This window comes from Tatumella sp. JGM91 (assembly GCF_018257575.1).
Classification (GTDB): Bacteria; Pseudomonadota; Gammaproteobacteria; order Enterobacterales; family Enterobacteriaceae; genus Tatumella; species Tatumella punctata.
In genome coordinates this window covers 1-57,671 of the sequence record NZ_JAERJP010000013.1, presented here as the reverse complement: position 1 = coordinate 57,671, position 57,671 = coordinate 1, and the positions used below count along the sequence as shown (strand labels likewise).

Below are 57,671 nucleotides of genomic sequence, written 5' to 3'. Positions count from 1 at the left end.
TCAGGATCAGCAGCCGTTTAAGGTAAGTTTTTCCATGTCGCTTTAACATGAATTTCTCCGGAGGCACTGACATCGCCATACCAGTGTTGCTGGTTAAGGGTGCGCAGCGAACGGGGATCGTCCATCTGCAGAGAAAAAATCAGCCGGGTCACATTGATCATGCCCTGATTACCGTAGCCGTCATTCCACGGTCGTTGCTGCCACAGAGCATCGGTAATGTCATACCACTTACCATCACAGCCTGCGGCTAAACGCAGTGGTGAGCCATTACGCGAAGTCATACTCAGCCAGCCAGGGAAAGGCACTTGCAGGGTGCCGTCGGCAGAACTGAACAGGCAATAGCTGTTACCTGCCAGGGTCACCTGCGGGCCGGTCACCTTGACAGTGACTTTATCGGCGGCTGTTTTGCCGCTGGCAGTGATAATATAACCAAACTCCAGCGCTGGCTGGCCCGCCCCTGCCTGTCCTGTTTTTTCCGGCCTGGCTGAATAATCATCGGCGGTAATACTGACACTGAGATCAGCCGGCTTGATCTGCAAAGTCGTTAACGCCGGAAACTCATACCAGCCGGACTCCGGGGTCCGTGTATTCAGCAGATAGAAACTGATTAATTTACGTGAATCGTTGTCACTCAGTCCCAGGCTGACCAGTTTTTTAAAAAAACGATTACTGAAGAAGATATATATCGCATCAGCGCTCTTCATTTGATCAAAGGTATAGTAATTTGCCGTCCCTCTGATGGCCTGCCAGCTACGGCCATTAAGGCTGAAACGCAGATCATTTGCTTTCAGGGCCGCGGCCAGTGCCGGCTGAGTAACTGCAGGGAAAATATGGATTGACGAATTTGACAGCCCGGAGGTCTGCAGGCGATAGGTTGCCATCTTACAACTGAGACCGTCATCGCCGCCGACCGACTGTAATTTACAGTCACTCTGGCCGGTGCCCGGCACCGGGACGCCCTCGCTGGTGATGAAAACTTCAGATAACGCACTTGAGTGAATAAAACGGATATGGGCGGCCTTTATCTGAGTAACTCTGGTCTGATACCAGCTACCGGAGGCCTGGCCAGTGCAGCGTTCTCCTGCCGCAGCATTGTAAGGGATGGTCGTTTCGCAGGTATTTACCTGCAGGGTTAACTGACCGCCGATAGGCATTTGCTGTAAATACTGATACACACTGTCTGACAGCAGACCGTGCATCCACTTACTGCCGCCGGGCGGAACCACGACACCATAAAATCCGGCAGCATCAGTGGCCTGTGGCGGGATCATCCCTGAGGTGATGTCACAGCCTTTATACCAGTTAATGCAGCGTAAGCCGGTCAGCGGGTGAAAAAAAGGGATATTTTCCAGCCACATATCAAAATAGCGGCCGCCGCGCAGCAGGGTATTACGGCCATTATCCATATAACCGAGGCTTTGCTGTTTAATGACCCCTGACCCCGTATATTTATTACTGGTCCAGTGATTACTGCCGGTCAGCCGGGGATCAATCGCCCCGCCGGGGGTCACAAAATAGGTATTGTTGATACTGTTCTCGACAAACACGAACTTCATCGGCGGCTGATCCGGCCAGGTATTTTTTTGTAATACCGGATAACTGTTTATGCTGTACAGCAGCAGAACTGTTGCCAGCATCCGGTTTATCACAACCCGTCTCAGATAATCATCAGGGTGATTCATTGGCAGACTCCTTACTGCGGCAGGTAATATCACCAATCCATACGGCACCACGGGCACCCTGCAGGTCAGGGACGAACTGGCAGGGAGGGCTGGCGGTATCAAGGCGAATCAGGGGATTTTTTTTATCGATATCCATAGAAAATTCGCCGCGGGAATCGGTAAAGCTGCGCTGTGTTCCGCTGCGTAACAGGCTGTTGGCCAGTGGTTGCCCATCCTGTCGGTACAGGCGGCCAAACACGGTGATCCGTAATTCTGTTTGTGGCTCAATAACGGCGACATTGCCAGGATATAACGTCAGGCTCTGTTTGCGGTTGCGGGTAATTTTGTAGCTATCGGCCGACTGACTATTATTACGGATTTCGATATCGTAACGACCATAGGCGGGCAGGGGTAAATAATTTGCCCCGTCCTGCAGGTCATAGGCTCTGCCGTTAATGCTGGCACTGAGTTGTGAATTGTCCTGCAGTTCGGTATGGACAATGATACCGGCAGTATCCTCGTTATTACTGCTGGCTGCCAGATGGCGTCCCTGCCAGCCAAGGCTGCCATAGGCTGTCAGGCTGGAATTAATATTACCTTCTGCACTACTGTTAACCGCCAGAGTACCGCCGGAATAGCGGCTGTCAAAACGGGTATAAGCCCCGCCGCTCAGCCGGTTATCGCCACGCGGATCACCGGAAATCACGGTGGCCATATTGGCGCCAACGGAACGGAAAAAACCGCTGTCAAATTGCTGGCGGGCTTCCAGATTTGCCAGGGTATATCCCCGCTGGTGTGTCAGGCCGAGGCTGAACAGCTGGCCAAACTGCAGTGAAAAATCGATGGCAATATATTTATTACTGGCACCGGGGCTGTCACCGTTATTGTAACGCTGCAGACCCAGCCGGACACCCAGGGTTCCCTGAGTGCCGCTGAAAATGGTCTGGTAATAATCTGCGGTGTAATAACGGCTGTTATTCAGCCGGTCACTGTTGTAACTGGCACTGAGCGTACCGGCAGGAAGGGGTAACATACTCATATTCAGGCTACTGCCAATGGCGCTGTTATGGGCATCGCTCCGCTGCAGGCGAGAGCCAATACGGGTAATTTCATGGTTTAGCCATACTGAGCTGAAGCCTCCCGGCAGGGAGGCACTCATGCTGCTCAGGGAACTTCGGGACTGATCATTGGCCAGCATCAGCTGATGATTAATTGCCAGGCTGCCGGTGACCGGCAGCGAAACGCGGCTTTCGCCGATCAGGTTATTATCGTAGCTGTAACCGGTGGCCGCCCAGCTTAAAAGATTCAGCGATCCTGATCCTGATGATCCGATCAGCCAGCGCTGTTTTTCGGCGGAGGATCGCCGGGTATTCACCGGCCGGCGATCAGCCCGCAGCGCTCCGCCCCACAGTTGCCAGGCCAGTGGCTGGCCCGGAACAGTATCACGGCTGAATAACTTATTTACCCGTTCGGTATGTTTGCTGACCTGCTTTCCGTTGACCTGCACGATAATTTCAACATCGTACAACTCGTAGGGGAACTGGCGGGTATCAATCTCATGATTGCCCATGGAAAAGTTTTGTACGCTAATCAACCGGCCCTGGCGGGAAATATAGACCTCCCCGGCCGCAGGCAGAAAAACGATTACCGGGGTTACCGACTGGGTATTATCAAAGACGGTGGAGCGGGCCTGGTTACCCCATGACAGGCCATAGATTTTACCGGCAGACAGGGCGGTCACCGGGCCGATAGACTGCAGGTTCCAGCTGTCGAGCATTCCCGCGGCAAAACGGTAGCCGGAGAAATCCCGTTCATACAGGGCTTTATACAGGGAAGTATTACGGCTGCCGTTTGCCATGCCATACACTGACCCCTCGAGCAGCATATGATGTTCACCGAGGGCGGTAGCATTATTAAATGACAGATATCCGGAACCGCTGTTTTGTCCGCGTCTGACCTGATTATGGTACATCCCCAGGTTGTACTTCAGGCTGCTGCTGAGTCGGTTGACGCCGGAAGCTCCGATATCCTCGCTTCTCTGGCGCAGTAATGTGCCCAGCGCGGTACGGCTGACCACCAGTTGCAGAATCAACTGCTGCAGATCGAGATTCAGGCTGGCATCTGCTGAGAGCCTGAGCTGTAACTGCGGGTTAAAGGGGGTATCTTTCAGGGTGGTCAGTTGCTGGCGCACGGACTGGCTGGCGCCGGCATTGCCTTGCGGTTCTTCAAGCTGTACAAAACGTACAATTATCTGCTGTCCCTGTAAACGGACAGCAGCAAATCCTATCTTCTGGTCATCCCCGCGGCCGGAGGCTCCCTGCAGATGAAGAGATAACGGAATATTCATACCTTCCTGTAATGCCCGCGCAAAGGCTCGCGGAATAAGAATACCTGCGACCTGTGGAAGGGCCTGATCTGCCATACAGAGTGCGGGCAGTAGCACCAGTATCAGCCCGGCCGGGTACAGTAACCGTAACCATACCGGAAACCGCAGTGCTGCCAGCAGTCGGGGCATCTCTGTTTTACCGGCAGTTTATTTGACAGCCACAAAAGTAGCGGCCTGCCACAGACCAATATGGCCTTGTCTGATGGCCACATTGACACGACTGAATGCACGGTTTTTGCCCGGCAGCAGATAGTAATTTTCCCGGCATTCCTTGCCGTCGGTGGCACTGCGACAGGGACCATAGGCAACGACCCGCAGTGTTGCGTTGCCGGTATTGAACAGAGTGCTGTTACGGTACTGCCAGGCGTAGCGGACCTGACGTGGTGCGACCACCAGCAGGGTACCTATTTGTGCCGAAGAGGTGGCGACCGCTTCGCGGGCGGTATTTTCGGCCGGTATACGGCTCAGGGACTGGTCCCGCCAGTCTATCCGGTAATAACGTTCCTGATTATCTGCCGGTCCCTGGTAATAGAAGCGGACGATTTCTTTACTGTGAGCCGGCAGTAAAAGGCTGGCGGGGGTCATTAATACTTCCCGGCGGCTATTTCCGGTCGTAATGATTTTTCCGTCCGCCAGCGGTGATGATAGTTTTTCTATTCTCAGAGTGATTAAACGGCCATTATCGGTAGGGTTAGCAATTTCTTTACCCATGGTATTTTGATCACTGTAAATAAAGGACGTAATATCGCCGACATCTAATGCGTAGCTGCGTGAAAACATCACAGAAAATAATCCGCAGAATAAAATAAGGTATTTCATCACCGCTCCTTATATACCGGGTCAGGATAAATCAGCTGGTCCAGACAGCATTAAATTGCACACTGATATCTCCGCTCCAAATCCCTTCCGGCAATGCACTGTAATCGGTCACGGCAGTACTGCCATCGGTGGTTGCACCGATAATAGAAAAAGTGAACTGGTCCTGGGACATAGTACGGTTATTCAGATTAAAGCTGCCGGATAAAGCACTCAGGTTGCCCCCTGAAATACCCCTGGCCGTATCGGTCATCACGGTATCGCTGGTTTTTGTTACCGGCTGGCCGTGGTAAGTAACCCCGACCTGTAATGTGGACCCTGAATTATCTGCACGGATAAGAGTATCGCTTAATACCCGTGAGGTCAGCCGGAACGCTGTTGAGGTGCTGTCACCGTAAATGGTGATATCAAATAATCCCTTCTGGGTATTAAAGCCTTTCAGGCCTTCTGCATACTGAAAAGTCAGTGATCCCAGAGGAGTCACCACCAGTTTACTGGTGGTGTCTTTTCTGGCCGTCGCAGACCAGGTGGCAACCGCGTTGGCGGTGGACTCTGCAGCCAGAGAAATGACGGGAATAACTACCGCCGTCACTAATATCCCGCTAAGTATTATACGTTTCATATCACATCCCTGATAGTCGATGTTCTTTGGGTGATAAACGATCTATTGCTGTGCAATCCGGCTGTATATCTTTCTTCCATAAAAGAAATAATTATTTATCTTAATAAGAGAAATAATCAGCCTGTCACTGGTATGGCTAATGATCGGACTATAGCATCCGGTTATCACTATAAATAGTGAATTAAATTTAATTGGCATGGTTTTTATTTATTTTATATTTTATTTATTATTATTTATGAGGGCAGTTTTTGTCTGGACGGAAGCGTAGCAATTATATTTTTGCTATTTCATCCGGATATGGTTATTTATAACAAATTAGCGTGGTTATTTTATTCATTAAGCTTTTCGGCGACAGGCAACCTACACCCGGTGACGGCTTAATAAGCAGAGGATAAAAAAAACGCCGGGCTTAGCCCGGCGTGAATAAGACAGACGGCTTACTGTGCCGGAGTCTGTGTTTCGGATTTTTTCTTATTCCGGCGCTGCAGTTTTTTTATCAGCAGCATGGCTTCCGCTTTACTGGCGACTGCCGGGGTTGAACCACGCAGTGGTTTACGGGCAGTTTCACGTAACGTGAACACCGTAATCAGGCCAATAACGCCGGCAGCCATCAGGTAATAGGCCGGAACCATCAGGTTATGGGTCTTATCTACCAGCCATGCGGTCAGTAGCGGGGTAGTTCCGCCGAACAGAGATACGGAAACATTAAAACCGATGGCCAGTGCGCTGTAACGAATATCGGTGGTAAACAGTGCCGGCAGGGTCGCGGGCATGGTCCCGCTGAAGCAGGTATGTACCACACCCAGAATAATCAGTCCGGCAAAGACTCCCCACATATTTCCTGAACCAATCAGCATCAGGCAGGGAACCGACAGCACGATCAGGCCAATCGCTCCTCCGGCAATCACCGGACGACGTCCGACACTGTCCGTACGGTGGCCCCAGAACAGTGTCAGCGGCATCATGACAAACATGACCACCATCACCAGTAACAGGCTGCTCAGTTCACTCAGGCCGAGGATACCGGTCAGGTAACTTGGCATATAGGATGTCAGCATATAGTTGGAGACATTAAACAGTAATACCAGGCCGATACATTTCAGCATCTGGGCACGGTATTTGGTCAGCATCTGCCATAAATTCAGGCGGGGTTTACTGTGTTCCAGGGCCTCCTGTTTTTCCATATGCTGCTGGAATGCCGGGGTTTCTTCCAGTTTCAGACGTACATATAAGCCGAACAGTCCCAGCGGGGCGGCAATAAAGAACGGAATTCTCCAGCCCCAGTCGAGCATTGCCCGGGCAGGCATCACAGAAGTGAGGGCGGTGACCAGTCCGGCGCCCAGCAAATAGCCACCGAGGGTCCCGAACTCCAGAAAACTGCCCATAAACCCGCGGCGATTATCGGTCGAATATTCCGCGATAAAGGTTGCGGCACCGCCGTATTCCCCCCCGGTAGAGAACCCCTGCAGCAGACGTGCGGCCAGCAGCAGGATCGGTGCCATAATACCGATACTGCTATAGGAAGGGATCAGACCGATACAGAAAGTACCCACCGCCATCATTATCATCGTAATGGCGAGGATCTTTTGTCGTCCATAGCGGTCACCCAGTGGTCCGAAAAACAGACCACCCAGCGGCCGGACCAGGAAAGCGGCGGCGAAAGTCCCGAACGTGGCAATTAACTGTGCCGTTGCACTGGCATCGGCAAAGAACACTTTACCGATGGTCACGGCCAGATAACTGAAGACACCAAAATCGAACCATTCCATGGCATTCCCTAAAGCGGCCGCGCCCACCGCCCGTTTCAGCATATCGTTATCGACGATAGTAATATCATCAACGGTCAGCTCTTTTTGTTTTTTGTTCCAGAAATGTTTTTTCTGTTTTTCGCTAGCGTGACTGGTGCTTGTCATAAGTCCTCATAACATAATCAATGAGAGCGCCTTATAGCTTTCGTTGCCATAAACAGAACAGAAAATACAGAAGGGGGAAAGAAAGCTATAAGAAGCCGGAAGAATAAGGCCAAATATTATCAATACAAATTGATATATAGCTACCTTAGTATAAAACTGTGATCAGTTTCAAGTTTCAGGGGGAAATAGCGACATTAAGTCTATATAACAGTTATATATTCCGAATTACATAAAATAAAAGGATGATATAACTATAGAAATGCCATTGAGATAGCAGGGGAAATATCCTGAAGAATATGCTGTTATATTACCGGATTCTGTGCCGGTAGCGGGGTAAATCTGTTTGTTTTGTCCTGCCGGGGCGCTTATTCCACAGGCCGGATAATCGTTGCCGGCCTGCAGAGGAATCAGGAGGTGCTGCGTATAAACATAAATAATTATAATGTTTTTTGCTGGTAGTGTTTCCAGGCATCACGAAACAGGCTGTCCAGATCCTGTGCCCAGCGGGCTTGTCCGGCGCTGTCGACAATCAAATCCTGACGTAACTCAATTTCGACCGCAGGCAGTGCATTTTTTTCTGCATGCTGTGGCAGTGCATAGTCAGTGGCATCGGACACGGCATAGGGCTGATTATCACCGACGACCCACTGATCTCTGGCTGCTAACTGCGCCAGTAATGCGTGCGGATACGCTTTCAGGCGGTTATAGAGCACACCAATATGCCAGGGGCGGGGGACACCAAGATAAACCGGAGTAAAACTGTGCATTGCCAGAATACAGGTCATCTGCCCGCGCAACCGGCGCTGTTCAAGGATCTGGCGGATCTGATCGTGGTAGGGGGTGAAGATCTCCCGGCGGCGGGACTCTTTCTGTTGAGGGGAGATCCCCTGATTGCCGGGGATTACCGTGTCTTCCGACAGTTGCGGGATGGAGCTTTCCACGCCAGGGGTACGATTGCAGTCAATCACCAGTCGTGAATAGGTCTGGGATACCAGGGTTGCATCCAGTGATTGACTGAGCAACTGCGATACTGCCAGCGCACCAATATCCCAGCCAATATGACGACTGATATCTGCGTCGGTTAACCCCAGATCACCCAGTCGCCGTGGGATCCTTTTTCCTGCATGGTCGCACAAAATCAAAAAAGGGGATTTTCCGTCGGGATTACTGACGGTAAACGCAGCAGGTTCATCTGCGTAAAGCAGGGGTTCAGACAAGGTCATGCTCCTTTATAAGCCTGTGGGGTGATGGTGACTGTGCAGGTCTCAGCGATAACTGTTGATCCAGCCCAGTCCAGCGATAGTACCGGCAGATGGCCGGTATTCACAGCCAATCCGGCCGTGGTAATTCAGTGAACGTAATTGTGAAAATAGCGCCGGCCAGTCGATATCTCCGCTGCCCGGTTCACCGCGTAATGGTGTGTCAGCCACCTGAATATGACGGATCCACGGCCAGAACTCTGCCAGCCGCCCGCTGACATCACCTTCTGTGCGCTGGCAGTGATAGATATCAAATAACAGCCGCAGGTTTCCGGTATTTACCTGCTGAATGACCGCCAGGCTTTCGGCCTGGGTCTGTAAAAAATAGGCTGGAATATCATAGTGATTAATCGCTTCCAGCAGCAGGGTAATATCATGGCTGGCGGCCAGCCCCGCTGCCATCTGTAAATTTTCACACAGGGTATCGAAAGCCTGCTGATGCGTCACCCCGGCCGGTAACACTCCGGCCTGAACGTGGATCATCGGGCAGGATAAAGCACTGGCATAGTTGATTGCCCGGATAATGTCGCGGCGAAAAGCGTTGGTGCGCTGTGGATGGCAGGCCTGCCCGGCCGAAGACAAACTGCCTGCCGGGCCGACCGGAGTATTGATCAGTTGCAGTTGCAAACCCTGCTGGCTCAGCCAGCGGCGCTGATCGGCGGCCGGGAAATCATAGGGAGCAGCATATTCGACGGCCGTGAACCCGGCCTGTGCGGCGGCGGCAAAACGCTGTCCGAAGGGAAGTTCAGTAAATAACCACTTCAGATTGGCACAAAAACGCAGCGCTGCCTGCATAACCCGTTCCTTGTCTGATGGCCGGATGGCGGTGATGTTATTGAGTTTTTATCAGTGTGCCGCCGGAAGAAAATTTATGCCAGCCCTGTGAAGGTCAGGAGGATAATATTAACCGGCTTAACTGCGCGATAACCTCTGTCACCGGCAGACGCTGTCCGTGAACAGATTCGCGGGTAAAAACCGTCACCAGGCTGTCATCATCTTCTGCCTGTAAAATGACCTGTGCGCCCTGGCGTAACGCATTCTTACGGCAGACCGGCAAACGGAAAGGGGAGCAGTCATTAATAATACTCAGCTGTGGAAAATGCTGGCGCAGTGTACGGCCAAGGATCAGCGCCGGGCCGCGGGTCTGTGCCTGTGCAGCGAGGATCACTACATCCGCCTGCGGACTCAGCATATCGTATCCCTGTAACCCGGCCAGCAACTGCATCAGATTATCGAACATCAGTGTAAAGCCGCAGGCCGCAAGCGGGTGACCGGTGATCCGGGTTGCATTCTCGTCGTAGCAACCGCCCCGGCTGAGTAACGAATGTTCCTCTGCGAGGTTACTGTGCCATTCAAAGACCAGTGTATTGTAATGGTTGGCTGAGAACAGCCCGTGGTCATGGAGATACGGAATTCCCAGCTGCTGCAATGCCTGGCACAGCTGCCTGAATTGCTGGCGGCTATGTTCAGAAATAAATCCGCTGGCGCAGGGTGCCTGCTGATTAAGACGACTCAGCAGTGGATCGTTATCGTGGTTTTGCAGTAAACGTATCGGGTTTTCTTCTGACCAGCGTTGTTGCTGTGGGGTCAGTAAATAGCGTAACGGCTGATACCACTGGCGGAGCCTGGCGCAGTAATCACTGAATTCGCTGCCGGTGCCCGGGGTATTTATCCGCAGCTCTGTGTGGTTATCCAGCCCTAAGCTCCTGAACAGTGTCTGTTGCAGCTGTAGCTGTTCGAGCACCATAGTGATCCCCTGGTAACCGAAAGCTTCGACACCCAACTGGTGATACTGGCGCAGGGTATGTGGCTGTTCCTCACCGTGGCGGAAGGCCGCCCCCAGATACCAGAGTCTGCTGGCATGCTGAAGCTGCCGGTGGCGTGATACCAGTTGCAGACAGCTGTCAGTACCATCACGGTGTAACCGGCTGCGGTGAGTCACCGGACAGTCATTATGCTGCAGGGAAAAAGGAACTGAAGTGCCCTGTTCCAGCAATGACAGACGAATTTCCTGATAGCAGTAGCGTTCAAGCAGTGTCTTCACCTGGTTTTCCAGCCTGCTCCACATCACCACCGGATTGGTAAAACGTTTTCTGGGTCTGCCTGACTGACGGGGACGTAAACGACGCTGCAGGGTGTGCTCCAAAGGCCGGCTGTAACCGGCAGTAGCCAGCAGGCAATTCTGCTCCAGCGCATAGCGAATATTCTGCACGATTGCCGGACTGTCCGGGGTTTCACAAAACAGCAGGTAATGGCGGCGGCGTTGCTCTGCGTCAGGCCCCAGATTCAGGTATTCGTTGTGCGGGATAATCCTCTGCGGCGGGTCCTCAGCCAGACTACGACAGGGAGCGGCCAGCCGCGGCTGTTCGATATATTTCTTCACCAGCAGAAAATAGCTGCTGCTCTCCAGCGGACAGCTGTCATAACGGCTTTCCCACAGTGCGCCACGTCGCTGATATTTGTGATTATAAAAAGGCACATAACTGCGGCCCAGTTGTTGCATAAAGCGTCCCAGTTGTTGTTTGTCAGCGGCACTCAGCAGCAGCAATACCTGATCGGCGTTCAGAGAATAGCCATGTAAGTTAACATCATATTCCTGTAGCGCTTTATCGAGACAGGTCAGACAGTACTGATAGTCGGCCGGTTCGAGAAACAGTGGCTGTGAGTTATGCCCCCGCAGGCGCACCAAATGGGGAAGGCCCTGAATAAACAGGCGATTCTTTCTTGGCATGACATCCTTTCCACGAAAAAAGCTTGCCGTGATCGCTGGCGGCCACGGCAGGCAGCAGCTGACCGGTTAAGGTCTGTCGCTATTGGGGGTTGATTTTTGCCAGTGCTGCTGGCGGGCGGCAATCATTGTCATCAGCCCGGCATTATCCGTCTCTGATTGCTGCTGACTCTGTAAGTCCCACAGCCGGATGTGTCCGTCATGATTCAGCGTAATTATTATCCGGCACTGGCTGTTCAGGGCATTCTGATGCTGGCGTTTCAGCCGGGCCCCGCTGCTGTCGGTCAGTACCCTGAGGGTCGTGAAACGGCGTCTGAGCTGTTCTGCCAGTAATAATGCACTGATACCGCCATCGGATAACTCAGAAGTCACGACAATATCGGGAACATGGCGGTGATCTGTGACGGTACGGTTGGTGGCTGCCAGTAGCAGCAACAGCCGTTCAATCCCGATAGCGAAACCGCAGCACGGCAGAGGTTTCCCGCTGAACAGTTCGGCTAATCCGTCGTAGCGTCCGCCGCCACACACAGTGCCCTGGGCCCCGAGATCATCGGTGATCCATTCGAAGACGGTGTGGGAATAATAGTCCAGCCCGCGCACCAGCCGCGGATTTATCCGGTAAGCGATCTCTGCCTTATCCAGTAATTCACACAGGGTGGCGAAATGCTGCTGTGAGTCCTGTTGCAGAAAATCCGTAAGCCGCGGGGCCTGCTCAATGAGAGTCTGCAACCGGGGATTTTTACTGTCGAGTATCCGCAGCGGATTGATGGCAAGACGCATTTTACTGTCTTCATCCAGCAGTTGCTGGTGGTGGCTGAACCAGTTAACCAGTGCCTGACGATGGAGTTGTCTTTCGCTGCTGTTACCTAATGAATTTATTTCGAGACGAACATGATTTTCCAGACCCAGACCGGTAAACAGATCCCTGACCATAAAAATCAGTTCAGCATCAATATCGGCACCCGGCATACCGAAGGCTTCGGCCCCGAACTGGGTAAACTGGCGCAGACGGCCTTTTTGCGGGCGTTCATAGCGGAACATCGGGCCCTGATACCACAGGCGCTGGGTTTTGTGATAACACATATTATTTTCCAGCACTGCCCGCAGACAGCCACTGGTGCCTTCCGGCCGCAGGGTAATATTTTCCCCGCTTTTGTCGCGAAAGTTATACATCTCTTTCGACACAATATCCGTGGACACGCCGACCGCCCGTTCAAACAGGGATACGGGTTCCAGTAACGGCAGGCGCATTTCCTGGTAGCCATAGCGGTGGGCCATCTGGCGGAATCTGGCTTCCAGCCATTGCCACTGAGGGGTTACATCCGGCAGAACATCACGCATGCCGCGAACAGATTTTATATCATTCATAAGCGTTCCTTGTGATCAGGAAAAAGACCGGCGGGCATAAACAGGTGCCGGGGCTGTTTTTTCCGACGTGAAGTGTAAAGCAGGTAAAGAGGCAGAGTGGCCATCTGAATCAATATTCCGCATACCAGCGTGTCAGACTGACCGGAAATAATTGCCAGGCTGATAAACAGCAATGCTGTCAGGGACAGCAGCAAATAAGCTGATCGCTGTCTGCAGGGAGAGCCTGATGTCATCATCATCACCGGCAAAGAGAGTGCCGCGAAGGCATACGGGAACAGTGACGCTGACACCGCCAGGCCGATCACGGTGCGGAACTGTGCCTGCAGATTCGCCGATAATGTCATCAGCAACACCCCGGACATCAGCAGAGAGGTGACTAACAGTGCGACCCAGGGCACACCATAGCGGTTGGTTTTAGCAAAAACGGCCGGGAACAATCCTGCTCCGGCGGCAGCTCTGGGGACTTCTGTTTGCAGTATTTGCCAGCCCGGAATAGCACCGATACAGGCAATAACCACCAGTAACGCAATAATATGGGCCGCGGCCGGTCCCCACAGCAGCTGTGCGCTGTCAGTAAACGGCGAAGAGGACAGCACTAACTGGTTATGGGGTAACAGCCCCATAATGGCATTGGTGGAAAAGAGATAGCACACCAGAGCTATGCTGATCCCGCCGAGGGTCGCAAGGGGAATGGTGCGGCGCGGGTGACGTACCTGGCCTGCCGAAACTGACGCTGATTCCATTCCCAGAAAACCCCACATAGAGAGGGTGGCTGCGTGAAAAATAGCCTGTGGCATCGGCTTACCACTGACATTACCGGCGGCAAGGTAGTTCTGCGGACTAAAGTGCAGCCAGCCGGCGATACTGACTGACAGGATCACCAGCAGCATACAACCGCCGGTGATAATCTGGGCTCTGCCGACCTGGCGTACGCCAAACAGCCCGAAAATTACCGACAGCCAGAGCAGAACCATACAGCCGGTAAACACGCCGCCGGGGGTCGTCAGCCCCGGCAGCAGTCCGGAGAGGTAACTGATACTGGCCAGCAATAGTGCGCAGTTCCCTATCCAGGTGGATAACCAGTAAAACAGGGTCATTTGCAGGCCGGTAAACGGGCCGAAGTACTGGCTGATATTGGCAATAATGCCGCCATTTTGCGGGCAGAGATCGTTAATTTTATTAAAAATAAGGGCCAGAGCCAGTACGCCGGGAAAAAGCAGCAGCCAGCCCCAGACTGACACGGATCCGATACCGGCCAGGGTTGCCGGTAGCATAAACACACCACTGCCCATCATATTTGAGGCCGCCATAATGGTCAGTGTCAGCAGCCCCATTTTAGGGGCAGTATTATCTCTGGAGGTCATCATGATGTTGCCCCGTAAAAGAGAGATATTGCCGGAGAGTTGATCTGACCCGTATAGAGCAGGGCGGGCCACGTGATACTCTGCACCAGCTGTTATACGTCGCCGGGCGTGATTGGCGTCAGTACCGGCGACGTATCGGACAGGACAGTGGTGATTACCACTGTCCTTTTTTATGCCGCTTTATGGGCATAGTCGGCGATAACATCGTCGATCAGGGCATCAATTTTACTGCTGTCCAGATGATGTGCGGTGGTGATCAGATGGGCGATATCGCCGGACGTTGCCAGGCAATGTTTCTGCCAGACGGCTTCGGACGGACAGGGGAACACTACCGTGATCGAGTTACGGTTACGCCACGCAGGAATACCTGCCTGCTGAAAACGATCCACCGCATATTGTGCCAGTGTCAGGCTGCGTTCGATGCGGCGCTGCCAGTCAGCTTCTGAATGGCTGCGGATAGCTTCCCACATCATCAGCGGAGTATGTCCGTTACGTGAGCCGGTAATGGTTTTATCGTGGGCCGAAATATAGTCAATTTCTACGGAAATACGGTCGGTATTTTTCTTTTTCGCGACGACAATCCCACAGGGCATCGGGGAACCGATCATTTTATGGCCGGAAACCCCGATAGAATCGATGCCGTCAGCAAAACTGAAAGGTTGTGCATCACTGACAAAGGGCAGGATCATTCCGCTCAGGGCTGCATCTGCATGCAGGTAATATTCGTCACGGGGGATCCCCAGCGCTTTGACCCGCTGTTGTATCAGTGCAATATCATCAATTGCACCGCGCACGGTGGTCCCGATATTGGCAAAAATAATCGGATGGCGCTCATTATCACGGCTGATTTTGTGTATTAAATCATCATAGTCTATTTCACCATTCGCCTGAGACTCGACGACGCAGGATTTAATCCTCAGCAGTTTGACAATTTTAGCCACAGAATAATGGGTATCTTTGGAATAATAGAGCGTCCCTTCAGGGAACAGCTCACGCCCTAAATAACAGCCAAACATATTGCCCTCAGTACCGCCGTTAGTCACATATCCCCAGCTTTCTTCAAACGGAATCCGGAACAGATGAGCAAAGTATTCCATAACCTCTTTTTCGAAAGAAAAGGAGTTCAGTAAATAGTTACAGTATTCCGCCCAGTCACCGCAGTTATTAATAGAAAAGCGCATAAAACGTTCCAGGATCGTATAATCAAAATCAGCAGATTCCGGATAACCAATATTGAAGTACTGATTCTTAACACAATAAGACCAGAACTCATCAAGTTTATTTTGATCGGTAATTGATAATGTCATGATAGGACTCCTCTGGTGAAAAAATAGAAAGTATGTTTATTTTTCGAGATAAAGAATTTTCTGGCCTTGTTTATTTCGTCCGGCAGCGACAAATGAATATAACGGGATAGTGATTATCATCATTACCACACCCCAGAACATTGAGTCAGTACCGGCGCCCAGCAGGGCAAAAATACTGTAAATAATGCCAATCAGTGTCAGTACGCTGTAGAACATAAAGGTTCTTCCGCGGTTGATCTTTTTGGATATCATGATGATTGGCAGAGAAATCAGTGCATACATATAAGGCAGTAATGAAGCAAAGACCGCCATCAGGATCACTACCTGGAACTGGCGGGCCAGATCAGGTGAAGCCGTCAGCATCAGGACCAGACTCATCAGCACCCCGGTAAAGATCAGGCTTTTCATCGGGACATCCTGTTTATTGGTATCCGAGAAGAATTTCGGAAACAGTCCCTGCTGTGCACCGGCCCGCGGACCTTCTGACTGCAGTATTAACCAGCCTGAAATAGAGCCGAAGCAGGCAATAATGCTCATTGCAGAAGCGATATTCCCTGCCATATCGCCAAACATATAACGTGCGGCATCAGCAAACGGGGCGGCGGACTTAATTAAGACCTCATGGGGGACCAGGCCCATAATCACGCTGCAACTACCGACATAACATACAGAAGCTATCAGCAGGCCGTAGACGGTAGCCCTGGGCACGGTTTTTTCCGGATTATCGACTTGTCCGCTGGACACCACCGCCGACTCGACTCCCAGAAAACCCCATAAGGCAATCGAGGCGGCAGAAATAATCGCCGAACTGTCACTTTTTCCGGTGCCGTTATACACCTGGCTGAACATATGTGGATCAAACCAGAACCAGCCGACGACACCGACCCCCAGTACCACGACCAGCATACAGCTGGCGGTGAATGACTGGGCGCGGCCTGCGACCCTGGCCCCGAAACTTGCCAGAACCACAAAGGCCCACAGGATAACGATGGCGGTAATACAGCCATAGACCGGGTTCCGCAGTTGCGGGAAAAAATAACTCAGGTAGCCTACTCCGGCGACCAGTAAGGCGACATTCCCGACCCATGCACTTATCCAGTAGCACAGGGTGGTCTGAAAGCCGATAAATGGGCCGAATGCATCACTGGCATAGGCGACGATACCGCCATTCCGCGGAGTCAGCAGACTGGTCTTGGCAAATACCAATGCCAGGGCAATTACCCCGATAATCGTTAATGCCCAGCCCCACAGAGAAATATAACCGACCCCTGCCAGATTGGTGGGCAACATAAATACCCCGGACCCCATCATATTTGATGCGGTCACTAAGGTCAGAGCGACAACACCCATTTTATGAGCGGAGCCTTTACTTACCTTCCCCATAATAATATTTCCTATATTTAAAAGTGGAATTACGTGTATCCGTTACTTTTCAGGTTATTTTAGGCAGGGGGTAAGGGTATTTTTTGATAAAAATCATATTGTGATAAACAGAAACTGGCAGAAGGTCATTATCTGATGAGTAACGAGGGAAAAAATCGGAAACTGACTCTGTCCCTGTTTATTTTTGTGTCTGTTTTATTTTTTATATGTACTTATTATTATTTCTTATTTCTTTATTTTAGTTAATTTATTTATCTGAGGAATTAAATGTCTGCGGAAAGTCTGTTTTCCGGCTGAATATGTATTCATGAGGATAGTAAAAGAGTCCGCCGGAGCGGACCCTGTTTAGCGGGACGGGGAGTTAGCGGAGAGGTCTGCGATAATTATTCACTCAGGGTGACAAATTCCGGCGGAGAGAAAGCGGTAATCTCCGGCAGAGGCTGCTGCCAGCGTTCAATTTCTACTTTACAGCTCTGGGCGCTGCAGCCCTGGCCAAGACGTGAACTGCCCCGGTCCTCGGTCAGCACATTCGGGTTACCGTGTTTATCCAGTGATCCCGGGGTGGCGGGATCCTGCGGATCATACCAGGCACCGGTAGCGATTTGGATCACCCCGGGGCGGATCTGATCACTGATGCGGGCTCCGGCGAGGATTGCTCCGCGCTGATTAAACACTTTCACCACACTGCCTTCGGTAATATCACGTGCTGCTGCATCGTCAGGGTGCATCCATAAGGGTTCGCGGCCGTGGATTTTTGTGCGGCGGCTGATACTGCCATGATCATACTGGCTGTGCAGCCGTGTTGCTGGCTGGCTGGAGAGCATATGCAGCGGCCACTGTTCTGACTGTTGTTGCTGAAATTCATATTCACGGGGATCCCAGTACGGATAACCCGGGCATTCGCTGTAACCAAATGCAGCAATGGTTTCAGAGAACAGTTCGATCCTGCCGGAAGGGGTACTTAACGGGTACTGTTGCGGGTCGGCACGGAAATCCGCTAAAAATACCTGCGGGGTAACCGGCCGGTCAAATTCAAGTTTGCCCTGTTGCCAGAACTCATCAAACGGCGGCAGATCGATACCGTCTTTTTCCGCGCGCGGTCTGGATTCATCATAAATATGTTTCAGCCACTGTTCCGGATTACGCCCTTCGGTGAATTTATCTGCAAAACCAAGCCGTGCGGCCAGGTCAGAAAAAATAGCGTAATCATCGCGGGCCCCGGCAAACGGCGCAATATGCTGGCGCATGGCCACCATAAACCCGTCATGACTGCCACTGCCGATATCATTACGTTCCAGTACTGTGGTGGCAGGCAGAACAATATCCGAGAATTTGGCCTGCGCAGTCCAGTATTGTTCGTGGACCACTACGGTTTCCGGACGTCGCCACGCCTCCGCCAGCCGGTTCAGGTCCTGGTGGTGATGAAATGCATTGCCCCCCGCCCAGTAAACTAAACGAATGTCGGCATACCGGCACTGCCGGCCATCGAACTGATACTCTCCGCCGGGATTTAACAGCATATCTGACAACCTGGCGACCGGAATAATACTCTTAACGTTATTTTCACCGGCGGGCAGGCGTGGCCCGGAGAACGACCGCCGATCAGCCCCTGCCAGGTTGGTACAGGCATAGCCGAAAGCGAGGCCGCCACCCGGTGTGCCGATCTGACCGAGCAGGGCAGTCAGTGCAACCGTTGCCCAATAGGCCTGTTCCCCCTGCCGTGAGCGCTGGAGGGACCAGGAGATATTGACCATGGTGCGCTGCGCAGCCATGGTGCGGGCCAGTTCAGTGATCTGCCGGGCACTTAACCCGGTCAGGGGGGCTGCCCAGGCGGCATTTTTTTCCACACCATCGGTCTCGCCGTTCAGGTACTGACGCAGGGGTTCAAAGCCGACCGTATGACTGGCAATAAAGGCCGTGTCATGCAGATCTTCACTGATTAATGTCTGACACAAGGCCAGTAGCAGTGCAGTATCTGTGCCGGGTTTGACCGGCAGCCACTGTGCATTACTGACTGCGCTGAGATCGTTTTTGACCGGGCTGACATTGATAAATTTCACCCCGCGGGCCTGCATCTTTTCCAGCCAGTACTTCAGCATATGATCGCTGGCACCGCCGACATTGACCTGTGAATTCCTCAGCGGCAGGCCCCCGATGGCAACGAAAACCTCACAATGCTCAGCCAGTACCGAAAAATGGGTGTGCTGCTTATGCAGCGGGCTCAGGGGACCGATAATATGGGGTAAAATACGCTCCCCGGCAGCGCTGCTATAGGTATTGGTACTGGCCGTATAACCGCCGAAACCTTTGAGAAAACGGTGCAGCTGGCTCTGAACGTGGTGAAAACGTCCGGCACTGCCCCAGCCATAAGAGCCGCCAAAAATGGCCTGATTGCCGTGACGCTGTTTAACAGAGTGCAGTTCACCAGCCAGTAAATCCAGCGCCTTTTCCCAGCTGACCTCAACGAACGGTTCTTTACCGCGGCCTTCACGGGAATCAGGGCCGTGCTGCAGGTAGCCGAGGCGGACCGCCGGACGGCGGATACGGGTATTGCCGGTGACGGCCTCCGGCATTGACTGGCCTATCGGTGACGGGTTCTTATCCCATGCCACCGGCGTCATGGCGGTAATTTTATCGTCCGCGGTGTCGACATGGTAAGTCCCCCAGTGTGTGGAGGTAAGTTTATTTTCAGCTTGCATCAATAACGGCCTGTCTGGTGTTGGGTTATACGTATTGGCGGGCTGGCACGGGTTATTGAGTACCGAAGCTGCGCAGTTTTAGTTCACATTCAAACAAAAATTCCAGACCTTCCAGATGGCGGCGGGCCTCGCTGACATCTTTACCCCAGCAGGTCAGGCCATGTCCGCGCAGCAGAAAACCATACCTGAGCGGGTGTGTTTCTGACCAGTGTTCAATACGCTGCGCAAGGGCAGCAATATCCTGATCATTATCGAAAATGGCCACCGGGACCGTGTCCAGATGACTGGTCTGCCCGCTCAGGCTTTTCTGCATTTCGTAACCGGACAGGTTCAGCTGCGGGCCGGTCTCGAGGCGTGACAGTACGGTGGCATTCGGGGTATGAACATGTAATACCGCGTTAGCCTCCGGAAACAGGCGGTACACCAGGGTATGTAAACCGGTTTCGGCCGAGGGAATGCGCCCGGAAGGGGCCTGCAGGGTTGCAATATCGACCTGCAAAAAATCGTCCGTCGTCAGCGAGCCTTTATCGCGGCCGGATTCACTGAGCCAGCACCATTGCGGGTCCTGACGTACTGACATATTACCGCCGGTCGCAGGTGCCCAGCCTTTACTGCCGATCCAATGGCAGGCGGTGACTAAGTCCGCCAGTCGTTGTTGCCACATACGGATTCCTTTAATACCTGATGTTGTGTTTATCTGAATTATTCTTCCGGTTTTAGCCGTCTAAATGGCTGTAAGGATGTTATCACTGTGCCATCAGGGGAGCAATAATTCTCTGCCCGGGCGGCAGTGACGGGCAATCCCGGAGAATATGCGCTGGCGGGTCACTCCGCTGACGGAATACGGACGGCCCCATGATTGCCTTTCCGGAACTGGCCGGTCAGTCCATCGGCCAGCGGATGCTCACCGGTACGTTGCCGCAGAGTAACGTGACTGAGGCGGCTCGCGGAACGGATAGTCCGCGACAAGACAGTCTGAATATTTGATCATCAGTACCTGCGGGTAAGGGAAAACAGATTTATCACGGCCGGCAATGTATCCGGCCGCCGTGCTATAACTTACCCTGCTGTAAACTGCCCGGTCCAGTGGTTTTCCGGTCCCTGTTGCCATGGGAGTCCGTGAGGCGGTGTCGTAATATGCACGTTATTGCGGCTGCCGGACACGTAACGGCTCTGCAGGCCATGGCCGGCGGAGATCCATACATTCTGTAAGCGGATATTCCTGAGTGTCGCTTCTGGCAGACCGCTGATAATACCCGCCATTTTCGCACCGCTGGCGGTCAGATGATTAATGGTGACATCGTGAATAAACGGGGTATAGCGGCCAACGGCAGCCGGAGAAAGGACGCCGAGACTGTTCGCTGAATATCCTCCGTTTCCTCCGTAGCTGTCGGTGATCACCAGCGGAACACTGACGCCGGTCATGCGGATATTATCCGCAGTAAAAGGACCGATCCCTTCACCACGGTCACGGCCGGATTTGATCCGCAGCCCGTTTTCGGTACCGTTAAACCGGATATCTTTCAGGGTCACACGGCCAATACCATTGGCGGTTTCACTGCCGACGGATACGCCGTGGCCGCGCAGGACATCAATATCTTCAATAGTGATATCACGGCTGGCCGGGGCATTACCGGCAGAAGCCAGCCCGGATTTAATCGAAATATCATCATCACCGGTCGACAATTTCAGGTGATCCAGGCTGATATGCTGCGATGACACAATATCCACCCCATCCGTATTTGGTGAGTCTGGCGGGTTGGTCACAGAGCTGTGACTGACCTGAATATCCTGACTGTCACGCAGTACTACATTCCACATCGGGGAATTGATCACCTGCAGCTTACTGATGGTGCCGTGCTGTACATGGTCAAATTCAATCAGCCACGGACGTGGCATACCGTTAGCAGCAGGGACACCTTGCCAGCGGCGGGTAAACCACTGGCTGTCCCCTTGTTTCAGGTGATTACGTGCCTCGGTGGCGACCGGCCACCAGTGATGCTGTCCCTGGCCGTCCACAGTCCCGGGGCCGGTCAGTCCGACATCGGTAACATGGCTGGCAATAATCAGCGCTTCCTGTGGCCGTAGCGGCTGACTGATAAAGGCGGGCCTGAAATCAGCAGGATCACCGGTAGATTTCAGGGTACTGCCGGCGGCAAGGTGTAAAGTGACGTGGCTTTTCAGCATCAGCGGACCGCTGATCCATTCACCGGCAGGCAGGGTGACAACACCCCCTCCCTGCTGATGACACTGGTCAATAGCCTGTTGCAGGGGCACGGTAACCCTGTTTGTCCCGGCAGAAGGGGTAAACAGACAGTGGTGACTGGCCACAGCGGCGCTGGCGGAACCCAGCGGTGCCAGTACGGATACACTGATAACGCCGGACAGTGCCAGCAAACGGCGGTTTATTTTGGTCAATGACATAGATTTTCCTGAAAAAATTGGCCCGGAAAGTATCAGGATCTATCATTTATCGCTGCGCGGCAGGCTGCCAGAAAATAAGCGTTTCGGAATGTGCACAGTGTTTACTGGCTGACACAATTGACCGCCGGGGGCGGGGGAAAGAATACTGAAGTCCGGCCTCCGCACAAGAGGCCGAAAACATTACTCGCCCAGTACCTGACGTACACAGGATTTGAAGATTCGGACGCCGATAGCCAGCGCATCGTGGTCAAAGTGCATATCCGGGTGGTGCAGACCGGGGGTCAGATTAGCTCCCAGTCCCCAGAAGCCACCTTTGACCTGCGGGCAGAGACGAAGGTAATGGAAGAAGTCTTCGCTGCCGGGGGTTGTTCTGGCGGGCTGCAAAGCTGCTTCGCCCAGTTGCTGGCAGATAGCCTGGCTGATAATTCCGGTGGCATCTTCGTCCAGAATAGCCGCCGGCATCTGTTTCAGGATACTGATCTCCACACTGGCCCCGAGTGCGGCGGCACTGCCTTGCAGCGCAGCGGTGACTTTTTGTTTCAGTTCGTCCATCGGTGCATTTTCTGCTGAACGCAGATCCCAGCATACCCGCGCCTCAGAAGGGATGGAGTTTGTGACCCCCGCATCGCACAGGAAACGGGTAGCTTTGGCACTGAAGGTCAGGGACGGTGACAGATGAATACTGTTTACCGCCTGCACTGCCTGTACCGCTGCATCCAGGGCGTTCACCCCGAGATGCGGGCGCGCAGCATGGGCTGCTTTTCCGGTAAATACGGCTTCTACGGTCGCAGAAGCTGAATAGTACATGGCAGCAACCGCCTGGCCCATCGGACATTCTTCCACCGGACGCAGATGGAAACCCAGCAGCATATCCACATTCTCCAGTGCACCGCCTTCTACCATCGCAATCGCCCCGGTCCCGAGTTCTTCGGCGGGCTGAAACAGGATCCTCAGCTTACCTTTTCTGACCAGGCCTTCGCGCAGGATCTCTTCTGCGGCAGTCAGCACAACTGAAGAGTGACCGTCATGGCCGCAGGTATGGCGAGCGACGTGCTGCCCGTCAATAATATGCCTCAGGGCATCCATATCGGCCCGCAGTGCTAATACCGGCCCGGGGTTGCCACTGTCCAGTTCAGCGATAATACCGGTGGTGCCGTTAATGTTACGAGTAACGTTAAATCCTGCGGTTTCGAGGGCCGACGCAATGTAGGCGGAGGTTTTAAATTCTTCGAAGCCCAGCTCCGGAATTTCATGCAGCACACTAAAGTGCTGTAAGGTACGTGACATATTTCACTCCTTGATCTTTTCGGTCAGGCCGGCGCACTCAGGCCGGCCGGGACGATGTAGTTATAGTTTCAGGCAATAAAACGCATAATCAGCATCGAGATCACCGCGTTGATAACACTGGCCAGCATCAGTAACGGCCAGTATTTCTTCGGGACGTCCGCCACCCCCAGCAGACGGCCCATATATTGTAACTGGGAACCCATCAGAAAAATGGCGGGGATCAGTATGGTGATCTGTGCGGGATCTAAGGTGCCTTTAGTCAGCAGGCTGACGGCGACGCCGGTACCTGCTGACGAAGAGAGCCAGGCGGTAAGCAATACGGTCACTGCTTCACCGGGCAGACCAAAAACCCCCATTACCGGCGCAAAAAGATGGCCGATAAACTGCATAATCCCGAGCAGATTGAGCATTTCGGCAATAACATAGGCCATCACCACATTTGGCATCAGATTGTTGATGGCGATATTGAAGCCTTTACGGGCCCCGATAACAAAAATATCAAACGGGTTGCTACGGGCAGACAATGGATTACTCATGGATAAAATCCTTTTTACAGACCGTGTTTAACGTCATTCTGACCAGACCTGCGCCGACAAATTTCAGTACAAACATCAGTAATAACGGAACAATTAGCGGGGTTGTCAGTGAGGCAAACAGTGCAGAACCAATCGCGAAATAATTATTAATCAGACCGGCCCCTGAATACTGCCAGGCCCCCATGATCACGACGTGTTTACGGGTAATTTTTTGACTGTCATACAGCTCTTTACTTAATGCTGCTCCGGCATCGGTACTCTGTAAATCTGTGATCAGTGCCAGCCCGGTGTAGCCGGGCAAGCCAAGTAATGGTTTTAGTAATGGAGTCAGTAATTTATGGGCTGCACGGATCGCGCCGTAATAGGTAAATATTTCAAGTAAGCCAAGTGCCAGCATTACCGTAGGCACCAGCGACAAGGCAAACAGAAAACCGGCTTTCGCACCTAATCCGCCACTGCCGACAAAGGTCCCTGAACCACCGGCTTTCAGGGTACCGAAGGCTCCGCCGAGGGTGGTAAAATCGAATGCGCCCAGCCATTCCATCCCTCTGACATTAAAAAACAGTCCGGAAAATACCAGTAATACAGCGGCCAGTGCGATCCATGCGCCGGGGGTTACCCGCAGGGCTGTGTCATCTTTATCCGGCTTTTGCCGGGGAGTAGTGTTGTGGTTCATCATTATTCTCTTTGTTATTTAATTAAGTAAATTCCCTGATGCCGGAAGCTAAATACTCTGTATTGCCTGTCCGCAATCCGGAGTATTAGCAGGTTTTATGCCAGCAATAAAATTACCGGTAACGCAGGGGCCGAAAAATATCCACAGAGGGTTATCTGCAGGGATATAACACTGCACCCGGAGCGGAGCTGATAATATATTATTTTATTCTATATCCGGTAAATAACCGGCACTGTATTGGTGCGCTGGTGCTATTTTGGTGCAATAGATAAGATTATTTCGGATTAGTGATGCCGGTTATTTCATTAAATTACCGGAAAGGTTTATAAAAACAGAAACAGTATTTTATGAGTTATAGCATTACTTTTAGTCAGGCGTGACTGCCGGACCGTTGTTTTATGAAAAACCGATAAATTATTGAGATGGCACGGCGATTGGGGGGGAATCTGTCGTGCGGCCGGGATGAGCCGCGGGTCAGCAAATTCCGTATCATGGTATCTGAAGCGGCACCTACGCCGCTCACGGATAAAAGCCGTGCGGTCAGTCCGGTGACGGGGCCTGGTGGTCGGATTCCAGTGCCCGTGCACCCTCTGACAGACAGCGTGTCAGCATCATATGCAGTGAGGAACGCCGGTTAGCGTGTCGCATGACAATAATCAGTTCACGGTAAAAGGTGGCTGCCTGTAACGGGATCACCCGTACTTTTGCGTGTCGCTTCAGCCACTGGCCGGAAAGAGGCACCAGTGCAATCCCGAGCCGGTTTTCGACCATCCGGACAATGGCTTCTATTTCGTCAAGTTCGAGGATTTGCCGTGGTTCGATGCGCTGTTCGCGTAAAAACTGACTCACCAGCCGGCCACCGAATGAGGTCCGGTCGTAACGGACAAATGGCTGCTCACGCAGCAGGGCTCTGGCGTCATCGCCGGTGACATCTTGCGGGACGATTAACACATAAGGCTCACGTAACAGCGTCTCGCTCCATAATTCTTTGGCCAGACTGAAGGACGGTTTGATGGTAATCGCCAGGTCGACATCGCCGGTTTCGACCATTGATAACAGATTAAAAGAGACCCCGGGCACCAGCCGGGTTTCAAGGTGCGGGGCCAGTTGCTGAATACCGACCAGCACTTCGGGCAATAACCCGGACTGGATGGTCGAAATCGCCCCTATTTTCACCACTCCACGGTATTCACTGACGTTATTCGGCTGTGACATGCGGGCAAAAATACTGAGTATTTCTTCTGCCATTGGCAGTACACGGTTACCGGCGGCGCTCAGCATGACACTGCGCCCGGAGCGGTCAAATAAACGGATGCCGAGTGCATTTTCCAGGATACGCATCTGGGCGCTGACCGCGGATTGTGTCAGGCCGATACGCTGTCCTGCGGCGGCGAACGTTCCGTACTGAGTGACGGCAACAAAGGTTTTGAGTTCTCTTAACATCAGTGGTGCCACTCATTAAAATTATTGTTGATTGAAACGCATAATATTCGCTTTTCATCAAAAAATATATCAATAAGAATGCAATCTCACCCTCAGAAAAACAGAGCAGTCGGAGAGTATCGTTATGGCATTAAGTCCGTTTCACCTGGCAATTCCGGTTTATGATTTACCTGCCGCCCGTCGTTTTTATGGCGAGATTTTTGGTCTGGCTGAAGGCCGTTCCAGTGAGCAGTGGGTTGATTTCGATTTTTATGGTCATCAGCTGGTGATCCATGAACATCCGCGGACAGCGACACAGCAATCAGCCCATACCAATCCGGTCGATGGCCATGATGTCCCGGTACCACATTTCGGGATTGTCCTGAGCTGGGAGGAATGGGAAAGTCTGGCGGCACGGCTGCGTGATTTCAACACCCAATTTGTGATTGAACCTTATGTCCGTTTTAAAGGCCAGGTGGGTGAGCAGGCGACCATGTTCCTGCTGGATCCTTGTGGTAATGCCCTGGAATTCAAAGCATTTAAAGATATGTCCCGGCTGTTTGCCAAATAATAATCACCGGTCAGTGGGTGCCTGCCGGGGCGCGGTCCCCGGTATTTTTGTGGAGTTTATATGTCGTATTCTGCGCTGCGCTGGCGCTGTGACCCGTCAGGAGAAGACTGCCTGATCGTTACCCTGGATGTAGCGGACGCCCCCTGGCGGCTGACCAGCCAGCTGGCCGACTGGTTAACGTCTCAGTCACTGACCGGGGTCATTGATATTGTACCTGGGGTAACAACCCTCGGGATCTACTACCAGCCGGGGGTGTTATGGTCGCTGGATAGCCAGCTTTCTCCGTACAGCCAGATGTATAACCGGCTGGAAAACTTACTGAACAGCTGGCAGCCAGCCAGCCAGCATCATCCCCGTGAAGTCGTGATCCCTGTCTGTTATCACCCTGAGTTTGCACCTGATTTACAGGAGATCGCCGAACACTGCCGGTTAACGCCTCAGCAGGTGATCGCGCGCCATCAGGCGGTTACTGTCGATGTGATGATGCTGGGATTCTTACCGGGCCATCCTTACCTGGGGCTCCTCGATCCCTGTTTTTCGATGCCGCGTAAGTCTGCTCCGCGCCTGAGTGTGCCGCAGGGGGCGATTGGCATCGCTAACCGGCAAAGTGTTATTTATCCGCAACAGAGTCCCGGCGGCTGGAATCTGATTGGCCGTACGCCCCTGTCCATGTTCAGCACCCATCGTCCGGAGCCCTGCCTGTTACAGGCGGGTGACAGAGTGCGTTTTTCTGCTATCAGCCGTCAACAGTTTACGAAACTGCAACAGGAGTCTCAGCGTGGCGATTGAAATTTTACACCCTGGCCTGGCGACGGCATTGCATGACAGTGGCCGGTATGGCTGGCAGCATTTCGGTGTACCGATCTCCGGAGCGATGGATCTTTTTTCTCACCAGCTGGCGAACCGGCTGGCGGGGAACAGTGATGATCCTGCGACTCTGGAAATGACGTTACAGGGTGCCAGACTGCATTTTTTACGTCGGGCGGTGATTGTCCTGACCGGCGCTGATCTGTCACCTATGCTGGACGGTGAACCGGTGGAAATGTTGCGCCCCTTAACGGTTCCTGCCGGTGCGGTACTGAGTTTTGGTGCCCGCCGGCGGGGTGCCCGTTGTTATCTGGCGATAAAAGGCGGCTTCGCCGCGCCGGAAATCATGGGCAGTCAGAGTACCTGTTCCGGTAGTGCCTTTGGTGGTTATGGCGGACGTTACCTGAAAAAAGGTGATCGGCTGGCGTTCCGCTGGCCGTTACATAATATCAGCCGGTCACTGGCCCCTTTTGGTCTGCCGGATATTTTTCCTCAGCCATTACAGGTCCTGCGCTTTATCCCGGGGAAACACTGGGATCGGTTAACCGGGGAAGCAAAACAGCGTTTCACCGATAGCGTATTTACGGTCAGCCCGTATTCTGACCGGATGGGCTATCGTTTACAGGGGGAAGCGCTGACCCTGAGCCAGCCGGCGGATATTTACTCCGAAGCCGTCAGCCGCGGTACGGTACAGTTACCTGCCGACGGGTTGCCGATTATTCTGCTGGCCGATAGTCAGACCACCGGCGGATATCCGAAGATTGCGCATATTGCGACGATGGATCTGCCTTACTTAGCACAGGCATTGCCCGGCGCCCAGTTTTGCTTCCGGCAGATTTCTCTGCATACGGCACAGCAACTGGCTTATCAGCGTCAGCAGTGGCTGGAAAAAATTCCCTGCGGCTGAAAATAACCATTGCACCAGCTGAGTGAGCCCGGATCATTTTGGTGAAAACATCCGGGCGATTAATTTCTCCCTGCGGTTTACTGCCGCGTCTTTTATTTTTACCCCGTCGCTGAATCACTCTTTTTCGCTCTGTCATTGAGAATAAATATTATTCACCGGTCTGACTCTGTATTTATTTTTATACGGGCGGATGACTGACGAATAATTTCTATCAATGGCAGAACTGGTCCCGGAGTTGCTTGTTACCTGCTCACTATAAAAAAGAATGCCGCTGTATTCGGCAGGCCTGTTAATACATTCACCTGTGAGGCAACACCACCATGTCCTATGAAACTGAACCGGAATTTACGCTGGCGTCAGTACGCCAGAATAATCAGGATCGTCATTTGTTAGCCCGGCGAGCCGCGGTGGCTGCAATGACCGGTACCGCGATTGAATATTACGAATTTGGTATTTATGGTTTTATGGCATCAGTAATCGGACCGTTATTTTTTCCGGGGGCCAGTCCTGCGGCTGCATTATTATCAGTACTGGCCGTTTTTGGCAGTGCTTTTCTTATCCGGCCACTGGGGGGGATTCTGCTTGGCCGGATAGGCGATAAACTGGGACGCAGGAAAATATTATTACTGACGGTTCTTGGCATGGGGGGATCGACCGCTGCCATCGGTTTGCTGCCGGATGCGGCCAGTGCCGGAATTCTGGCACCGGTGCTACTGGTTATATTACGCCTGGCCCAGGGCTTCTTCGCCGGGGCTGAGATTGTCGGTGCCGCAGCCTTTGTCGCTGAGTCAGCGCCCACCGGTAAACGCGGATTTTACGGTGCTTTTACCCCGGTCGGGGTGGCTCTCGGGGGCGCACTGGCAGCTTTTATCTGTGGTTGTATGCTGCAGTTTGTCGACGCCGGGCAGTTACATCGCTGGGGCTGGCGGATCCCTTTTCTGCTGACTATTCCGCTGGTGATCCTGTCGGCAGTGATGCGCCACCAGGTGGAAGAAACACCGGCATTTAAAGCGTTCAGTCGGGGTAAAAAGCCGATACCTGTCCCGTTTTTCACCATGCTCCGCGAACACCGTTCAGCATTGCTGCGGGTGATTGTGCTGACATTCGGTCAGAATGCCGGTTACTGGATAGGTGTTGTCTTTATGAATATTTATCTGACCACCTGGCTTGGCTATAACAAACAGCAGGTCTTCTGGATGATGGCCGTGATCAGCCTGGCAATGGCGGCGATGATGCCATTCTGGGGCGGGTTGTCGGACAAACTGGGGCGCAGCAAAGTGCTGAAAACCGGATTTATCGGCTATGTGGTGCTGGTGCTGCCGATGATGTCACTGATGGATCACCATAATTACTGGCTGGCCTGTGTGGCGATGTTTATCGCCAGCCTGCCGATGCCGATTGTGCAGTCGGTCGGGTATCCGACCTATGCTGAACAGTTCCCGACGGCGGTGCGCTACAGTGGTATGGCGCTGAGTATTAACCTGGGTGCCATTCTTGGCGGCGGTCTTACCCCTTATCTGGTGACTGCGTTAATCGAAAAAACCGGCTGGCTATATATGCCGGGGATTGTTATGGCCTGTGCGGCGTTACCCGGCCTGTGGGTGCTGTTACGGATGCGTGATACTCACCGGCAGGAACTGCCGAAATGATCCCCGCATCTGGCAATATCGCCGTAAACCAGCGGCGGCCGGTGACGGGTCACCGCCACGTTACACCTCCGGCCGTACTTATCCTGTAAAACGCCGTCTTTTGCAGTGTCCCTCAGGCCCGGCCAGAGTGTAGCAGGGAAGTCAGCAGACTTCCCTGTCACGGTTTATTTCTCCGGACGGTAGCTCAGATTCACCGGGTCATCGGGCAGTTTAGTAAAATGCGTCGCAATATAGTGATAATCTGCGGTCGGGTTCAGGCTGGCAAATTGCTGCGGATAGAACCAGTGGGCGAGGGTTTCGACACCGATAATATTCCACGGGTGATTATAAAAATGGTGATAAATACCGCCGACGTGGCCTTCGCTGACTGCCGGAATATTGGCGACGGCAGTACGATGCAACAGGGCATCAAAACTGGCTTGAATGGCCGGTACACTGGTGTTGTAGCCAAACGGCAATACCGGATTACCCGGTGCACCCCGCCTGGAACCGGTCATCAGATACCAGTCCGGGCGCATGGTGATAATCTGTTCCGGGTTGATAAATCCGGAAGCGCCGGTCAGTAATTCTGAACCGATATTAATTCCGCCGGCTGCAGCCACCAGCTCACCCCAGCCAGCCTTACCATGGGTAAAGCAGCAGTTATCAGAGTTACCGGCAATCGGCTCAATAAATACCGATGGCTTTTTCTGTTGTTTGCTGACGACCTGGTTAATCTGATCCAGCCGGCGGGTATAGAAGTCAGTGTATGCTTTAGCATTCTGCTCTTTGTTCAGTACTTTCCCCAGCAGTGTGATACTTGGCACCGTGTCCTGCATCGGGTGCAGTTCATAGTCGAGGAATATCACCGGAATATGTAATTCGCGGAAACGTTTCAGAACGCCGGTTTGCTCCAGCGCCGGTTTCGCCCGTAACTGAGCGACCAGCAGATCGGGGTGGGTGGAAAGGACAGTTTCCGGGTTCACATTCCCCTGATCTGATAATCCCATATCAGGAATTCTGGCAGCGTCCGGCCAGGTCTTACTCAGCACTGCCCATTCCTGACTGTCCTGCTTTTTGATCAGGTTGTTCCAGGTCACCACCCGGGCAAACGGATTATCGCGGTCCAGCAGTGCCAGCGCCATAATATCGCGGCCGTCCTGCAGAATAATGCGTTCGGGTTCATGGTTAATCACCACCGTCCGGTTATCCATATCTTTGACAGTCAGAGGATAATCCGTCGCCAGGGCTGCCAGCGGAGATAAGCATAAAGCGGCAGCCAGGCAATGACGTGCATAACGGGATAAACCCTGAAAACGTTGCTTCGCGTACTTCATCGGGGGATTCCTGAGTATTTTATGACCAATAACCGGTGGGTTGCGCGGGGCATTACTACCGGACCTGAATATGAATACGAATTGATATCATAATTACTATTAACCTTAAAGCGCAGCAGTTATAGAGTAAAACTGTTACCGGGCGTGACTGTGATGGTCAGAGCATCTGACAATCCGCGACAGAGAAGGGGGACGCGGCGGGCAGACTTATCTCATCAATGTTTACGTTGTGTAAATTGTTTAGCGTTGAATTCGCTTGTTTTCAGGGTATCATTCGGAATGATTATTATTATATTTTGTCACCGGGGAAGAATGGCTTACTGAAAGCCATTTTTATTATGTGCACTGCCGGGAAAGTTATCGTCCGGGGCCGGCGGCTGGCAAACACTGCAATCAGTTTTCAGAACGCGGAAGTATTATTTATGAGTACTGTAACAGAACCTGTGACCCGCCAGACCGGCGGTATCGGGGCAGAGTATCGAAAAATTATCCGTAAACGGGTGTTATTACTGCTGGTGTTGTTTATCGCTATCTGCGCGAGTGTCATTCTTGATTTTACTATCGGTCCTGCCCGTCTGGATCTCAGCACCTTACTGACAGCATTGATTGATCCCTCGTCGGTCGATGATGCTACCCGGGTGATTGTCTGGGACATCCGTTTACCTTTTACCCTGATGGCAGTTGTGGTCGGTTTTGCCCTCGGTATGGCCGGCAGCGAAATGCAGACTATCCTGAATAACCCGTTAGCCAGCCCGTTTACCTTAGGCGTGTCTTCGGCAGCCTCTTTCGGTGCGGCCCTGGCCCTGGTACTGGGGGTTGGTATCCCGTGGATCCCCGGCCAGTGGCTGGTGACGGGTAATGCCTTTATTTTTGCCATTCTTACCGCGTTTATCCTCAATCTGGTGAGTCGCCGCACGGTAAATACCCGCACCACGGTGGTGTTGTTCGGTATTGCACTGGTGTTTACCTTTAATGCGCTGGTCGCCATGATGCAGTTTATTGCCAGTGAAGATACCCTGCAGTCGCTGGTTTTCTGGACCATGGGCAGCCTGGGTCGTGCTTCATGGCCAAAACTGGGTATTCTGGCGGCCGCAATTGTGATTTTACTTCCCTGGGCCATGAGAAGTGCCTGGCAGCTGACGGCATTGCGGCTGGGTGAAGACCGGGCGGCAAGTTTCGGGATTGATGTGGCCCGGTTACGGATGACGTCGCTGCTGCGTATTAGTCTGGCATCTGCACTGGCGGTGGCGTTTGTCGGACCGATTGGTTTTATCGGTCTGGTGGCACCGCATATTGCACGGCAACTGGTCGGGGAAGATCACCGCTTCTATCTGCCCGCCAGCGGTCTGATTGGCGCGCTGGTATTATCGCTGGCCTCCGTGGTTTCAAAAAATATTGAACAGGGAGTCATAATCCCGATTGGTATTATTACTTCACTGGTCGGAGTTCCTTTCTTTATTGTGATCATTCTGCGTCACCGGGGGAATTTGTAATGGATTCCCTGAATATTAAACAGCTGACCACCGGTTATCGTCGTCATCCGGTGATTGAGCAAATGACCCTCGAACAGATTCCGCGCGGTAAAGTGACGGTGTTACTGGGGCCTAACGGTTGCGGCAAATCGACACTGTTGCGTGCGCTGGCCGGGCTGAACCGGGCACAGGGTGAAATCTGGCTGGATAATAAGAATCTTAACCAGATGTCACTGGCGGAAAGGGGGGATAAAGTGGTCTACCTGCCACAGAGTCTGCCTTCCGGGGTGCATTTGCAGGTGCTGGAATCGATACTGGTGGCCGCCAGGGCGACAGGTCAGCAGGGGGCTGATTTTACGCCCGAACGTATTATGCAACTGCTCGATGAAGTCGGGATCGGTGCTCTGGCTCTGCGGTTTATGGATGAGTTATCCGGCGGGCAGAAGCAGATGGTCGGGCTGGCCCAGTCGCTGGTACGTAATCCCTCGTTACTGTTACTTGATGAGCCACTCAGTGCGCTGGATCTGAACTATCAGTACCATGTGATGAGCCTGGTATCACGTGAAACCCGGTTACGGAATATGGTGACCGTGGTGGTGTTGCATGACATTAATATCGCATTACGTCACAGTGATCATGTTGTCATGATGAAAGAGGGACGGATTGTGGCAAGCGGTGCACCGTCAGAGGTTATTACCCCGCAAAGCCTGGCCGAAGTCTATGGTGTTCGTGGTCGTATCGAACTCTGTTCACAGGGTGTACCTCAGGTACATATCGATGGTCTGGTCAGCGGCGAACTCTGACCTGCCTGACAGCGGATAACCGCAGGTTATCCGCTGTATCTGTTCCGTGACGTTCTCCGCAATCCCGCTTTTGTATCACTCCACGCTGTTCTGGCATATAAGTTGCTTTCTGTTCCCGATAAAAATAATCGCGGAGACTGCTATAAGTGTATATACCCGCGGAATGACGGGCGTAGCGGACGGCCAGTGAAAAATGGAAACCGCCTGAGGCTTAGCGGTTGCCGGTCTGTAACTGGCGTAAGGCGGTAATATCTGCCGGGGTGGTGCGGCAGCAACCGCCGATCAGTTTTGCGCCTGCTTCCAGCCATGCCGGTAAATATTCAGCCAGAGTGGCGTCGCTTTCACCGTGGCCGTGCCAGCATTTACTGACAGCATCGTAATCCTCTCCGGAGTTGGGATAGACCACCAGCGGCAGAGGCGTCAGTGAATGTAAATAACGTAACGCATCAGTGGTCTGCGCCAGCGCAATACAGTTAATCCCTGTCGCGAAAATCTGCGGATAACACTCAATAAACGCGATCACTTCACTCAGAGGGGTACCATCGCTCAGATGCTGAGCATCGCGCAGGGTGAATGAAAACCAGGCTTTCGCCCGCGGGAATTCGGTTAACAGCTCTGCCAGAGCCCGAATCTCTTCAAAGGATGGCAGGGTTTCACAGGCCAGCAGATCGGCGCCGGCCTCGAGAAGGGCTGCCATACGCGGGCGGTGAAACGTCTGATATTGCTCAGGGGTCAGGTGGTAATCGCCACGGTATTCTGACCCGTCAGCCAGCCAGGCACCGTAAGGGCCGACAGATCCGGCAATCAGCAACGGACCAGTATCCGGATGTTGTGACAGGAAACGATGGCGGGCGTTGGCCGCCAGGGTAACACTCAGACGCATCAGAGCCTGTGCATCTGCGGCAGAAATTCCGCGTGCCGCAAAGCCGGGAAGGCTGGCCTGATAGCTGGCGGTAATCGCACACTGTGCTCCGGCCTGATAGTAATCGTAATGGACCTGTTCAATCAGCTGAGGGCTTTCGGTCAGTAACTTTGCTGACCACAGGCTGTCGGCCAGCTGGCAGCCCCGGTTTTCCAGTTCAGTTGCCATCGCCCCGTCAATCAGTAAAAAAGGCAGCCCGTTGCTGAGCAGTGATAGCGGATTATTTTGCGGCATAGTGCTTCTCCCCTGATGGCTGGATGGTGCGCATCTTCATTTTGCGGGTAATAAAATAGGCCAGGTAGCATAACGCGACAAACGGGATACCGCACCATAAGGCGATGCGCTGATCAGGGTCGAATGCCAGCCCGGCACAGGCCACCAGGCAGAGTACAAACCCCAGTACCGGCACCAGCGGGTAGCAGGGGGCCCGGTACAGCAGCTCTTCCGGGGATTTACCCTGCTGTAAATGGCGACGGCGGAACATGAAATGGGAGGCACAGATACTCAGCCACACCGCGACTACTGCAAAACCAGAGATTGCCGACAGAGCGACAAACACGGTGTCAGGCGCGATCACACTGGAGGCCAGCGCCAGTATTCCGCCCAGCATACTGACGGACAGGGCGGTCAGGGGGACGCCGCGTTTGGTCAGCCGGGTAAAACAGCGCGGCAGGGTATTCTGGTTCGCCAGTGACCACAGCATTCTGCCAGATGCATAAAGTCCTGAGTTTGCGGCAGACAGAATAGCCGTCAGGATCACCAGATTAAAGAAACCGGCGGCATAAGGGATACCGACTTTTTCAAACACCAGGACGAACGGGCTCTTCTCGACCCCGGCTTGTTGCATCGGGATTAACGCGGCCAGCACAAAGACGGTACCGACAAAGAAAATAATCAGTCGTGCGACTGTGGTACGAATAGCGATAGGGATCACTTTATGGGGATTTTCGGTTTCTCCGGCAGCAATGCCAATCAGCTCGGTACCGGAAAAGGCGAAGTTAACCGCGACCATCGTCATCAGAATCGGCACGCCGCCATGAGGGAACCAGCCCTGTGAAGTGATATTGTGCAGACCGGGAGCCGGAGTACCATCGTGCATTGGCAGCACCCCCGTCATGGCCGCAGCGCCAAGTATCAGGAACAGGATAATGGTAAACACTTTGATCAGTGAGAACCAGAATTCACCTTCGGCAAAAAAGCGGGTTGAAACAACGTTCAGCCCGAAGATAAGGACGCAGAAGATCAGACACCACAACCAGACCGGAGTTTGCGGAAACCAGAATTGCATACAGAATCCGGCCGCAGTAAAGCTGGAGCCGAGGGCCACCGTCCAGGTCAGCCAGTAAAGCCAGGCCACCGTATATCCGGTGGCGGGGCCGAGATAGCGGCTGGCATAGACATGGAATGCGCCGGTTTCCGGCATAGCCACGGATAATTCACCAAGACACTGCATTACCAGCCAGACAACCAGTGCGCCAATCAGATAGGCTAACAGGGTACCCGCGGCTCCGGTGGAAGCGATAATGTAACCGGTATTAAAGAATAACCCGGTACCGATAACCCCGCCCAGTGACAGCATCACCAGGTGACGGGACTTCATGGTGCGCTTCAGTGGCGCATTCTCAGAGTGATCCTGCATATAACCTTCTAAACGTATAGACATCCAAAAAAGCTGAGTCAGTGTTTATACCGGGAATAACCGGGAAATGCAAAAGTTGTGAGCCACTGAGCCTGGCTAATCTGTTTTTGTGGTCAGTCAGTACTGTTTTTTCCCGGTTACTTGTTTCATAAACAGGATGAAATTTTTTAAGGCGTGGTGATAGCGACGGCGTTGCCAGGCCAGTGTCAGGGTGGTAGTAGCTTGTTGATCTTTCAGCCGGCAGTAGCCGATGCCCGGGGTGAGTATCGATCGCTGGGTTTCCGGTACTACCGTAATCCCCATACCCATGGCAACCAGGCCACAGGCGACAGAGACGTCACGGGCAGGGATCACGGAATGCGGGGTAAATCCTGCCCGGCGGCAGGCTTCTATCACCGACCAGCCAAGGCCCACCCCCGGCGGGTCCTGTTGCAGCAGAAAGGTTTCATCGGCCAGGGATTCCAGCGACAAAGCGGGATGTTTTAACAGCCGGTGTCCGGCCGGCAGTACGGCAATCAGGGGCCGGGTGACGATATCCAGATAATTCAGCCCCGGAACCTGCGGGAAAGGAGAGCGGATAAAAGCGGCATCCAGCTGGTCATTCAGTAAGCGTACTATTTGCTGGTCGACACAATGTTCTTCAATGTGAATACCGATGGCTGGCTGCTGTTGCCGGTAATGATTAATCAGGGTGGATAACGCCGGGTCGAGAATCGAGCTGCCGACATAGCCGAGAGTTAACTGTCCCCGTACCCCCTGTTTCAGTACCCGTACAGTATCACGGAACCGGGCGAAATGGCTGAGGGCCAGCCGGGCCTGTGGCAGGAGTTGCCGGCCTTCAGGGGTCAGCGCGACGTGTCGCCGGTCACGTGTAAATAGCGCTAATCCGGTTTCCTGTTCGAGGGCCTTAATATGCTGGCTGAGAGCTGGTTGGGCGATATTAAGCCGGCTGGCAGCTTTAGCAAAATGCAGCTCTTCAGACAACAGCACAAAGGCGTGCAGATGGCGGTATTCCATAGGGCTCTCCGCGAAATCCTGATAACGATAGCTTATTAAACACAGGGTGATTGTGATTAGACAATAATCAGCAGAATTCAGACACTGGTCGGGTATAAAGTCGGCGCAGACCTGCTGGTAATGCACATGCCGGGTCACAGCAATAAAGACCTGAGACGTTTGCCGTCGATTTCCCCCGATGCCAACCGTCTGAGAGGCTTACCATGACAGATACCCCGAAAAAAGTAACGGATTTACGCAGTGCCATTGAATTGCTCAGCCGCTTTGATGATGAACTGATTTACACGGACGAACCGGTTGACCAGGTGGCTGAGCTATCCGGAGTGTACCGCTATGTTGGTGCTCACGGTACTGTACAACGGCCAACCCGCATTGGCCCCGCGATGATGTTCAATAAGGTTAAAGGTTATCAGGATATGCGGGTACTGATTGGCCTGCTGTCTTCACGCCAGCGGGTCGCACGGTTATTCGGAACTGTGCCGGAAAAACTGGCGTTTATGCTGAAAGATGCGGTGTCGACACCGATTCCGCCCAGAGTGATTGCCGGGCAGCCAGCGGAATGTCAGCAGGTCGTCCATCTGGCGACGGATCCCGGTTTTGATATCCTGAAGATTCTGCCGGCACCGACCAATACCCCGCAGGATGCCGGTCCGTATTTTACGCTGGGTATGTGTTATGCGGCTGATCCGGAAACGGGGGCCCATGATGTCACTATTCACCGTTTATGTGTGCAGAGCAAAGACGAAATTTCAATGTATTTTGTGCCGGGTCGCCATCTGGATGTCTTTCGCCAGAAAGCGGAAGCGGCGGGGAAACCGTTACCGATTTCCGTCAGCATCGGGGTCGACCCGGCCATTGAAATCGGCGCCTGTTTTGAACCGCCAGCCACCCCGCTGGGGTTTGATGAACTCTCGATTGCCGGCAGCCTGCGCCAACAACCTGTCGAACTGACGCGTTGTCTCTCGGTTGATGCCCTGGCCATCGCTAATGCCGAAGTGGTTATTGAAGGAGAGTTACTCCCCGGGGTCCGGGTGCAGGAAGATCAGAATACCCGCACAGGTAAAGCGATGCCGGAATTTCCGGGCTATACCGGTGCTGCTCAGACTGCGGTGCCGGTGATAAAAGTCAAAGCAATTACCCACCGAAAACATCCGATTCTGCAAACCTGTATTGGCCCGAGTGATGAACATACCAATATGGCGGGGATCCCCACCGAAGCCAGTATTTTACAGCTGGTGGAACGTGCTTTACCCGGTTTTGTGTTGAATGTGCACTGTCCGTCGCCGGGCACCGGTAAATACCTGGCGGTGTTGCAGGTAAAAAAACGGACATCAGCAGATGAAGGACGGCAGCGGCAGGCAGCTCTGCTGGCGTTTGCGGCCTTCTCAGAACTGAAACATGTCATGCTGGTGGATGAGGATGTCGATATTTTCGACCTGAGTGATGTGATGTGGGCAATGACCACCCGTTACCAGGGAGATATCAGTACGGTTTTTATCCCGGGTGTGCGTTGTCATCCGTTAGACCCTTCTTCTGATCCGGCATTCAGTCCGTCCATCCGTAGTCAGGGGATTGCCTGTAAAACGATTTTTGACTGTACGGTGCCTTACGATCTGAAAGCCGGTTTCCAGCGCAGTGTGTTTATGGAAGTGGATGTGAGTCGTTTTATCCCGGGGTTTACCCCGCAATAATCCGCCGGACAGAATGAAGGGCGGAATATTGGCGCTTACCGGCCCCGTGAACAGGTCTGCCGGTGACCGCCTGTTATGCTTTCCCTTACCGCGCCGCAGGCATGACCGCACAGCGGAATAACGTGTCGTTATCAGAGATGGTGGTTAATTATCATCAGTCCGGTCAGTGGAATGACCACGCCGCACCCGGGAAAGTCTGTGGCAGTATCTGCAGGGAGTATAAAAATGATTATCGGACCCTATATCAATGGTTCGGCAGTACTGATTGGCGGTATTGCTGGGGCAATATTAAGCCATCGTTTGCCGGAGCGGGTACGCACCAGTATGCCCCTGATTTTCGGGGTGGCTTCCATGTGTATGGGAGTGGTGCTGGTGGTGAAGGTGGTGAATATGCCGGTGATGGTACTGTCGGTGGTCCTCGGTGCGTTACTCGGTGAACTGGTTTTTCTGGAACAGGGGATAGGTAAACTGGGGGCGCAGGCGAGGGGACTGACAGAGCGGCTGGTTCGGCTAAAAAATCATGATTTGCAATCTCAGGATGCCTTCCTGCAACGTTATGTTGCCATTATCGTTTTATTCTGTGCCAGTGGTACCGGCATTTTTGGTGCCATGCATGAGGGAATGACCGGCGATACCAGCATACTGATCGCGAAGTCGTTTCTCGATCTGTTTACTGCCGCGATTTTTGCAACCTCGCTGGGGGTTGCGGTGGCGATGGTGGCGATCCCCCAGCTGGCGATTCAGTTGCTGCTGGCTTACGGGGCAATTTATATTCTGCCGCTGACCACACCGGTAATGCAGGCCGATTTTTCGGCGGTGGGAGGCGTGCTAATGCTGGCGACCGGCTTCCGGATTTGTGGTATTAAGTCATTTCCGGTAGCCAATATGCTGCCGGCATTACTGCTGGCAATGCCGTTTTCATCGGTGTGGGTTGAGGTATTTTAGCCTGTCGGAACATTTTTATTTCGCTATTCTGTCAACTAACAGGCGATCCGGGCGAACAGGCTTGTATAATGCCCGGCTAAATGCACCTAAACAGCCCGCGACCCTAAGCCGGTCAGACAGTGGCAGGAAATAAATACCATGATGCACAATGATGTTTTGCGCAGTGTTCGCTATATGCTCGATCTGCGGGATGAAAAAATGCTGGAAATTCTGATCTCCGGCGGCGCAGAAGTCAGCCTGCAGGAGATGCACAGCTACCTGCAAAAAGAAGACGAACCCGGGTATAAAGCCTGCACCGATAAAATCATGGCCCACTTTCTGAATGGCCTGATCTTTTATCGCCGCGGGCGTGATCCGCGTTTCCCGGCACCGGAAGTAGAAAAACGGGTCACGAATAATGTGATGCTGAAAAAACTGCGGGTAGCTTTTGAACTGAAGACCGAAGACTTACAGCAAATTCTGAAATCCGTTGATTTTGCGATGTCAGAAAATGAGCTGAGTGCATTTTTCCGTAAAGAGGGCCATAAAAACTACCGTGAGTGTGGTGATCAGGTACTGCGTTATATCCTGAAAGGCCTGGCTGAGCGGGTGCGTAAGTCTAAAAAATAATGCGACTACATCCTCGCCTGCAGGACTGCCGGGCGAGGACTGACGTAGCAATCCCGGATTATGGCCGGTCTAAACCCGCTTTTACCGCAGTGCCGAGGGTCGGAGCCAGTGGCAGTCTGCTGTTAAGTGTCAGCTGCCAGGCGTGATATAAATCCGGTTTACCCGACCAGACCACCGACGATGGTTTATTGTCTGAATCCAGTTCGTGCCACCAGCTGCCATTCTGTGTATCAATCAGAAAGTTTGCGATGTAATCCCACAGGGTTCTGTACCAATGCTCATAGGTGGCATCGCCGGTACGTTTTAGCAGGCTGGCTGCGGTGGAACAACTTTCAGCCACCGTCCAGTGCAGCCGGTTAGCCGTGACCGGTTTTTTCTGCCAGTCATGGGTGTAAATGATGCCCGGCTCCCCGTCAGCACACCAGCCGTAGCGGATCCCTGCGTCAAACAGCCCTCTGGCATCGGTCAGCAGCCAGTCGGGGGTGGTTTCATGGTGGCGCAGTAGTGCCGCCTCAAGGTGCAGCAACAGGCGAGCCCATTCACAGGCATGGCCGGGAGTGACCCCGTAAGGGCGGAAATCGTCGGCAGGTTTATCCTGGTTGTAGTCATGCCACTCCTGCCATTGCGCGGTAAAATGTTCTGCCAGCAGATAATCATTGGACCGTGCATGCTGGTGGATAATTTTTGTGACAATCGACAGGGCCCGCTGACGCCATTTGCTGTCGCCGGTAACATCGGCCAGCTGCACAAACATCTCGGTAGCATGCATATTACTGTTACCGCCCCGGTAGGCTTCAGGATCCTGCCACTGCCGGTTAAAACTCTCTTTCAGGCAGCCTTCCTCATCAGACCAGAAACGGTTTTCTATAATATCCGTGGCTTCAGCCAGTAATTTATCGGCGCCTTCAATGTCAGCCAGCGTCGCGCTCAACGCGGCGAGAGTCACAAACACATGCAGATACGCCTGTTTGCGGCCATCGGGTGTCTGCTGCGGAATTCCTGCCAGCCAGCCACCGTATTCGGCATCGCGCAGTTTGCCGAGCAGTGCGCGGATACCCCAGCGGGCCAGTGCGCCTGCCCCGGGCTCCCCCTGTATGCTGGCAATGGCAAAGCAGTGGGTCATCCGTGCCGTCAGCATCGTGTCCGGCTGGCTGTCGTCAGCCAGCTTTCCCTGGTTATCCAGTGCGGCAAAACCGGCATCCGGATGGCGTGCCTGCCGGTAAAAAGACATTAAGCGGCGGCTTTCTTTTTCCAGCCAGTCATGGTGATAAGGTTTATTCAGCCAGCTGTCGGTCAGATGTTTAAATAACATGGTTTACTCCGTTATCAGGGCACCCTGCATCCGCAGGGTCTGCGGCCGCAAGTGATAAAAAGAATCAGGGGCTGCCGGACAGTGTCCGGCAGAAGAAGGCAGAGTTTAGCCGCCGACCATGGTGCCACCGTTAGGGTGCAGTACCTGGCCGCTGATAAATGAAGAGTCCTGGCTTGCCAGGAAGACGTAAACCGGCCCGAGTTCAGAAGGCTGACCGGCACGGCCCATTGGTGTTTCGTGGCCAAAATCTTCCAGCCACTGGGGATTGTAGTGGCCTAAAGTGGCAGGCTGAAGTGGTGTCCATACCGGACCGGGGGCCACGGCATTCACACGGATACCTTTGCTGACAATCTGGTTTGACAGCGCGCGGGTGAAACTGACGATTGCGCCCTTGGTGGCCGTATAATCCAGCAGAATTTCCGGGCCGATATAGGCATTCACCGAGGTGGTATTGATGATAGCGTCGTTTGCTTTCATATGAGGCAGTGCTGCTTTTGTCAGGAAGAATACAGAGTGAATATTCACATCGAAGGTATTCAGCCATTGTTCATCACTGAGCGTCGTCAGGTCTTCGTTCGGATACTGGGTGCCGGCATTATTGACCAGGATATTCAACTGACCAAACTCACTCACGACCCGGGAAATCAGCTGACGGCAATGATCGGCACTACGCAGATCGACCGGATAAATAACACATTTACGGCCTTCCTGCTCTGCCAGTTGCTGTGCCACTTTTGCATCCTGCGCTTCCTCTTCACTGTCGGGCAGATAAGTCAGGGCAATATCTGCGCCTTCACGGGCAAAATGCTGGACCACGGAGCGGCCGATTCCACTGTCACCTCCGGTAACCAGTGCAACTTTTCCTGCCAGTTTATGACTCCCCTGATAATCCTCACGGATAAATGTCGCCGCAGGTTTGAGTTTTTCATCGCTGCCGGGCAGGGTTTGTGACTGTGCATGAATTGTTGTTTTCTGAACCATATTTCCTCCGTTTGAGTTCATCAAACGGGTAAACAACACACTGACTTCGTCCACTCCAGCGAATTTGTTTACCCGTCGCAGGTAACTATCAGAATAATTTAAGTATAGAAATCGACAGCCGGTTGTCGAATCAGCGGCGGTAAGTTACCCGTTGTCTGATGCGGAATGGCTGAGCTGGCCGGTTGTTGGAGGGAGTTTGAAATTATGTTTCAGGATGTTAATTTCGGTGCTGTCCGGGCACAGCGTATGGTCAAACTAACCTGACATTAGCGGTCTGCTGTCGCGGAGACAGGGGAAGATTCTTCACCTGACGGACCTTCCGGATGATCATTTTCTTTCAGGGTAAATAGAATCAACGTTATTCGCAGCAAAGATTTTCACGGCAATAAGGCATGGGAGGCGTTACCGGTCACGATATTCGGGGAAACCGGCGTCAACCCCCACTCGACTGATGAAGCCTGTCAATGGCATATCAATGACGGACAGGAGGTGTTTGCGGTGATGGACGGTATCGTCGATATACACTACAAACGGGACAGACAAAAGAAGGTCATCACCCTGTATGCCGGAGATATCTTTTACGCCAGTGAAGGCACTGAACATGTCGCTTACCCGCAGGGGATAAGTCGTATCTTAGTGACTGAGAAACAGCACTCTATTTAACATAAGCCTTTCTTTGTGCGGATTTCCGGCTGCACATCTGCCGGTCAAAGGGTATACTACGACCCACTTTTTTTATCCGGCCAAATAGCGTGCGAACTCAACATGCAAAAGTTTGATACCAAGACCTTTCAGGGCCTGATCCTGACCTTGCAGGATTACTGGGCGCAACAGGGCTGTACGATTGTTCAGCCACTGGACATGGAAGTAGGTGCAGGCACCTCCCATCCGATGACCTGTCTGCGTGCGCTGGGGCCAGAGCCCGTAGCCAGCGCGTATGTGCAGCCTTCGCGCCGTCCTACCGATGGACGTTATGGCGAAAACCCTAACCGTTTGCAGCATTACTATCAGTTCCAGGTAATGATTAAACCATCGCCGGAGAATATGCAGGAACTGTATCTTGGCTCATTAGAAGCCTTAGGTATTGATCCGCACATCCACGATATCCGTTTTGTTGAAGATAACTGGGAAAACCCGACGCTGGGGGCCTGGGGTCTTGGCTGGGAAGTCTGGCTGAACGGAATGGAAGTCACACAGTTTACCTACTTCCAGCAGGTGGGCGGCATAGAATGTAAGCCAGTGACCGGTGAGATTACCTATGGCCTTGAGCGCCTGGCGATGTATATCCAGGGCGTCGACAGTATTTATGATCTGGTCTGGAGTGATGGCCAGTTCGGTACCACCACATATGGAGATGTGTTCCACCAGAACGAAGTGGAACAATCGACGTATAACTTCGAATACGCGGATGTGCCGTTTTTGTTCAGTTGTTTTGAACAGTACGAGAAAGAAGCGCAGACCTTGCTGGCACTGGAGAAACCACTGCCGCTGCCGGCCTACGAGCGTATTCTGAAAGCTGCCCACAGCTTTAACCTGCTGGATGCGCGTAAAGCTATCTCTGTCACCGAACGTCAGCGCTATATTCTGCGGATCCGTACCCTGACCAAAGCGGTGGCTGAAGCCTATTATGCTTCCCGTGAAGCCCTTGGCTTCCCGATGTGCAATAACAATAAGTAAGAGGCAGCGATGACAGAAAAAACCTTACTGGTGGAAATCGGCACCGAAGAGCTGCCACCGAAAGCATTACGTCAGCTGGCCGAATCTTTTGCCAGCCAGCTGACCAGTGAACTGGACAGCGCAGGGTTATCCCACGGCGCGGTAGAGTGGTTTGCGTCTCCCCGTCGTCTGGCAGTAAAAGTTGCCGCACTCAGTGCCGCCCAGGCCGATCGTGAAGTGGAGAAACGTGGCCCGGCGATCAGTGCGGCATTTGATGCGGAAGGCAAACCGACCAAAGCGGCTGAAGGCTGGGCGCGTGGTAATGGTATTACCGTCGATCAGGCCGGACGTCTGGCAACAGATAAAGGCGAATGGCTGGTTTACCGTGCTGCGGTGAAAGGCGAAACCGCCGCTGCCCTGTTACCGGGGATGGTGGCAGGGGTGCTGAGTAAGCTGCCGGTACCTAAACTGATGCGCTGGGCTGACAGTGATGTACAGTTTGTTCGTCCGGTACATACGGTTACCCTGTTACTGGGTGATGAAGTCATTCCGGCGACGATTCTCGGGATCAGCACTGATCGTATTATCCGTGGTCACCGCTTTATGGGTGAAGCTGAGTTCAGTATTGATCATGCGGATCAGTATCCGCAGATCCTGCTGGAACGGGGTAAAGTGATCGCCGACTATGATGCCCGTAAAGCCGCGATCAAAGCGGCCGCGGAAGCCGCAGCCGAAAAACTGGGCGGACAGGCTGACCTGAATGACAGCCTGCTGGAAGAGGTGACGTCTCTGGTGGAATGGCCAGTCGTGCTGACGGCGACCTTTGAAGAAAAATTCCTTGAAGTCCCGTCAGAAGCGCTGGTTTACACCATGAAAGGTGACCAGAAATACTTCCCGGTGTATAGCCCGCAGGGTAAATTACTGCCGAATTTTATTTTCGTGGCGAATATTGAGTCTGCTGATCCGCAGCAGATTATTTCCGGTAACGAAAAAGTGGTACGCCCGCGTCTGGCCGATGCAGAGTTTTTCTTTAACAGCGACCGTAAACAGCGGCTGGAAGATCAGCTGCCGCGTCTGGAGACGGTACTGTTCCAGAAGCAGCTTGGAACATTACGCGATAAGACCGATCGTATTCAGGTGCTGTCAGGCTGGATTGCCGAAAAAATGGGTGCCGATGTCAGCCATGCGACCCGCGCCGGACTGTTGTCAAAATGCGATTTGATGACCAACATGGTGTTTGAATTTACCGATACGCAGGGCGTGATGGGAATGCATTATGCCCGTCATGATGGCGAAGCCGAAGACGTTGCTGTGGCCCTGAATGAGCAGTATCAGCCACGTTTTTCCGGTGATCAGTTGCCGCAAAGTCCGGTGTCCTGTGCGCTGGCGATTGCAGATAAAATGGATACGCTGGCGGGTATTTTCGGTATCGGGCAGCATCCGAAAGGGGATAAAGACCCGTTTGCGCTGCGTCGTGCGGCACTGGGTGTACTGCGGATTATCGTCGGCAAAAACCTGCCACTGGATCTGCAAACCCTGACAGAAGAAGCGGTACGTCTGTACGGCGATAAACTGACAAATACCGCAGTGGTGGATGAGGTTATCGACTTTATGCTGGGTCGCTTCCGTAGCTGGTATCAGGAAGAAGGTCACAGTATTGATACTCTGCAGGCTGTACTGGCCCGTCGTCCGACGCGTCCCGCAGACTTCGATGCGCGCATGAAAGCAGTATCTCACTTCCGGACACTGGAGCAGTCGGCGGCACTGGCAGCGGCGAATAAACGTGTATCCAATATTCTGGCAAAATCGGATGTTCCGCTGAACGACAGTGTGCAGGCGTCGTTACTGAAAGAGAATGCTGAAATCACCCTCGCGACCTATGTCAGTGCGCTGAGCAGCAAACTGCAACCTTACTTCGCGGAAGGCCGTTATCAGGAAGCACTGATTGAACTGGCTGAACTGCGGGAAGCGGTTGATAATTTCTTCTCAGAAGTAATGGTGAATGCAGAAGAGACAGATATTCGAGTCAACCGTCTGACCTTGCTGGCGAAATTACGTGATCTGTTCCTGCAGGTTGCTGATATTTCTTTACTGCAATAACCGCGAAGATATGATCTGTTAAGCGAGCCAGTGGCTCGCTTTTTTGTTTTCAGGGCCCGGGTTTTCCCTGCCAGCTGCCGCAATGTGTTTAACACCGCTGTCTGTTTCTGTGCTAAAAACCATTAACAATATTTATATCATCAAAAAAATACACGGACCCGTGAGATGAAGACAGGCTCTGCAATTCCCGGCGAGGAGATGACGGTGGCTGCGGGGGTGACTTCCCGCCGCATCTGGACACGGCAGGCAGTACAGGCCGGTACAGTCACCGAAAGCAGCGAAGATTTTCTGGCCGAAGAAGTGCCGGTGGCGCTGGTGTATAACGGAATTTCTCATGTAGTGATGATGGCGACACCACAACATCTGGAAGCTTTTGCCCTGGGTTTCTCTTTGTCAGAAGGGATCATCAGCCAGGCTTCAGAAATCTATGGTATTGAAGTACAGCCTCTGTGTGCAGGTGTTGAGGTGCATATTGAACTTTCAGCGCGGCGTTTTATGGCCCTGAAGGCGCAACGCCGGGCAATGGCAGGCCGGACAGGGTGTGGTGTATGCGGAGTTGAGCAGTTACAGCAAATAGGCAAACCGGTCCCGCCACTGCCTTTTAGCTGGCGGTTTAATTTATCGGCGCTGGATAAAGGATTGTCACAGCTGGCAGATTTTCAGCCAGCTGGTCGTCAGACCGGTTGTACCCATGTGGCGGCCTGGATGGACGATACCGGCCAGCTGTTGCAGGGATATGAAGATGTCGGACGGCATGTGGCGCTGGATAAATTGCTGGGTGATCGTGCGCGTCAGCCCCGCCAGCAGGGCGCGGTGGTGGTTTCCAGCCGTGCCAGCTATGAAATGGTACAAAAAGCAGCGATCTGTGGTGTGGAAATTTTGTTTGCCGTATCGGCTGCGACCGCGCTGGCGGTCGATGTTGCAGAACGCTGTGGTGTGACCCTGGCAGGCTTCAGTAAACCCGGCCGTACCATTGTTTACAGCCATCCCCGGCGTCTGTATTAAGCGCTCAGCACCCTGCTAAACGCCTGAGTTAATGCCGGCCATGAACGGTCGCGGACGGCGGTACTGTCGGAAATCAGTAAACTGACGTCTGCCGGAGGTGCGTAGCAGTAGCGGCTGGTCAGCCCCAGTTTACTGTGGTCTGCCAGCAGAATAAGCTGTTTTGCCTGGCGTGCCATTGCTCCGGCAATGGCGGCTTCCGCCAGTGAAAAACTGCTGGCGCCGTTCACCGCATCCACACCGACCGGAGAAAGCAGGGCAACATCGGCCTGGTAGCGATGAATTTCACTGACGGTGGTACCACCGTGCGTTTGTTGTGTTCCTGCTGACATACTGCCACCCAGTAAAATCACTTCATGTTGCAGCTGACTGTCATTTTCGGTCGCAGTCAGTGCCAGTGCTGCCTGCAGGCTGTTAGTAATGATGGTAAGCCCTGACATCGTTCTCAGTTCCTGTGCCAGCAGGGTGGTGGTACTGCCGGAATCGAGAAACAGGGTTTGCCCGGCATTCAGCTGACTGACGGCACAACGCGCGATACTGCGTTTTTCTTTTTCCCGGGCAGCATAACGTACTGGCAACGGGGGTTCTGCCGGTGCATCAATAGCGACAATGCCGCCATGTACCCGCCGCGCAACGCCTTGTTCTTCCAGCGCAATAATATCCCGCCGTGCGGTTTCCCTGGAAACGCCGAGTTCATTAATAATGCGTTCAGTGCTGACCTGATGATGAGTACTGATTAATGAACGTATACGGTGTAATCGCGTTTCCTGCAGCATAGAGAAATCCTCAGTGAGATGTGCGGCGGATGATAACAGTTGTCTGAGTGTAGCGCAGCCGAGATACCCTGAATATGTATTTAGTTGCGTTTGTGTATTTTGTTGCATTTTTCTGAAAATAAGCGATGATGAAGTTACAGCGAATTTATTCACCGTCTTCCCCACTGATTATTGCGACAGGAGTAGTTATGGCCACGCGTTCTACCATCATGGATACCAACAGTTTTCGCGCAGAACATGCCGCAGAACTTGATGCAGATACCCGCACACTGACGGATAAACGCAGCAGAGTACTCGGAGATTCTTACCGTCTGTTTTATCGCAAGCCTGTGCATCTGGTGCGTGGTGAAGGCCAGTATCTGTGGGATGCGAACGGGGATAAATACCTGGATGTGTACAACAATGTGGCAAGTATTGGTCATTGCCACCCGGCAGTGATTGATGCGGTGACCCGGCAAATGAAACAGCTGAACACCCATACCCGCTATCTGCACGAAGGTATCCTGAATTACAGTGAGGCTTTGCTGGCGACGGCACCGGCAGAGATTAATAAGGCCATGTACATGTGTACCGGCTCGGAAGCCAATGATTTGGCGATCCGTGTTGCCCGCTCTTTTAGCGGCGGTACAGGGATTATCGTTACTAAAGAAGCCTATCACGGTACCAGTGAATTAACCTCCGGAGCATCGCCTGCGCTGGGCAGCGGTCAGCCGCTGGCAGCAACGACCCGACTGGTCTCACCGCCTGACGATTATCGGGTGAACGCTGCGGATTTAGGGGCATGGTTTGCGGCAGAAATTCAGGCGCAGATTGATGATATGGCAGCCCACGGCATTAAGTTTGCCGGCTTGCTGGCGGATTCAATTTTCTCTTCTGACGGTGTATTGCCTAATCCCCGTGGTTTTCTGCAACAGGCCGTCGATGTAGTTCATAAAAATGGCGGTATTTTTATTGCCGATGAAGTACAGCCGGGGTTTGCCCGTACCGGCGATGCGTTCTGGGGATTTGGCCGTCATGGTGTGGTACCGGATATCATTACCACCGGCAAACCGATGGGTAACGGCATCCCGGTGTCCGGACTGCTGGCAAAAAGTGATGTGCTGGCAGCCTTCAGTGATGAGATCCCTTATTTTAATACCTTCGGCGGTAACCCGGTGGCGATGGCGGCAGCGCAGGCAGTATTGCAGGTAATTGAGCAGGAAGGACTACAGGAACATAGCCGTATCGTCGGTGGCCAGCTGCTGGCTGAGTTGCGTAAACTGATGGATCGTCATGAATGTATCGGTGATGTACGCGGTGCCGGACTATTTATTGGTTTTGAACTGGTAGAAGACCGTCAGACGAAGACGCCGGATAAAACACTGGCGCTGAATCTTATCGAAAAATTACGTGAGAATCGTGTACTGACCTCGGTCGCCGGACCTTACGGTAATGTGCTGAAACTGCGCCCGCCACTGGCATTCCAGAGCGCTGATATTGACTGGCTGACAGGGGCCCTTGACCAGTCGCTGACTGAACTGGGGCGCTGACCAACGGGAGTGTTTTCTGAAACTGCTGAAATTGTGCTATTTCGGCAGTTTTTTTTTGTCTGAAAACAAATCGTTATCGCACACAATGTATTGATTCTCCTTTTCCCGATCAATTATTTAACTATAATGGAGATCGGTGCTTATGCAGTGCATCCCCCTGGTGCGCTGTCCTTACATTAGAATGGAGAGGTTGAACATGAGTTATTCACTGCCATCCCTGCCTTATGCTTATGATGCGCTTGAGCCGCACTTTGATAAGGAAACGATGGAAATCCATCACACTAAACATCACCAGGCTTATGTTAATAATGCCAACGCGGCGCTGGAAGGTACTGAGTTCGCTGCTCTGCCTGTTGAAGAACTGATCACCAAACTGGATCAGGTACCGGCTGAGAAAAAAACAGCTCTGCGTAACAATGCAGGTGGTCACGCCAACCACAGTCTGTTCTGGAAAGGCCTGAAAACCGGTACTACCCTGCAGGGCGATCTGAAAGCGGCTATCGAAAAAGATTTCGGCAGCGTTGAAAAATTCAAAGAAGAATTCGAAAAAGCGGCCGCGACCCGTTTCGGTTCCGGCTGGGCATGGCTGGTGAAAAAGGGCGATAAGCTGGCGGTAGTTTCTACGGCTAACCAGGACAGCCCACTGATGGGTGAAGCGATTTCAGGTGCTTCCGGTTTCCCGATCATTGGTCTGGATGTCTGGGAACATGCGTATTACCTGAAATTCCAGAACAAACGTCCGGACTATATCAAAGCATTCTGGAACGTCGTTAACTGGGATGAAGCTGCAGCGCGTTTTGCTTCTGCAAAATAATGCTGTACTGGCTGACAACGTATTGATCAGCTACTGATACCGGCGGCCCTGGCTGCCGGTATTTTTTTGTATGCTGTTGTTATTTCTCCCTTCTTCGTGTGCTGTGGTGCGGTACTCCTCCCGGAGACTGTTTTTCACCGTGCTGCTAGTGGTTACCGAAAGTAAATCAGTCATCAACAAATAACATATTTTTCAATAGCGGGAGGCAACCTGCAGCTGATTGCTCTGTTGTTGAAACATCAGGATCTATGCTTTGCCAGAGAGATGATGAAAAACCGGGCTTTGTTATGTCGACCCTTGTGACTGATTCACTGAGAAAATCCAACACTTCACTGCTCTGGTCAGTAATCAGCAGCAGATACCACCCGGACAGGGCATGGCGCAGCAGGCCTTTTTGCCTGAAATTTATCTTACGTTGCTGCTGCTATCCGCGGATCAGTTACCGTTACCTGCGGGCACTGACCGGTCTGGATATGTTCCCTGGATTACTGGCACGTCAGGGATTGCTGCCGGCGAAAATCCATCGCCCGTATCTGAGCGCCGGGCTGGGCGTTCAGCAGCGGGCAGAGGCAATTGTCAGCCATTATCAGTTGCTGGCCGGCCTTGTTAACCCGCAGTTACAACAGATCCTCGGGCAGCCGACGGGCAGACCGTTACTGCAGTGGCACAGTTCTGAGGGACAGGCATTCACACTGAGCTGTGGCCCGGCCAGATTTGATCGTGAAGGCGAGGTGATGTTATGCCTGTCTTATCAGCAGCAGGTAGTTGCTACCATCACTTTTGCGCTGATCCGCCAGGCAGAAAAATCAGTGCTATTTATCGGCGGGTTGCAGGGGCCCGGGCCGGAAGTCCCGGCAGAAATCATTCGTCAGGCAACCCGTGCGGCTTACGGTATTTTTCCGAAAAGACTGCTGATGGATGTTATTTTCTGGCTGGCTGCCGCCGGAAATATTGATGCGATTCAGGCGGTCAGTGAAAACAGTCATGTCTTCCGCAGTCTGCGTTACCGTTATAGTAAACAGGATAAATTTTTTGCCAGTTACAGTGAGTTCTGGGAAAGCCTGGGAGGCAGGCCAAATCTCCGGGGTAACTATGATTTACCCTTACAGGTGATACGTAAACCGCTGGAAGAGGTTGTCAGTAAAAAACGGGCAGAATACCGGCGTCGTTATCAGTTACTGGCGCAGCTACAGCAGCAGTTTAACGACGCGCTGGGGATCACCGGCAAATAGTATTGCCTTGCGGTGAGGGGTCAGAAGGCTTTTTTGGCAAATCCGGTCACTTCTTTGAGGCCCATTTCCCGACCGAGGGCAGTCATCGGGTGAACAATAACTACTCCGCGGGCTGCTTTTTTCAGAGCCCCCAGATTGGCCTGCTCTTTTTTCGTAATCGCACGGCTGAAAGACAGTTTCTGCAGCTTCTGTGCTTCCTGGCTGAGTTTTTGTTCTCGCACGTTACGCAGACGGGCGATTTCTTCTTCCAGAGTGTGCTTTTCTTTCTGGAGCTCACCCAGTTTTTCCATATCACCGGCTTCGAGCAGTGGCTGGGATTTATGATTGATGGCATCCAGCTGATCGCTCAGACGCTTGATCTCGGCTTTTTCTTGTTCTTTCATTGTTGACTCCTGTTAAACAGCGGCAAGGATACACCAAAATATCGGCGGACTTAACTCTGTCCGTCGTTTGCTGTGGATCCCGGCGATAGCTTACCATGGCAGACCGTCAGGAAACCCCCTTTATGTAATCGCCGGTCGGGGGGAAGCGGTTTAATCTCAGAAGAAACTGAAAGGATAGTCTGCAAAGAAGCGGATTTCACTGCCACCGCTGTTGTAATCTGCCGCATTTGCTGACACCCGCAGGATAGAGTAACGCAGGTCCAGTGTCAGATCTTTTGCCACACCACTCTGAACCTTGTACTGGATCTGGTTATACAGTTCATGCTCATGACCGTTGCTGGTCTGGCTGGTTTTAATATTGTCGCCGCGAACATAAGCGATGTTATAACTCAGGCCGGGGATCCCCAGCTCGGAAAAATCGATCCCATAGGCGGCCTGCCAGGAACGTTCACCTTTTGCATCAAAGTCTGACCAGTAGGAGTTATCCAGCCAGATACTGTTCCCGCCGTCACCGACGCCGCCCTGGTCACGGTAACCAGCGTACTGATAGCCGGTACTGCCATTACTCTGCTGATATGCCAGCTTAAAAGTATGTATCCACCAGCTATAGTTAGCAGCCATGCTCCAGATGGTATTACTGCGGCCGGTATCCAGCTGACTGGCATATTTTTTTGTCAGACGTGAGTTATAGCCATTAAAGTTTAGTGCCAGCGACTGTTCGGCCGCCAGTGGTTGCTGATAACTGAGTCCCAGATACTGTTTGTTCAGGGTTTTTTCGACATTTGATGCATAGAATGATCCGCTAAACCGATCATTAAACTGGTAACTGGCACCGCCAAATGACAGGCTTTTCAGGCCGCTATTATGGCGATCGTCACTTTTACGTTGTTCATCGGTCAGGTAACCGGCATTAATATCCAGCCCGTGTATTTCTTTAGACGTGACCACCACCCCGGTAAAGGTTTCGTCCAGTAACCGTGAGTTATCGGCCGAAACGACCGGTAACTGCGGACGCTGTGTACCGTAGCTGATCACCGTATCGGAAATACGCATTTTGGCAGTTGCACCGAATTTTGCCAGTTCTGACTTTGCTTTCCCGTTATGTGCCTGTTTAAAGAAATCTATTCCGCCGTCGCCGCTTTTGCCGCGCCCGCCGTCCAGGCGTACCGCATACTGACCCATAGCATCGAATCCGAATCCAATCAGCCCGCGGGTGTAGCCTGACTGCCAGTCAGCGATCAGCCCCTGGCCCCATTCTGCACGGTTCTGAATACCCGGTACTTTATAATCCCGCTTCATATATGCATTACGCAGCAGAAGATTGAAATGGCTGTCGGCAATAAAACCCTTACTCTGTGACTGTTCACTTGCCAATGCCGGGATAGCGCTTAATATTCCGCAAAGAATAATTGGTAATTCTTTTTTCACTTTTATTATACCTTTGTATTTTATATATCTGTTTTACGCCCGGAGCTGTTTTATTATTCCGATAAGAAGAATAATTATTAATAAAGGATGGTAAATACCGGAGGGGGATTCTATTACTCTTACAACGTAAATAATAGCCATTTGTATACGGGGGAATAGAAATAACGGACAGTTTTAAATAAAATAAATCGCTTTTTCTGTTAAGTAAAAAATTAAATAAACAGTTAATGCTAATCTATGAATTATAAATAAAAATAATAAGTAATGAAAAACTTAATTATCTAGCCGGATCTGTATCCTTTTTCAGCGGCCGTTGAAAAATCCGCCCCGTAATGCGGTAAAAAATTACGGGGACGGAAAACATTACTGTACGTTGCTGATAGCAGCTTTCAGCTGGCCGAGCACCGGTGCTTCGCTGGCAATTTCACCGACCAGCGTATTGTACTGGTTTACCTGATCTTTGGATGCGAACTGGACATTATTATTGGCAAAGCTGACACTGTTGCTCTGGGCCTGCAGGAAATCACCGGTGGCAATAACAGAATGGCTCAGTGCCTGCAGTTGTGGCAGTAAAGGCAGTATGCTGTCTGCCGGCCGAGTCACCACTTTGCTATATGCCGCCTCATAAGTTTTTTGCAATTCTGGCGGTAATTTCAGCGAGGATTTACTGCTGTCGGCCAGATTACGGGCTGTCTGCACCTGTTGGGTGACAACATTAAGCGCACCTGCGGCCTGGCGCAGTGCATCCCGTTGTGACTGGTAATCGGCAGGAATTTTGATTGCTGACAATTCGTCGGTGACCGGACGGATACCGTCATTAACGACTTTATTCAGTTGTTGTGAGAAACCATACAGAATTGCATAGTCACCGGCAAAATTGCCGAAGTTTTTTTTCTGACTCTCGCTCAGGGTGGGTAACTGTGAACCGCTACGCATAACGGTATTCTGCAGGAAATCACTGAATGCCTGACTTTGCTCAGCTTGTTTATCACCACATCCTGTCAGCTGGGAAATCATAAGGAATGTTGCCAGCAGCAATCCAGACTGCTTTGTTAAACGGAAAATGCCTGATGCCATAAGGGGCTAGCTCCTGATATTTGACAACGTGTTTGACCACCAGAAAGATCACAGGATAGAGCAAAGCGGGGTTTCCGCCAATCATCTTTCTGCAGCCTGTGGTTATCCGGAAAAAGGGCGATATTTTTTTGCCTGCTGCCGAAACCAGCTGGCGGATATATTGTAAGGGTGTCTGGATAACCTATTGATATTAAACTTTATTTGCAACTCTGCTTGTGCGCGGAGTTGCGGGTTACCTTCACACAACAAACCGATTTGTATCTGTTTTTCGACCAGGTAGATGGCAGCAAAAACCGGATCGTTATCTACAATATCTTTTGTATTATCAATGATATCGGCAAGTTTAATGGTTTGTGCTTCTGCTGAGGCCCTGACAGTGTGTTGCAGACAACAGGTAATGCGTTGCTGACGGGTACCAGACTCAGCCATATCAGGATTAGTCAGCATATGCACTATGACTGCAATTCGGTGACCAAACAGGCGCTGTAATTGTGCAAAAGTGGCCGGGGTATCTTCTAAAGTATCATGCAGCCAGGCGGCGGCGAGCAGAGTTTCATCGGCGCCTGTTGTACGGACCAGCTCAGCTACTGCCTGAGGATGCACAATATAGGGAGCATTACTGTATTTACGCCGTTGTCCTGACTGATAATGCATATGCCGGGCAAAGCGTTTTGCTTTTTCTTCCAGTGAATAATACATATGCCCTCCGTATGCAGGATATTTATTTTCTGATAATAGAATGCTGGCCTGGATACAGGCAAGGCAATATATTTTGTTTTTAAACAATAATTACTTTTTATAAATAATTCGGATTTTTAATTATTTTCCGGAAAATTCCGTATATTTCATTTTATTTTAAATTGTGTCGAACTTATAGAGTGGTTCAGACTCTGAGAATAGATAATCTTGTATCATCCGGAGTTCCAGGGTTTATTAATGAATAAAATCAAGCTGTTAACACAAAGTCAGTTATCATGGATTCTGGCCTTGTATATTGGTGTTTTTTTAAACTGGTCTGTGTTTGAACGCAGATTTCAGGGATTGTGGGCAGGCGGAGATGTACTGAAGTGGTCATCGGCGGTGGCTGAAGTTGTGGCAGCTATACTGGCCTGTTTTATCGTATTTCGTTTTGTTTCGCTGGGCGGGAAAATATTTTTCCGGCTGATGGCATCAGTGATAGTCGTGATTTCTGTTTCGGCCGGCTACTACATGGTGGTTTTTAATGTTGTTATTGGTTACGGGATTGTAGCCTCAGTACTGACGACGGATACCGATCTCTCTAAAGAAGTGGTCGGTCATTATTTTTATCTGTGGATGGTGCTGGTCAGTGTGTTACCCCTGTTCCTGATTTGGCGCAGCCAGCTGACGGAGTCGCTGTTATCACAACTGACGACCCGCGGACAGCGTGTAAGGGCACTGACCGGTTTAGTGGTATGTATTGCTCTGGTCTGGTTGCCCCTGCGTGTTCTGGATAAACAGTATAAACACCGTGAGCTGGAAACGAATATTGATTTACCCAGTTATGGCGGCATGGTGGCGCACTCTTATCTGCCGGTCAACTGGCTCACGGCAACAGGGTTATTTGGCTGGGCACAGCTGGATACAAAGCTGACAGGGGATAAATTATTCTCTCCGGCCAGCCATTTTACCTATGTTGCACCACAAGGTATTGATGATACTTATGTGGTGTTTGTGATTGGTGAAACGACCCGCTGGGATCATATGGGGATTCTGGGATATCCGCGGGACACAACACCGTTACTGGCAAAAGAAAAAAATCTGGTGGCTTTTAAAGGGCATTCCTGTGATACGGCAACTAAGCTTTCTTTGCGCTGTATGTTTGTCCGCGAGGGGGGAGCCGGTGAGGATCCGGGACGGACATTAAAAGAGCAAAACGTATTTGCAGTACTGAAAGCGCTGGGATTCAGTTCCGGACTGTATGCAATGCAGAGTGAAATCTGGTTTTATCGTCTGACTGATGTCAGCAATATGGCATTTCGTGAACAGATTGGTTCAGAGCCGCAGAATAATGGTAAACCGGTCGATGATTCACTGTTGATTCCGAAACTACAGCAATCTTTGCAGCGGCATCCGCAGGGTAAGCATTTAGTGATATTGCATACTAAAGGTTCCCATTATTTATATTCCCAGCGTTATCCGCGCAGCTTCGCATTTTTTACCCCGGAATGTATTGGTGTGGATGATTTTTGTTCGAAAGACCAGCTGATTAATTCATTTGATAATTCAGTCCGTTATGTCGACTATATGCTGGATACTGTCTTTGACCAGTTGAGAGATAAAAAAGCGATTGTGTTTTATGTCGCGGATCATGGTGAATCGATCAGCAGTAACACCCATTTTCACGGTACGCCGCGAGAGATGGCACCGGCGGAACAATTCCGCGTCCCGATGCTGGTGTGGGCTTCAGATAAATACCTGGCAGATGATGCTAACCGGCAGCGTTTCAGTATTCTGCAACAGCAGGCTAAAGCCGGTGTGACCCATTATCATCGTGAGCTGTATGATTCACTATTAGGCTGCCTGGGATATACTTCGCCGGATGGTGGTATCAGGCCTGAAAATAACTGGTGTCAGAATCCTGTTGATGAAAAAGCAGTCAGGTAATGCGGCCCCGAAGCGAAAAATAATCTGTCGCTGGCTGCTCCGGATGCTTTTTGGTCAGTCAGCGGCTGATTTTCGAAAAAGCGGTTGACGCCTTCGGGGGGGCGCAGTAATATTCGCCCCCATCGGCGAGTAGCGCAGCTTGGTAGCGCAACTGGTTTGGGACCAGTGGGTCGGAGGTTCGAATCCTCTCTCGCCGACCATTTTCAAAGAAACCCGCTTTTAGCGGGTTTTTTTACGTCTGTAGTAAAAGAGGATGAGAACCTTCGGGTGAGGAAAGACCAGAGGGCGCTGGTCTTTGGATCTGCGCCTGGTGTGTAGCCTTTTACCTCCGGATTACGGTTCCCGGCATAAGCGTCCGGCTCTGAGCATCTTCCTTTATCAGACACCTTTATCGCTGAAACAGTTTTGCTGCAGTCAGCGTTATCGATAGCCAGTGCTAATCCACCCGCCTTCGGGCATAAACGTCCGGCCCTGTGCATTTTCCTTCCGCCATCAGTGGCGGAGTTTCAGCAGCCGCACTGCGGCGGACGGGTTAAGGCCCGGGGGCGCGGGCCTTA

Annotated in this window: 49 protein-coding genes and 1 tRNA gene (1 of these 50 running past the window's edge); 19 read left to right on the top strand and 31 right to left on the bottom strand. The window is 52.3% G+C overall.

Annotation, left to right across the window (positions count from 1 at the left end; all coding sequences use genetic code 11):
* From JK198_RS10495 to JK198_RS10425, 15 genes are all read right to left on the bottom strand, one after another.
* Positions 1–49, bottom strand: partial view of a fimbria/pilus periplasmic chaperone gene (locus tag JK198_RS10495; RefSeq protein ID WP_212708690.1) — the start only. 650 nt of this gene lie to the left of the window's left edge; only the first 49 of its 699 coding nucleotides appear in the window; the start codon lies at positions 47–49; its stop codon lies off the left edge, out of view.
* Positions 18–1,682 carry a hypothetical protein gene (locus JK198_RS10490; protein WP_212710503.1) on the bottom strand — a complete coding sequence of 555 codons (1,665 nt, stop codon included), beginning with the start codon at positions 1,680–1,682 and terminating at the stop codon, positions 18–20. The genes JK198_RS10495 and JK198_RS10490 overlap by 32 nt, the downstream gene beginning before the upstream one ends.
* The gene (locus JK198_RS10485; protein WP_212710502.1) at positions 1,669–4,176 is read right to left on the bottom strand and encodes a TcfC E-set like domain-containing protein; all 2,508 of its coding nucleotides are present in this window, start codon (positions 4,174–4,176) and stop codon (positions 1,669–1,671) included. Before JK198_RS10485 ends, JK198_RS10490 begins: the two co-directional genes overlap by 14 nt.
* Positions 4,177–4,194: 18 nt before the next feature.
* Positions 4,195–4,866: a hypothetical protein gene (locus JK198_RS10480; protein WP_249213308.1), complete on the bottom strand. Its 672-nt coding sequence runs from the start codon at positions 4,864–4,866 to the stop codon at positions 4,195–4,197.
* A 31-nt stretch (positions 4,867–4,897) separates the two neighbouring features.
* The gene (locus JK198_RS10475) at positions 4,898–5,485 is read right to left on the bottom strand and encodes a common pilus major fimbrillin subunit EcpA (RefSeq protein WP_212708694.1); all 588 of its coding nucleotides are present in this window, start codon (positions 5,483–5,485) and stop codon (positions 4,898–4,900) included.
* Positions 5,486–5,922: 437 nt separating this feature from the next.
* Entirely contained in the window at positions 5,923–7,398 is a 1,476-nt protein-coding gene (gene proP, locus JK198_RS10470) for a glycine betaine/L-proline transporter ProP (protein ID WP_212708695.1), read from the bottom strand.
* A 437-nt stretch (positions 7,399–7,835) separates the two neighbouring features.
* The gene (locus tag JK198_RS10465; RefSeq protein WP_249213307.1) at positions 7,836–8,615 is read right to left on the bottom strand and encodes an N-formylglutamate amidohydrolase; all 780 of its coding nucleotides are present in this window, start codon (positions 8,613–8,615) and stop codon (positions 7,836–7,838) included.
* 48 nt (positions 8,616–8,663) lie between these two features.
* Complete coding sequence (locus JK198_RS10460; protein ID WP_212708697.1) at positions 8,664–9,452, bottom strand: TIM barrel protein; 789 nt, start codon at positions 9,450–9,452, stop codon at positions 8,664–8,666.
* A gap of 94 nt (positions 9,453–9,546) precedes the next feature.
* A complete protein-coding gene (locus tag JK198_RS10455; RefSeq protein ID WP_212708698.1) occupies positions 9,547–11,388 on the bottom strand; it encodes an ATP phosphoribosyltransferase regulatory subunit in 1,842 nt (613 codons plus the stop codon).
* 66 nt (positions 11,389–11,454) lie between these two features.
* Positions 11,455–12,753, bottom strand: a complete 1,299-nt coding sequence (gene hisS / locus JK198_RS10450; RefSeq protein WP_212710500.1) for a histidine--tRNA ligase — start codon at positions 12,751–12,753, stop codon at positions 11,455–11,457.
* Complete coding sequence (locus JK198_RS10445; RefSeq protein WP_249213306.1) at positions 12,750–14,120, bottom strand: amino acid permease; 1,371 nt, start codon at positions 14,118–14,120, stop codon at positions 12,750–12,752. The genes hisS and JK198_RS10445 overlap by 4 nt, the downstream gene beginning before the upstream one ends.
* A 167-nt stretch (positions 14,121–14,287) precedes the next feature.
* Positions 14,288–15,424 carry a histidine decarboxylase gene (locus JK198_RS10440; protein ID WP_212708700.1) on the bottom strand — a complete coding sequence of 379 codons (1,137 nt, stop codon included), beginning with the start codon at positions 15,422–15,424 and terminating at the stop codon, positions 14,288–14,290.
* A 36-nt stretch (positions 15,425–15,460) separates the two neighbouring features.
* A complete protein-coding gene (gene hdcC, locus JK198_RS10435; protein ID WP_212708701.1) occupies positions 15,461–16,807 on the bottom strand; it encodes a histidine-histamine antiporter in 1,347 nt (448 codons plus the stop codon).
* A 383-nt stretch (positions 16,808–17,190) separates the two neighbouring features.
* Positions 17,191–19,506: a molybdopterin guanine dinucleotide-containing S/N-oxide reductase gene (locus tag JK198_RS10430; RefSeq protein WP_212709683.1), complete on the bottom strand. Its 2,316-nt coding sequence runs from the start codon at positions 19,504–19,506 to the stop codon at positions 17,191–17,193.
* Positions 19,507–19,558: 52 nt separating this feature from the next.
* A complete protein-coding gene (locus JK198_RS10425; RefSeq protein WP_212709684.1) occupies positions 19,559–20,170 on the bottom strand; it encodes a methylthioribulose 1-phosphate dehydratase in 612 nt (203 codons plus the stop codon).
* Between the two features lie 191 nt (positions 20,171–20,361).
* On the opposite strand from JK198_RS10425, the gene JK198_RS16950 reads away from it, so the two are divergent.
* The gene (locus tag JK198_RS16950; protein WP_283092708.1) at positions 20,362–20,493 is read left to right on the top strand and encodes a hypothetical protein; all 132 of its coding nucleotides are present in this window, start codon (positions 20,362–20,364) and stop codon (positions 20,491–20,493) included.
* A gap of 72 nt (positions 20,494–20,565) precedes the next feature.
* Here JK198_RS16950 and JK198_RS10420 read toward each other — a convergent pair whose 3' ends face one another.
* From JK198_RS10420 to JK198_RS10400, 5 genes are all read right to left on the bottom strand, one after another.
* Complete coding sequence (locus tag JK198_RS10420; protein WP_212710499.1) at positions 20,566–21,930, bottom strand: glycosyl hydrolase family 28 protein; 1,365 nt, start codon at positions 21,928–21,930, stop codon at positions 20,566–20,568.
* 180 nt (positions 21,931–22,110) lie between these two features.
* Positions 22,111–23,217 (bottom strand): amidohydrolase, encoded by a 1,107-nt coding sequence (locus JK198_RS10415; RefSeq protein WP_212710498.1) that lies wholly within the window; start codon positions 23,215–23,217, stop codon positions 22,111–22,113.
* Between the two features lie 68 nt (positions 23,218–23,285).
* Positions 23,286–23,753: a YjiG family protein gene (locus JK198_RS10410; protein WP_212709687.1), complete on the bottom strand. Its 468-nt coding sequence runs from the start codon at positions 23,751–23,753 to the stop codon at positions 23,286–23,288.
* Positions 23,746–24,429, bottom strand: a complete 684-nt coding sequence (locus tag JK198_RS10405) for a nucleoside recognition domain-containing protein (RefSeq protein WP_212710513.1) — start codon at positions 24,427–24,429, stop codon at positions 23,746–23,748. Before JK198_RS10405 ends, JK198_RS10410 begins: the two co-directional genes overlap by 8 nt.
* A gap of 540 nt (positions 24,430–24,969) precedes the next feature.
* A complete protein-coding gene (locus JK198_RS10400) occupies positions 24,970–25,872 on the bottom strand; it encodes a LysR family transcriptional regulator (RefSeq protein ID WP_212708158.1) in 903 nt (300 codons plus the stop codon).
* Between the two features lie 124 nt (positions 25,873–25,996).
* Here JK198_RS10400 and JK198_RS10395 point away from each other — a divergent pair, with 124 nt between their 5' ends.
* The 4 genes from JK198_RS10395 (at position 25,997) to JK198_RS10380 (ending at position 29,785) form a co-directional block, all read left to right on the top strand.
* Complete coding sequence (locus JK198_RS10395) at positions 25,997–26,422, top strand: VOC family protein (protein ID WP_212710497.1); 426 nt, start codon at positions 25,997–25,999, stop codon at positions 26,420–26,422.
* A gap of 60 nt (positions 26,423–26,482) precedes the next feature.
* Entirely contained in the window at positions 26,483–27,211 is a 729-nt protein-coding gene (gene pxpB / locus JK198_RS10390; protein ID WP_212710496.1) for a 5-oxoprolinase subunit PxpB, read from the top strand.
* Positions 27,201–28,136: a biotin-dependent carboxyltransferase family protein gene (locus JK198_RS10385; protein WP_212708161.1), complete on the top strand. Its 936-nt coding sequence runs from the start codon at positions 27,201–27,203 to the stop codon at positions 28,134–28,136. Before pxpB ends, JK198_RS10385 begins: the two co-directional genes overlap by 11 nt.
* Positions 28,137–28,456: 320 nt before the next feature.
* Positions 28,457–29,785: an MFS transporter gene (locus JK198_RS10380; RefSeq protein WP_212710495.1), complete on the top strand. Its 1,329-nt coding sequence runs from the start codon at positions 28,457–28,459 to the stop codon at positions 29,783–29,785.
* A 164-nt stretch (positions 29,786–29,949) separates the two neighbouring features.
* On the opposite strand, the gene JK198_RS10375 is transcribed toward JK198_RS10380, so the two are convergent.
* Complete coding sequence (locus tag JK198_RS10375) at positions 29,950–31,101, bottom strand: ABC transporter substrate-binding protein (RefSeq protein WP_212708163.1); 1,152 nt, start codon at positions 31,099–31,101, stop codon at positions 29,950–29,952.
* 422 nt (positions 31,102–31,523) lie between these two features.
* Between JK198_RS10375 and JK198_RS10370 the strand changes: the two genes are divergently transcribed.
* Both JK198_RS10370 and JK198_RS10365 read left to right on the top strand, forming a co-directional pair.
* On the top strand, positions 31,524–32,594 hold the full coding sequence (locus JK198_RS10370) for an iron ABC transporter permease (protein ID WP_212708164.1): 1,071 nt from the start codon (positions 31,524–31,526) through the stop codon (positions 32,592–32,594).
* Positions 32,594–33,376, top strand: a complete 783-nt coding sequence (locus JK198_RS10365; protein WP_212708165.1) for an ABC transporter ATP-binding protein — start codon at positions 32,594–32,596, stop codon at positions 33,374–33,376. Before JK198_RS10370 ends, JK198_RS10365 begins: the two co-directional genes overlap by 1 nt.
* A gap of 211 nt (positions 33,377–33,587) precedes the next feature.
* On the opposite strand, the gene mmuM is transcribed toward JK198_RS10365, so the two are convergent.
* The 3 genes from mmuM to JK198_RS10350 form a co-directional block, all read right to left on the bottom strand.
* Complete coding sequence (mmuM, locus tag JK198_RS10360; RefSeq protein ID WP_212710494.1) at positions 33,588–34,532, bottom strand: homocysteine S-methyltransferase; 945 nt, start codon at positions 34,530–34,532, stop codon at positions 33,588–33,590.
* On the bottom strand, positions 34,519–35,937 hold the full coding sequence (gene mmuP, locus JK198_RS10355; protein ID WP_212708230.1) for an S-methylmethionine permease: 1,419 nt from the start codon (positions 35,935–35,937) through the stop codon (positions 34,519–34,521). The genes mmuM and mmuP overlap by 14 nt, the downstream gene beginning before the upstream one ends.
* A 117-nt stretch (positions 35,938–36,054) precedes the next feature.
* The gene (locus JK198_RS10350) at positions 36,055–36,954 is read right to left on the bottom strand and encodes a LysR family transcriptional regulator (RefSeq protein ID WP_212708167.1); all 900 of its coding nucleotides are present in this window, start codon (positions 36,952–36,954) and stop codon (positions 36,055–36,057) included.
* A gap of 203 nt (positions 36,955–37,157) precedes the next feature.
* On the opposite strand from JK198_RS10350, the gene JK198_RS10345 reads away from it, so the two are divergent.
* The 3 genes from JK198_RS10345 to JK198_RS10335 all read left to right on the top strand — a co-directional run bounded on the left by JK198_RS10345 (position 37,158) and on the right by JK198_RS10335 (position 40,199).
* A complete protein-coding gene (locus JK198_RS10345) occupies positions 37,158–38,645 on the top strand; it encodes a UbiD family decarboxylase (RefSeq protein ID WP_212710493.1) in 1,488 nt (495 codons plus the stop codon).
* Positions 38,646–38,870: 225 nt separating this feature from the next.
* A complete protein-coding gene (locus JK198_RS10340; protein WP_212710492.1) occupies positions 38,871–39,590 on the top strand; it encodes a DUF554 domain-containing protein in 720 nt (239 codons plus the stop codon).
* A gap of 138 nt (positions 39,591–39,728) precedes the next feature.
* Positions 39,729–40,199: a DUF1456 family protein gene (locus JK198_RS10335; protein WP_212708170.1), complete on the top strand. Its 471-nt coding sequence runs from the start codon at positions 39,729–39,731 to the stop codon at positions 40,197–40,199.
* Between the two features lie 58 nt (positions 40,200–40,257).
* On the opposite strand, the gene JK198_RS10330 is transcribed toward JK198_RS10335, so the two are convergent.
* Positions 40,258–41,511: an AGE family epimerase/isomerase gene (locus JK198_RS10330; protein WP_212708171.1), complete on the bottom strand. Its 1,254-nt coding sequence runs from the start codon at positions 41,509–41,511 to the stop codon at positions 40,258–40,260.
* Between the two features lie 105 nt (positions 41,512–41,616).
* Positions 41,617–42,492, bottom strand: coding sequence for an SDR family oxidoreductase (locus JK198_RS10325; RefSeq protein WP_212710491.1), 876 nt, complete (start codon positions 42,490–42,492; stop codon positions 41,617–41,619).
* A 351-nt stretch (positions 42,493–42,843) separates the two neighbouring features.
* Between JK198_RS10325 and JK198_RS10320 the strand changes: the two genes are divergently transcribed.
* From JK198_RS10320 to fdhD, 4 genes are all read left to right on the top strand, one after another.
* The gene (locus tag JK198_RS10320; protein WP_212708231.1) at positions 42,844–43,155 is read left to right on the top strand and encodes a cupin; all 312 of its coding nucleotides are present in this window, start codon (positions 42,844–42,846) and stop codon (positions 43,153–43,155) included.
* Positions 43,156–43,257: 102 nt separating this feature from the next.
* Complete coding sequence (gene glyQ / locus JK198_RS10315) at positions 43,258–44,169, top strand: glycine--tRNA ligase subunit alpha (protein ID WP_212708173.1); 912 nt, start codon at positions 43,258–43,260, stop codon at positions 44,167–44,169.
* 9 nt (positions 44,170–44,178) lie between these two features.
* Entirely contained in the window at positions 44,179–46,248 is a 2,070-nt protein-coding gene (gene glyS, locus JK198_RS10310) for a glycine--tRNA ligase subunit beta (protein WP_212708174.1), read from the top strand.
* 165 nt (positions 46,249–46,413) lie between these two features.
* Complete coding sequence (gene fdhD / locus JK198_RS10305; protein WP_212710490.1) at positions 46,414–47,253, top strand: formate dehydrogenase accessory sulfurtransferase FdhD; 840 nt, start codon at positions 46,414–46,416, stop codon at positions 47,251–47,253.
* On the opposite strand, the gene JK198_RS10300 is transcribed toward fdhD, so the two are convergent.
* On the bottom strand, positions 47,250–48,026 hold the full coding sequence (locus JK198_RS10300) for a DeoR/GlpR family DNA-binding transcription regulator (RefSeq protein WP_212710489.1): 777 nt from the start codon (positions 48,024–48,026) through the stop codon (positions 47,250–47,252). The two genes, fdhD and JK198_RS10300, sit on opposite strands and share 4 nt — an antisense overlap.
* Positions 48,027–48,214: 188 nt before the next feature.
* Here JK198_RS10300 and JK198_RS10295 point away from each other — a divergent pair, with 188 nt between their 5' ends.
* From JK198_RS10295 to JK198_RS10285, 3 genes are all read left to right on the top strand, one after another.
* Positions 48,215–49,555, top strand: coding sequence for an aspartate aminotransferase family protein (locus tag JK198_RS10295; protein WP_212708177.1), 1,341 nt, complete (start codon positions 48,215–48,217; stop codon positions 49,553–49,555).
* Positions 49,556–49,751: 196 nt separating this feature from the next.
* A complete protein-coding gene (gene sodA / locus JK198_RS10290; protein ID WP_212708178.1) occupies positions 49,752–50,369 on the top strand; it encodes a superoxide dismutase [Mn] in 618 nt (205 codons plus the stop codon).
* A gap of 287 nt (positions 50,370–50,656) precedes the next feature.
* Complete coding sequence (locus JK198_RS10285; protein ID WP_249213305.1) at positions 50,657–51,601, top strand: VirK/YbjX family protein; 945 nt, start codon at positions 50,657–50,659, stop codon at positions 51,599–51,601.
* A gap of 20 nt (positions 51,602–51,621) precedes the next feature.
* On the opposite strand, the gene JK198_RS10280 is transcribed toward JK198_RS10285, so the two are convergent.
* The 4 genes from JK198_RS10280 to JK198_RS10265 all read right to left on the bottom strand — a co-directional run bounded on the left by JK198_RS10280 (position 51,622) and on the right by JK198_RS10265 (position 55,188).
* Positions 51,622–51,984 (bottom strand): YibL family ribosome-associated protein, encoded by a 363-nt coding sequence (locus JK198_RS10280; protein ID WP_212708179.1) that lies wholly within the window; start codon positions 51,982–51,984, stop codon positions 51,622–51,624.
* 156 nt (positions 51,985–52,140) lie between these two features.
* Positions 52,141–53,412: an OprD family outer membrane porin gene (locus JK198_RS10275; protein ID WP_212708180.1), complete on the bottom strand. Its 1,272-nt coding sequence runs from the start codon at positions 53,410–53,412 to the stop codon at positions 52,141–52,143.
* A gap of 363 nt (positions 53,413–53,775) precedes the next feature.
* Positions 53,776–54,489, bottom strand: coding sequence for a DUF3053 domain-containing protein (locus tag JK198_RS10270; RefSeq protein ID WP_212708181.1), 714 nt, complete (start codon positions 54,487–54,489; stop codon positions 53,776–53,778).
* Positions 54,490–54,591: 102 nt separating this feature from the next.
* On the bottom strand, positions 54,592–55,188 hold the full coding sequence (locus JK198_RS10265) for an HD domain-containing protein (RefSeq protein WP_212710488.1): 597 nt from the start codon (positions 55,186–55,188) through the stop codon (positions 54,592–54,594).
* Between the two features lie 237 nt (positions 55,189–55,425).
* Here JK198_RS10265 and eptB point away from each other — a divergent pair, with 237 nt between their 5' ends.
* Complete coding sequence (gene eptB, locus JK198_RS10260) at positions 55,426–57,114, top strand: kdo(2)-lipid A phosphoethanolamine 7''-transferase (RefSeq protein ID WP_212708183.1); 1,689 nt, start codon at positions 55,426–55,428, stop codon at positions 57,112–57,114.
* 123 nt (positions 57,115–57,237) lie between these two features.
* A tRNA-Pro gene (locus JK198_RS10255) sits at positions 57,238–57,314 on the top strand.
* Positions 57,315–57,671: the final 357 nt, after the last annotated feature.

Excerpts from the sequence above, each read along its gene's own strand:
- JK198_RS10490 (WP_212710503.1), bottom strand. The coding sequence starts at position 1,682 with ATGAATCACCCTGATGATTATCTGAGACGGGTTGTGATAAACCGGATG.
- JK198_RS10485 (WP_212710502.1), bottom strand. The coding sequence starts at position 4,176 with ATGCCCCGACTGCTGGCAGCACTGCGGTTTCCGGTATGGTTACGGTTA.
- JK198_RS10480 (WP_249213308.1), bottom strand. The coding sequence starts at position 4,866 with ATGAAATACCTTATTTTATTCTGCGGATTATTTTCTGTGATGTTTTCA.
- JK198_RS10475 (WP_212708694.1), bottom strand. The coding sequence starts at position 5,485 with ATGAAACGTATAATACTTAGCGGGATATTAGTGACGGCGGTAGTTATT.
- proP (WP_212708695.1), bottom strand. The coding sequence starts at position 7,398 with ATGACAAGCACCAGTCACGCTAGCGAAAAACAGAAAAAACATTTCTGG.
- JK198_RS10460 (WP_212708697.1), bottom strand. The coding sequence starts at position 9,452 with ATGCAGGCAGCGCTGCGTTTTTGTGCCAATCTGAAGTGGTTATTTACT.
- JK198_RS10455 (WP_212708698.1), bottom strand. The coding sequence starts at position 11,388 with ATGCCAAGAAAGAATCGCCTGTTTATTCAGGGCCTTCCCCATTTGGTG.
- hisS (WP_212710500.1), bottom strand. The coding sequence starts at position 12,753 with ATGAATGATATAAAATCTGTTCGCGGCATGCGTGATGTTCTGCCGGAT.
- JK198_RS10445 (WP_249213306.1), bottom strand. The coding sequence starts at position 14,120 with ATGATGACCTCCAGAGATAATACTGCCCCTAAAATGGGGCTGCTGACA.
- JK198_RS10440 (WP_212708700.1), bottom strand. The coding sequence starts at position 15,424 with ATGACATTATCAATTACCGATCAAAATAAACTTGATGAGTTCTGGTCT.
- hdcC (WP_212708701.1), bottom strand. The coding sequence starts at position 16,807 with ATGGGGAAGGTAAGTAAAGGCTCCGCTCATAAAATGGGTGTTGTCGCT.
- JK198_RS10430 (WP_212709683.1), bottom strand. The coding sequence starts at position 19,506 with ATGCAAGCTGAAAATAAACTTACCTCCACACACTGGGGGACTTACCAT.
- JK198_RS10425 (WP_212709684.1), bottom strand. The coding sequence starts at position 20,170 with ATGTGGCAACAACGACTGGCGGACTTAGTCACCGCCTGCCATTGGATC.
- JK198_RS16950 (WP_283092708.1), top strand. The coding sequence starts at position 20,362 with ATGATTGCCTTTCCGGAACTGGCCGGTCAGTCCATCGGCCAGCGGATG.
- JK198_RS10420 (WP_212710499.1), bottom strand. The coding sequence starts at position 21,930 with ATGTCATTGACCAAAATAAACCGCCGTTTGCTGGCACTGTCCGGCGTT.
- JK198_RS10415 (WP_212710498.1), bottom strand. The coding sequence starts at position 23,217 with ATGTCACGTACCTTACAGCACTTTAGTGTGCTGCATGAAATTCCGGAG.
- JK198_RS10410 (WP_212709687.1), bottom strand. The coding sequence starts at position 23,753 with ATGAGTAATCCATTGTCTGCCCGTAGCAACCCGTTTGATATTTTTGTT.
- JK198_RS10405 (WP_212710513.1), bottom strand. The coding sequence starts at position 24,429 with ATGAACCACAACACTACTCCCCGGCAAAAGCCGGATAAAGATGACACA.
- JK198_RS10400 (WP_212708158.1), bottom strand. The coding sequence starts at position 25,872 with ATGTTAAGAGAACTCAAAACCTTTGTTGCCGTCACTCAGTACGGAACG.
- JK198_RS10395 (WP_212710497.1), top strand. The coding sequence starts at position 25,997 with ATGGCATTAAGTCCGTTTCACCTGGCAATTCCGGTTTATGATTTACCT.
- pxpB (WP_212710496.1), top strand. The coding sequence starts at position 26,483 with ATGTCGTATTCTGCGCTGCGCTGGCGCTGTGACCCGTCAGGAGAAGAC.
- JK198_RS10380 (WP_212710495.1), top strand. The coding sequence starts at position 28,457 with ATGTCCTATGAAACTGAACCGGAATTTACGCTGGCGTCAGTACGCCAG.
- JK198_RS10375 (WP_212708163.1), bottom strand. The coding sequence starts at position 31,101 with ATGAAGTACGCGAAGCAACGTTTTCAGGGTTTATCCCGTTATGCACGT.
- JK198_RS10370 (WP_212708164.1), top strand. The coding sequence starts at position 31,524 with ATGAGTACTGTAACAGAACCTGTGACCCGCCAGACCGGCGGTATCGGG.
- JK198_RS10365 (WP_212708165.1), top strand. The coding sequence starts at position 32,594 with ATGGATTCCCTGAATATTAAACAGCTGACCACCGGTTATCGTCGTCAT.
- mmuM (WP_212710494.1), bottom strand. The coding sequence starts at position 34,532 with ATGCCGCAAAATAATCCGCTATCACTGCTCAGCAACGGGCTGCCTTTT.
- mmuP (WP_212708230.1), bottom strand. The coding sequence starts at position 35,937 with ATGCAGGATCACTCTGAGAATGCGCCACTGAAGCGCACCATGAAGTCC.
- JK198_RS10350 (WP_212708167.1), bottom strand. The coding sequence starts at position 36,954 with ATGGAATACCGCCATCTGCACGCCTTTGTGCTGTTGTCTGAAGAGCTG.
- JK198_RS10345 (WP_212710493.1), top strand. The coding sequence starts at position 37,158 with ATGACAGATACCCCGAAAAAAGTAACGGATTTACGCAGTGCCATTGAA.
- JK198_RS10340 (WP_212710492.1), top strand. The coding sequence starts at position 38,871 with ATGATTATCGGACCCTATATCAATGGTTCGGCAGTACTGATTGGCGGT.
- JK198_RS10335 (WP_212708170.1), top strand. The coding sequence starts at position 39,729 with ATGATGCACAATGATGTTTTGCGCAGTGTTCGCTATATGCTCGATCTG.
- JK198_RS10330 (WP_212708171.1), bottom strand. The coding sequence starts at position 41,511 with ATGTTATTTAAACATCTGACCGACAGCTGGCTGAATAAACCTTATCAC.
- JK198_RS10325 (WP_212710491.1), bottom strand. The coding sequence starts at position 42,492 with ATGGTTCAGAAAACAACAATTCATGCACAGTCACAAACCCTGCCCGGC.
- glyQ (WP_212708173.1), top strand. The coding sequence starts at position 43,258 with ATGCAAAAGTTTGATACCAAGACCTTTCAGGGCCTGATCCTGACCTTG.
- glyS (WP_212708174.1), top strand. The coding sequence starts at position 44,179 with ATGACAGAAAAAACCTTACTGGTGGAAATCGGCACCGAAGAGCTGCCA.
- fdhD (WP_212710490.1), top strand. The coding sequence starts at position 46,414 with ATGAAGACAGGCTCTGCAATTCCCGGCGAGGAGATGACGGTGGCTGCG.
- JK198_RS10300 (WP_212710489.1), bottom strand. The coding sequence starts at position 48,026 with ATGCTGCAGGAAACGCGATTACACCGTATACGTTCATTAATCAGTACT.
- JK198_RS10295 (WP_212708177.1), top strand. The coding sequence starts at position 48,215 with ATGGCCACGCGTTCTACCATCATGGATACCAACAGTTTTCGCGCAGAA.
- sodA (WP_212708178.1), top strand. The coding sequence starts at position 49,752 with ATGAGTTATTCACTGCCATCCCTGCCTTATGCTTATGATGCGCTTGAG.
- JK198_RS10285 (WP_249213305.1), top strand. The coding sequence starts at position 50,657 with ATGTCGACCCTTGTGACTGATTCACTGAGAAAATCCAACACTTCACTG.
- JK198_RS10280 (WP_212708179.1), bottom strand. The coding sequence starts at position 51,984 with ATGAAAGAACAAGAAAAAGCCGAGATCAAGCGTCTGAGCGATCAGCTG.
- JK198_RS10270 (WP_212708181.1), bottom strand. The coding sequence starts at position 54,489 with ATGGCATCAGGCATTTTCCGTTTAACAAAGCAGTCTGGATTGCTGCTG.
- JK198_RS10265 (WP_212710488.1), bottom strand. The coding sequence starts at position 55,188 with ATGTATTATTCACTGGAAGAAAAAGCAAAACGCTTTGCCCGGCATATG.
- eptB (WP_212708183.1), top strand. The coding sequence starts at position 55,426 with ATGAATAAAATCAAGCTGTTAACACAAAGTCAGTTATCATGGATTCTG.